This window comes from Amycolatopsis jejuensis, assembly GCF_000717335.1.
Lineage (GTDB): Bacteria > Actinomycetota > Actinomycetes > Mycobacteriales > Pseudonocardiaceae > Amycolatopsis > Amycolatopsis jejuensis.
Map to the genome: position 1 here is coordinate 113,607 of NZ_JNYZ01000021.1, position 56,762 is coordinate 170,368.

Below are 56,762 nucleotides of genomic sequence, written 5' to 3' on the forward strand. Positions count from 1 at the left end.
GAGGTGCCGTCGCTCTCCGGGCACGGGCACCGTTCCTGGTGGCAGGTGTCCGCGGAGGTACCCGCGCCGGTCGCCACCGCGCTCCGCTGGCGTTACAGCACCGACGCCAGTTACACCGGACGCGGAATTTCCCTCGACGGTGTGAAAGTCACCGAACGCGGCCAGACCGTTCTCGATGGTGAGCAGAACCCGTCCGCGCTCGTTCCATCCGGATGGCGCCTGAGCACACGGTGACCAGCTGGTCGCGCTTTGCCACCGCGTTAGCCCACTCAGCGGAACATCACTCCTTCGCTCACCACACTTAGTTGCCAAAGCGTTAGCTTGAGCTCGTTAACAAGGACGACCCGGTTGGCGACTTTCTTGACAACGATTAATCGCAAACCGAAGTCCGCAGACACGGACGGGTTGTGATCCTGCCGAAGGATGTGGGTAGCCTTGTCTCAAATGCCAACGGTTAGTAACTTTCCGACGGCGGATGATACAGAATCCGTAGTCACCAGCGCACCGTCCGAGCACGTCCCAGCTCAGGCGACGGTGCGCGATGCGGACGCCAGCCCGTTGGTCCGCATCCGCTCGCTGCTGCCCGGGCTCGCCCGCGCCGAGCAGCGCGTCGCGAAGGTCGTTCTGGAAGATCCCGCCGCCGTCGCGCGGCGCAGCATCACCGAGGTCGCGCTCGCCGCGAACACCTCCGAGACCACCGTTACACGCTTCTGCAAGGCGGTCGGCGTCGGCGGCTATCCGCAGCTGCGCATCGCACTGGCCGCGGACACCGCGCGTACCGAGGCACGCACTTCGCGCAACCTCGGCGGCGAGATCGGCCCGGGCGACGGCCTCGCCGAAGTGATCGGCAAGGTCAGCTTCGCCGACGCGCGCGCCGTCGAGGAGACCGCCGACCAGCTCGACGTCGCGTCGTTGCAGAGCGTGATCGACCTCGTCGCCGAGGCGGGCCGGGTCGACGTGTACGGCGTGGGCGCAAGCGCTTTCGTCGCCGCGGACCTGCAGCAGAAGCTGCACCGGATCGGGCGGATCAGCTTCGCCTGGTCGGACACGCACATCATGCTCACGTCGGCCGCGGTGCTGAAGCCGGGCGACGTCGCAATCGGCGTCTCGCACACCGGCGCGACCACGGACACCGTCGAAGCGCTGCGGGTCGCCCGCGAGCACGGCGCGGCGACCGTGGCGGTCACCAACTTCCCGCGCTCGCCGATCACCGAGGTAGCCGACCACGTGCTCACCACGGCCGCGCGCGAAACGACCTTCCGGTCCGGGGCGACCGCGAGCCGGATCGCCCAGCTGACCGTGATCGACTGCCTCTTCATCGGCGTCGCGCAGCGGCACATGGAGGCGTCGGTCAACGCGCTGGACGCGACGAGGGACGCGGTCGGCTCGCACCGGCTCGGGGTGAGGCCCGACGGTCGCCGCCGCCCGCGGGAAACCGGCAAGTGAACCGAGAAGCGAGGAACCTGATGACCGTCCCCTGCCAGACGGTGCACGTCGATTCGCCGACCGAACAGCGCAACCCGCGCACGGTCGACATCGACCTCATGTCCACGATGGGGATCCTCGGCGCGATCAACGCCGAGGATCGCCGGGTGCCGGACGCGGTGGCCGCGGTGCTGCCGCAGTTGGCGCGTGCCGTGGACTACGCCGTGGAGGCACTGCGCGGGGGCGGGCGCGTGCACTACGTCGGTGCGGGAACCTCCGGCCGGCTGGCCACCTTGGACGCGGCAGAGCTCGTGCCGACGTTCAACGTGCCCGCCGACTGGTTCGTCGCCCACCACGCGGGCGGCGAAAAGGCACTGCGGCAAGCAGTCGAGAACGCCGAGGACGACGAGGACGCCGGCGCAGCCGAACTCGCCGGCACAGTACGGCCGGGCGATTTCGTACTCGGCCTGGCCGCATCGGGACGCACGCCGTTCGTCCTGGGCGCACTCACCGCAGCCAGCCGAGCCGGGGCACACACCGGGCTCGTTTCGGCCAACCCACGCGCCGCAAAACCGGCTGGGGTGGACGTACTCATCGCCGTGGCCACCGGCCCCGAAGTCATCGCAGGTTCCACCCGCATGAAGGCGGGCACAGCACAAAAACTGATCCTCACCGCGTTCTCCACCGCGACGATGATCAAGCTGGGCAAGACATATTCGAACCTGATGGTGAGCATGCGAGCCACGAACGCAAAACTGCGCGGCCGCACGATCCGCATCCTGCAGGAAGCCACCGGCATGACGATGGCCGACTGCTCGGACGCCCTCACCGAAGCCGGCGGCGACCTCAAGGTGGCACTGGTACACCTGCTGTCCGGCAGCGACGTCACCCACGCCGCAGAAGCACTGGCCTCCGCAGGCGGCCACGTACGGCAAGCACTGGACTCGCTACACCTACGCGCAGGCTGACACACTTCCCCGTCCCCCACGTCCGTGAAGGGAACCATCACGGAATCAGATTCCCTCATGGTTCCCTTCACAGACCACCCACCCAACCAACCGCACCGAGCTTTGCCGCGCGGCCAGACTCACCGAACCCAGGCACCCAGCCCCCGCCCTGCACCCCGATCCGAAGCCCCCACACGTGCGGAAGGGCTTGTCAAGGCATCTTTCCCGCCTTGACAAGCCCTTCCGCACGTCGTCACGATCGGGCTTCGGGGTGCCCCACGCAACAGTTCCCGCCCCCCCACCATCCGGAACCCATTGCACAAAACCTGCTCACCTGCTTAGCCTTTCAGATATGACCAACGCAGCCCGGCGCCTAACCCGATCCGACCGATGGTCAATCGGAGGCATGGCCGCTGCAATCCTCCTCCTCAACATCATCGGCTGGGGCCTGCTAATCCTGGTCGTAGCACCAAAACACTACGAACTAGGCGCAGCAGGAGGCTTCGGCATCGGCCTGGGCGTAACCGCCTTCACCCTGGGCATGCGGCACGCATTCGACGCCGATCACATCGCCGCCATCGACAACACCACCCGCAAACTCATGGCCGACGGACAACGCCCGCTTTCCGTCGGATTCTGGTTCTCCCTGGGACATTCGACGATCGTCTTCGCCCTCTGCCTCCTCCTCTCCCTGGGCGTCCGCGCCGTCGCCGGACAACTCGAGGACGACGGATCAGCACTCCACGAAGCAACCGGCATCATCGGCACCTCGGTATCCGGAGTTTTCCTCTACCTCATCGCCATCATGAACATCGTCGTTCTCGTCGGGATCGTCCGCGTCTTCGCCCGGATGCGCCGCGGCGAACTCGACGAGGCCGAGCTGGAACGCCACCTCGACAACCGCGGCCTGATGAACCGCCTCCTGCGCGGCGCCACGAAAGCCGTGCGGAAGCCGTGGCACATCTACCCGGTGGGAGTCCTTTTCGGACTCGGCTTCGACACCGCCACGGAGATCGGGCTGCTCGTGCTCGCCGCGGGCGCGGCCGCATTCGCCCTGCCGTGGTACGCGATCCTGGTGCTGCCCATCCTGTTCGCCGCCGGAATGAGCCTCTTCGACGCGGCCGACGGTGTCCTCATGAACTACGCCTACGGCTGGGCCTTCTCCCGCCCGATCCGCAAGATCTACTACAACCTCACGGTCACCGCGCTTTCCGTGGCTGTCGCGCTCGGCATCGGGACCATCGAACTGATCGGCCTGCTCGCCGAAAAACTCGACATCACCTCCGGTCCCCTCGCGGCCATTGCCGCCGTGGACCTCGATTACGTCGGCTTCGCGATCGTCGGCCTCTTCGTGGTGACCTGGGTGGTGGCGCTCGCGGTGTGGCGGTTCGGCCGGATCGAGGAGAAGTGGTCCGCGCGGCTGGCCGACTCGTAGCAGGTACAGCAGGCGCTACCCCGGATTGGCCCGCTGCCCGGATCGAAGCCGGTGCCCCCTCGCCATATCTTTGCTCACGACAGAATCTTTCAGTCTTAAGGGGACAGTCGTGACGAGGTCAGGCGCGTACGCGCTTCAGCTGGACGAGGTGCGGAAAGTGTACGGGTCCGGCGACGGGGCAGTCGTCGCGCTGGACGGCGTCTCCATCGGAATCCCGAAGGGGACCTTCACCGCGGTCATGGGGCCGTCCGGGTCCGGCAAGAGCACGTTCCTGCACTGCGCGGCCGGGCTCGACCAGCCGACGGCGGGGCGGGTCGTGCTCGGCGGGACCGAGATCGGCGGGCTCAAGGAAGCCGCGCTGACCCAGCTGCGGCGCGACCGGATCGGCTTCGTCTTCCAGGCCTACAACCTGCTGCCCGCGCTCACCGTGCAGGAGAACATCACCCTGCCGCTGCGGCTCGCCGGGCGGAAGGCCGACCCGGCGTGGCTCGCGGAGATCGTGCAGCGCGTCGGGATCGGCGACCGGCTCACGCACCGTCCGTCGGAGCTGTCCGGCGGGCAGCAGCAGCGGGTTGCGATCGCGCGGGCGCTCGTCACCCGTCCCGAGGTGGTGCTCGCCGACGAGCCGACCGGCGCGCTCGACACCCGCACCGGACGCCAGGTCCTCGACCTTCTGCGCGCGATCGTCGAGCAGATGGGCCAGACGGTCCTCATGGTCACGCACGATCCGGTGGCCGCCTCGGCCGCGCACGGCGTCATCTTCCTCGCCGACGGCAAGCTCGCCGGCACCCTCATGCGGCCCACCCCCGACCAGGTGGCGGAGCGCATGACCCACCTCGGGGAGTGGTGACGATGCTGTCGCTGGCCTGGCAGACCATCAGGACGCGGCTCGGTGGGTTCATCGGCGCGTTCATCGCCATCCTCTTCGGCACCGCGCTCGTCGCGGGCTGCGGGATCCTCATGGACTCCGGCCTCCGCGCCGGGGTTCCGACCCAGCGTTACGCGGACGCGGCCGTCGTGGTCGGCGGCGTCCAGACGATCAAGCCGCCCAGCGGTGACGCGCTCACCTTCGAGAAGCTCTCCGAGCAGGCGACCCTCCCCGCCGACCTCGTGGGCAAGCTCGCCGGGCTGCCCGGCGTGCGCGCCGCGGTCGGCGAGCAGAACTTCCCCGCTTACGTCGTCGGCCGCGACGGCCAGCTGCTCGCCGACGTGCCGTCGCTCGGCCACAACTGGGACGCCGCCGCGCTCGCGCCGTTCACCCTCCGCTCGGGCAAGGCGCCCGCCGGGCCGGACGAGGTCGTGCTCGACGCCGGTCTCGCCAAGCGCGCCGGGGTCGACGTCGGCAGGCAGATCCAGGTCGAAACGCACGGCAAGCCCATCGGGTTCACGGTTTCCGGCATCGCCGCGCCGAGCGATGGGGACAGCCTTTCGCGGCAGTCGGCGCTGTTCTTCAGTGCGGAAAAGGCCGCGGAACTGTCCGGCCGTCCGGGCCAGGTGCACGCGATCGGCGTACTCGCCGCGCCCGGAGTTTCGGCGGACACGCTGGCCGAGCAGGTCCGTACAGCGGTCGGCCAGCAGCAGGCCGAGGTGACCACCGGCGTCGAGCGCAGCACCGTCGAATTCGCCGACGTCAGCCAGACCCGCACGATCCTGCTCGCGGTCGCCGGTTCCTTCGGCGGTTACGTCCTGCTCGTCGCGGTCTTCGTGGTCGCCAGCACGCTCACCCTCCTGATCAACCAGCGCCGCCGGGAATTCGCGCTGCTGCGGGCAATTGCGGCCACGCCGAAGCAGGTCCGCCGGCTGATCGGCCTGGAAACCACGATCGTCGCCGGGGCAGCCGGGGTGCTCGGTGCACTGCTCGGCATTCCGGTCGCGCTCGGCCTGCGCAGTGCGTTCGCCGGAATCGGCGTGGTGCCTTCGGACTTCTCGCTCGTCATCGGCCCGATCCCGCTGGCCGCCGCGCTGGTGCTCGGGCTCGCCACGGCGTGGCTGGCCGCGTGGTCGGCTTCGCGGCGCCCGGCGTCGATCAACCCGGTCGAGGCGCTGAGCGAAGCCGCGGTGGAGAAGCCGAAGCTGGGCATGAGCCGTCTGGTCACCGGCTGGTCGCTGGTGCTGATCGGGCTCGGCGCGGCGCTGGTTCCGTTGGGGTTGCGCGGAGAAATCGCGACCGCGGCGGCCACGTCGGCGACGCTCGTGGTGGTCATCGGTCTCGCCGTGGTCGGCCCGCAGGTGGTCACGTTCATGACGAAGCTGGTCGCGCCGGTGCTGTCGCGGGTTTCACGGTCGAGCGGGTACCTCGCCGCGGCCAACAGCCGGGCCAACTCCCGCCGGCTCGCCGCCGCGGTGACCCCGCTGATGCTGGCCGTTGCGTTCGCGATTTCCTTCTACTACAGCCAAACCTCCAGCACCGCGGCGGCGAACGACCAGGCCGCGGGCGCGACGACCGCCGACTACGTCCTCAAGAGTTCCACCGGCGGCCTCTCGCCGGAGGTGGCCGAAGCGGTCCGGCACACGCCCGGCGTGGCGTCGGCGACCTCGGTGGTCACCACGTCGGTGCTCACCTTCCAGACCGTTCTCGAAGACCAGGAAGTGACGAAGTCGGGCGCCCAGGGCGTCAACGGCGACCAGCTGCAGGGGAATCTCGACCTCGGCGTGGACACCGGCCGGATCGCCGACCTGACCGGGAACACCGTGGCACTGAGCCGGGCACAAGCCGACTCGATGGGCAAGAAGGTCGGCGACGAGATCGACCTGATCCTCGGTGACGGTAGCCCGGCGAAGCTGCGCGTGGTCGCCACGTACACGCGTGACATGGCGTTCGGCAGCTTCGTCCTGCCCGCCGATCTGGCCCGCCAGCACACCACCAGCCAGCTCGACGGTTCGGTACTGGTCAAGCTCGCCCCCGGCGCCGACGCGAACGCCGTTGCCACTGCGTTGCAAGGGATTTCGGCACAGTACCCGGGTACCGCGGTGAGCCAGACCAAGGCTTCCGCGCCGGAGCGCACCGAACAGCAGGCGCAGTTCTACCTGAACCTGATCGCGATCGGCGTGATCCTCGGGTACGTCGCGATCTCGGTGGCCAACACGCTGGTGATGAGCACCGTGCAGCGCAACCGGGAGTTCGCGTTGCTGCAGCTGATCGGCAGCACGCGCCGCCAGGTGGTGCGGATGATGCGGCTGGAAGCACTCGCGACGGTGGGCGTCGCGGTGGTGGTCGGCACGCTGATCCCGCTGATTCCGTTGGCAGTGCTGAACATCGGGCTCACCGGGTTGCCGCTGCCGTCCGGTCCGATTGCGGTGTACTTCGGCATCATCGGCGGTGCGATCCTGCTCGGGATGCTCGCGATGGGCCTCGCTACCCGCACCGCACTGCGGGCCCGGCCGATCGATTCCATCGGCCTGCGCGAGTGAAAGCCGGTGCCGGGGCGGCGGTCGATCCCCTTCCGCCGCCCCGGCATCACCCCCGGACCACTCAGAACGTCCCGACCGGCTGCCGGATCGCGGCGTTCAGCCGGTTCCAGACGTTGATTCCCGCGATGGACAGCAGCAGCGACGACAGTTCCTTCTCGTCGTAGATGTCCGCGGCGGCGTCCCAGACGTCGTCCGGGACCGGGTCCGGACGGTCGGCCAGCCGGGTCACGCTCTCGGTCAGCGCGAGGGCCGCCCGCTCGGCGTCGGTGAAGTACGGCGATTCGCGCCAGGCCCCGACCGCCCAGATCCGCTCGTCTTTCTCCCCGGCTTCCTTCATCTCCCGCGCGTGCATGTCGACGCACACGCTGCAGCCGTTGATCTGGCTCGCCCGCAGGTGGATCAGGTGGTGCGTGGTCGCCGGTACGGTGCTGTCCTTCGTCGCCGTGCTCAGCGCGTACAGCGCCTTCATCGCGTCCGGGTGTACCTGAACCGGGTGGCTCATCCGTGCCTGCATGATCGATCTCCCTCTGTCACGTCCGCCGGTTTCGGCGGGTCCTGGTGGTAGGACCCGGCGGAAGGAGAAGATGTGACAGTGCAGGACGAAAACTTTTGGGCAGCGCAGTTCGAAGAGCATCGCCCCAGGTTGCGGGCGGTGGCGTACCGGATGCTCGGCTCGTTCGCCGAAGCCGACGACGCCGTGCAGGAGACCTGGCTGCGGGTCACGCGCTCGTCCGGGGACGACGTCCGCAACATCGGCAGCTGGCTCACCACAGTCGTGTCCCGGCAGTGCCTCAACATGCTCCGCTCCCGCGCGACCCGCCGCGAGGACCCCCTCGACGTGCGGGTGCCCGACCCGGTGGTCGAGTCCGGTGACGGCGTCGACCCGGCCGAGCAGGAGGTCCTCGCGGATTCGGTGGGGCTCGCGTTGCTGGTCGTGCTCGAAGCGCTCGACCCGGCCGAGCGGCTCGCCTTCGTCCTGCACGACATGTTCGCCGTGCCGTTCGACGAAATCGCGTCAATGCTCGACCGGACCAGCGCGTCGGTACGGCAGCTGGCCAGCCGCGCGCGGCGGCGGGTGCAGGGCGCGACCCCGGCCGGACCGCCGAACCGCAGCCAGCAACGGCGGATCGCAGACGCCTGGCTCACCGCCGCGCGTGGCGGGAATTTCGACGGTCTCGTCGCACTCCTGCACCCGGACGCCCTGCTGCGCGTGGACACCGGCGGCCCCGATTCGAAGGTCGTGCGCGGTGCCGCGGAAGTCGCGGGCAATGCGTCGCGGTTCCGTCCGGTCGGCCTGGTTTCGCACTACGCCGTGGTCAACGGCGGCCCCGGGATCGTCGCCACGCGCGACGGGAAACCGGTGTCGGTGCTGGCGTTCACGGTGTCGGACGGGCTGATCGTGGAGATCGACATCCTCGCCGACGTCGAACGCCTGGCCACGCTGGACATCAGCGTGAACTGAGCCGATCCAGCGCGGCGGCGGGCAGTTCGATCTTGGCCACGGCCAGGTTCTCCGCAAGGTGTTCGAGCGACGTCGTGCCCTGGATCAGCAAGGTGCCCTCGTAGTTCGCCAGCTGCCAGGCGAGCCCGACCTGCGCCGGGGTACCGCCGAGGTCCTGCGCGATTTCCTGGACGACCGGGTCCTCGGTCACCTGCGGGAAGCCGGGGTACCTCGCGCCCAGCGCGAAGAACGGGACCCACGCGAGGTCGTGCTCACGGCACAGGTCCAGCACCGGCTCGGCGGTGCGGTCGAGCAGGTTGTAGTTGTTCTGCACGCAGGTGATTCCGGCGGGAAGGGCGTGGCGCAGCTGGTCCGCGGACACGTTGCTCAACCCGATGGCGCCGATCTTTCCCTGCTCCCGCAAGGAGATCAGCTCGGCGAGCTGGTCGTCGAGGTCGACGATCTGGTCGCCCTCGGCGATGATGCCAGGCGGCGCGTCGATGCGGCGGAGGTTCACCACGTCGACCCGTTCGACGCCGAGCGTGGCCAGGTTCTCCTCGACCTGGGCCCGCAGCTCGGCCGGCTGCTGCGCGGCGACGAGCGCGCCGTCCCGGCGGTTCGCGCCGACCTTGGTGACCAGCACGAGGTCGTCCGGATACGGGTGAAGGGCTTCGCGGATGACATCGTTGGCCGCTCCGTAGAAATGCGCGGTATCGAGGTGGTTCACGCCGCCGTCGAGCGCGGCGTGCAGGACCGGGTACAGGGTTTCTCGAGGTACGTCAGTGCGTTCGAGCTGCAGGGCGCCGAAACCGATGCGGGCGACGTCGCGTCCGGCCAGTCGCGCGGTGGATCCGAGTGCGGTCATGAGTGAATGACTCCAGCTGTGGCAGAGTGACAGTGGATTCGGAGGCGCCTCCGGATTCACCGTACCAGAACCGGAGGACCCTCCGCATCATGTCGAACCCATCGAGGCGCCCGCGTGCCGACGCCGAACGCAACCGCAGGCGGCTACTGGAAGCCGGTCGCGCGGCGTTCGCAGCCGGGCCGGTGACGATGGAGCAGGTCGCACGGGACGCGGGGGTCGGCATCGGCACGCTGTACCGGCACTTCCCTACCCGCGAGGCGCTGGTGGAAGCGCTGTATCGCGAGGAACTGGAGCAGATGTGCGCGAGCGCGGGCGTGCTGCTCGCGAAGAACGAACCCATCCGCGCGCTGCGGCTGTGGATGGACCGCTTCGCCGATTACGTGACAGCGAAACAGGAAATGGCCGACGCGCTGCGTGCGGTCTTCGCCAACGAAACGGTCACCGTGTCGCTGGCACGCGAGGAATTGAGCGTTGCCGTACAGACCGTGTTGGACGCGGGCGTCGCAAACGGCACCCTCCGCGACGACGTCCGCGCCGACGACATCGTGGCAAGCGTCGTCGGCATGTTCGCCGCGACGTCACTGGCCGGAGGTCAGGACCAACTCGCCCGAATGCTGGACCTGCTGATCGACGCCGTCCGCAAGCACTGAAGGTCCGTGAAGGCCACCTTCACGGAATCAGATTCCCTCATGGTTCCCTTCACGGACTTAGCCCGCGGCAGACGAGATGCTCCGGGCCTCACGAGCGCCGGTTTCGAAGGCCTCACAACAAAACAGCAGCCACTCGCGGACACCGTCCGGGGTCCCGCCCGCAAACCCGGCGGCCGCCTCCACATACCGAGGCACCCGGCGGAAGAACGCGACCTCCGGCACGGTCAACGCCTTCGGGTCCAGCCCCGTCGCGATCATCGACAGCCGCGCCGCCGCCCGAGCGACCACGCCGTCCGCGGAACCGAAGGGCGACAACGCAAGCAGCTCGCCGTGTACCACCGCGGTGAGCACCGGACCCGGCACCGAAGTCGCACCCGTGACGAGCTGCGCCAGCAACTCCAACCGCTCCCCACCCCGCTGCGGCCGCCCGAGCTGATCCGGATCCGACACCACATCCGACGCGGCCAGCAAATGCACCCGAGCCAACGCCTGCAACGGCGCCCGCCGCCAGGTCGGTAGCAACGACTCCAGCTTCTCCGCGACCCGCAGTGCCCCAGCGAGCACCGGATCCGTCACCGAACCATCAGCAGGCAACTCGGGATTCGCCCCATCGATCCCGGCCGACGCCCGCGCCGCCCGTACCGACGCTTCGGCCGCCGTTTCCGCGCCACCGCGCAGGTTCGCGGGCAACCGGTGCACGGCGAACACCGCATCCTGCGCCGCCTTGGCCGCGGCGGCGACCCCGGCAAGCTCGAGCAGGGGCTTCAGCGGGTCGCTCATGCGTCCAGCACCTGCCCGGCGCGCTGCACGACCGGCGGCAGCACCGACCACGGGAAGTTGATCCACCGGTCGGTCCGCCGCCACACGTACTCGCACTTCACCGTAGACGTGGGCTTCTCGTAGACGACCGCGCAGCGCACGTCGGCGACATGGTCGGCGCAGAAGTCGCGGACGAGCTTGAGCGTTGCCCCGGTGTCCGCGACATCGTCGGTCACGAGCACCTTCTTGTGTGTGAGATCCACCACGTTGGGCACCGGCGGGAGCATCACCGGAAGGTCGAGCCGCTGGTCCACCCCGGTGTAGAACTCGACGTTCATCACGTGCAGGTTCTTCACGTCCAGCGCGTACCCGAGCGCGCCCGCGACGAACAGCCCGCCGCGCGCGATGGAGAGGATCAGGTCGGGGGCGAACCCGTCCGAGGCCACCTCCTGCGCCAGCTCCCGGCTGGCCGAACCGAACAGTTCCCAGGTGAGCTCTTCCCGCTCCGCCATGCGCGCCCCTACTTTCCCGATCGTGCCGCGAGCATAAGCGGCGCCCCAGTGGCCTGGTGAAATGATCAGGAAATGGCTCTCTGGAACAGCCACTTACCGTCGTAGCGTGGGTCCGTGACCTGGAACGAACACCCCGTCCTGTCCGGCCGCCATGTCCGGCTCGAACCTCTGACCCCGGACCACGTCGCGGGCCTCTTCGAAGCAGGCGCGGACCCGGCCATCTGGGCCTGGCTGAGCGTCCGCCAGCCCGCCGACCTGGGCGAAGCCGAGTCGATGGTCAAGCAAGCCGTCGCCGATCCGGACCGCCGCGCGTGGGCCCAGATCGACCTGGCGTCCGGCCGCGTCGCCGGCACCACGTCCTACTACCAGGTGGTCCCGAAGCACCGGATCCTGTCGATCGGGCACACCTGGATCGGCGCGGACTTCCAGCGCACCGCGCTCAACACCGAGGCCAAGTTCCTTCTGTTGCGCAACGCCTTCGAGACGTGGGGCGCCCAGCGCGTCGCCTGGGAGACCGACTCGCGCAACCTGCGTTCCCAGCGCGCCATCGAGCGCCTCGGCGCGCTGCGGGAAGGGCTTCTCCGGGCACATCGCATCCGCCCGGACGGCACGAGCCGCGACACAGTGCTCTACTCGATGACCGACGCCGAATGGCCGGGAGCACGGGCGCGGCTGCTGGCCCGCCTCGGCTGAGCGCCGCGGAGCGATGAACGCAACGTGGCTGCAACCTTGTCGAGGGCGGACTAACGTCGCTAGCGTTCCCTGAGCCGCGGGTTCGCACTACAGGAGGCCTTGCACCATGACCGAGCAGTCCCCAGCGCTGGACAACCTGCTCACCGAGAGCCGCACATTCCCCCCGAGCGCCGAGTTCGCCGGTCAGGCGAACGCGAAGGCCGAGTTGTATGCGACCGCGGACGCTGATCGCGAGCAGTTCTGGGCCGAACAGGCCGAGCGGCTGTCGTGGGACACCAAGTGGTCCCAGGTACTGGACTGGACCAATGCGCCGTTCGCGAAGTGGTTCGTGGGCGGCAAGCTGAACGTCGCGTACAACTGCGTCGACCGGCACGTCGAGTCCGGGCACGGCGACCAGGTCGCGATCCACTGGATCGGCGAGCCGGGCGACACCCGCGACATCACGTACGCCCAGCTCAAGGACGAGGTGTCGAAGGCGGCGAACGCGCTCACGGCACTCGGCGTAGTAGCCGGAGACATCGTGGCGATCCAGCTGCAGATGATCCCCGAGGCGATCTTCGCGATGCTCGCGTGCGCGCGGATCGGCGCGCTGCACAGCGTGGTGTTCGGCGGTTTCTCGCCCACCGCGCTGCGGGCCCGCGTGGACGACGCGGCGGCGAAGATCGTGATCACGTCGGACGGGCAGTACCGGCGGGGCAAGGCCGCGCCGATGAAGGCGAACGTCGACGAGGCACTGCAGGGCGCGGAATCCGTGCAGAAGGTCATCGTCGTCAAGCGCACCGGCAGCGACCTCGATGGCGAGACCCCGTGGACCGACGGCCGTGACCTGTGGTGGCACGAGCTCGTCGACGGCCAGTCCGCCGAGCACCAGCCCGAGGCGTTCGACTCCGAGCACCCGCTGTTCATCCTCTACACCTCGGGTACCACCGGGAAGCCGAAGGGCATCCTGCACACGTCGGGCGGATTCCTCACGCAGACCGCGTACACGCACAACGTCGTGTTCGACCACAAACCCGGCGAAGACGTCTACTGGTGCACCGCCGACATCGGCTGGATCACCGGGCACTCGTACATCGTGTACGGGCCGCTGGCGAACCGCGTCACGCAGGTCGTGTACGAGGGCACGCCGAACACCCCGCACGAGGGACGGCACTGGGAGATCATCCAGAAGTACCAGGTGTCGATCTACTACACGGCACCCACGCTGATCCGCACCTTCATGAAGTGGGGCGCGGACATTCCGGCCAGGTACGACCTGACGAGCCTGCGCGTGCTGGGGTCGGTCGGCGAGCCGATCAACCCGGAGGCGTGGATCTGGTACCGGGAGACCATCGGCGCGAACAAGACGCCGGTCGTCGACACGTGGTGGCAGACCGAAACCGGCGCGATCATGATCTCGCCGCTGCCCGGTGTCACGTCGGCGAAGCCCGGGTCGGCGCAGCGCGCGCTGCCGGGGATCTCGGCGAAGGTCGTCGACGACACCGGCACCGAGGTCGGCCACGGCGGCGGCGGATACCTGGTGCTGGACAAGCCGTGGCCGTCGATGCTGCGCGGGGTGTGGGGCGACGAGGAGCGCTTCCGCGAGACGTACTGGTCGCGCTTTGCCGACCAGGGTTACTACTTCGCCGGTGACGGCGCGAAGTACGACGACGACGGCGACATCTGGCTGCTCGGCCGGGTCGACGACGTGATGAACGTGTCCGGGCACCGGATCTCCACCACCGAGGTCGAGTCCGCGCTCGTGTCGCACCCGACCGTCGCCGAGGCGGCCGTGGTCGGCGCCACCGACCCGACGACCGGACAGGGCATCGTCGCGTTCGTGATCCTGCGCGGCGACGCCGTGGACGGTGGTGATCAGGCCGTGCAGGACCTGCGCAACCACGTCGCCAAGGAGATCGGGCCGATCGCCAAGCCGCGGCAGATCATGGTCGTGCCGGAGCTGCCGAAGACCCGCTCGGGCAAGATCATGCGCCGGCTGCTGCGGGACGTCGCGGAGAACCGCGCCATCGGCGACGTCACCACGCTCGCCGACTCGTCGGTCATGGCCCTCATCTCCACCGGGCTGCAGTCCGGCAAGGAGGAGTAGCCCCTGTTGCGACCCCAATGTGGCATTGGGTGCATCTGACGCACCCAATGTGGCATTCGGTGCATCCCACGCACCCAATGCCACATTGGGGCGCTTCCCGACGTGATCACCCCCCGGCGCGCAATCGTCGAACGCATGTTCTAAGATGCCCGCGTACCCACCCCAGATCCGGGCAAGGAGACGACACGAATGTCCGTGGAAGCCTTGACGCACGACGAGGACACCGCAGCCGAGACGGCAGCGGCGTCAGCGCCGCCGGCAGCCGGCACCGCCCCGGAGGTCACCGAGCCCGCCGCCGCGCCAGCGGAGCCGGACTCGGCTACGGCAAGCACTGAAGATTCAGCCGCACCGGCGCCGGTCGAATCGCCGAAGCCCAAGCGTGGCCGGGCGAAGGCCGCGCCGTCCACGGCGAAGAAGACCCGCACCGTGGAGCTCACGCTCACCGTCACCGGCACGGCCGACGGCGAGTGGCAGGCGGAGCTGAAGAACGGCAGCAAGTGGGTCGCGAAGGGCCTGGAGATCCCGGCCGCGGCGGTGTCGCGCGCGGCGAAGGAACTGCACGAGGACCTGTCCGGCCCGATCGACGAGGTCATCAACGCCGCCCGCGAGGCACAGGCCGCGAAGGTCGCGCAGCTCGAGGCCGAGCTGGAAGCCGCGAAGGCAGCGCTGGCCGAGCTCGACGTCTGAGCCACCCCCCTGATCGCCCGGGTTCCGCACGGAGCCCGGGCGATCGCGGTCAGCCCACCGGCGGCCGTTCCGGCAACGGTGCTTTGAACTCGGGTCCACCGGCTGTCCGTCACGGCCTCCACGTGATGCCGCACGCCACGCGGATGCACCACCACGTCACCCGGCCCGAGTTCGGCCCACGCGCCGTCCACCGTGCCGCGCAGCCGTCCTTCCAGCACGTGCACGATGCTGTCGTGGTCGTGACTGTGCTCAGCCGACGCCACGCTCGCCGCGCAACGGCTTTCCTTCCACCACCGACAACGTGCGCCACTCCTGCTCCATCACGACAGCTTATTTCCCCGGCCAGGTAAGGCACAATTCATTGAGGATTGCCTTTCTTAACCGCATTCCCGACAGCTCCGCAAATATCGCAGTTCCGCAATTTCCGTGATTCACTGGAACCGTGACCGAAACGATGGGTGACGCCGTGCACGCGCACGAGCCGCACGACGATCTCGGCGGGAAGCTCAACTGGCTGCGGGCCGGGGTTCTCGGGGCGAACGACGGGATTGTGTCCGTCGCGGGGATCGTCGTCGGGGTCGCGGGCGCCACCACCAGCAGTACCGCGATCCTCACCGCCGGAATTGCCGGACTCGTCGCCGGCGCGTTTTCCATGGCGGGCGGGGAATACGTGAGTGTGAGTACCCAGCGCGACACGGAACGCGCCCTGCTGCGGCTCGAGAAGCATGAACTGAAAACGATGCCGGAAGCCGAGGAACACGAACTCGCCCGGATCTACGAGGACAAGGGGCTCTCGCCGGAACTGGCGAAACAGGTCGCCCGCGAGCTCACCGAAAAAGATCCGCTGCAGGCACACGCGGAGGCCGAGCTGGGCATCGACCCGGACAATCTCACCAGCCCGTGGCAGGCGGCTTGGGCGTCGCTGCTGGCGTTTTCCGTCGGTGCTTTGCTGCCGTTGCTGGCCATTGCGTGGACGTCGGTCGGAGTCCGGGTGTGGGCGTGCGCGCTGGCGGTGGTCGTCGGACTCACGCTCACCGGGTTCGTCAGCGCCCGGCTCGGCAACGCGCAGGTGGGGCGCGCGATCGCGCGCAACGTGGGCATCGGCGCCCTCACCATGCTCGTCACGTACTTCGTCGGGGTGCTTTTCGGCACCACCGTCGGTTAGTGCACGCCCTTCATCAGCCGCCGGATGTAGGGGATCAACGCCAGCAGCAGCAACCCGACCACGATCGCCACGCCGCCGATGATGCTGAAATACGGCGTTTCGCTGTGCACGTCGTAGGACTTGGCGAGCTTGCCCGACATCGCCGTACCCAGTGACACGGAAAGGAAGTTCAGCGCCACCATCTGCGTCCGGAACGCGGCCGGCGCCAGCTTCGTCGACAACGACAACCCCACCGGCGACAACATCAGCTCGGCCATGGTGAACACGAACAGGATGCCCGCCAGCGCAATCAGCGGGCTGCCGTTCTGGCCGGTACCGGTCATCGGCAGGAAAAGCAGGAACGCCAGCCCCATCAGCACCGTGCCGAGCACGAACTTCATCGGTGTCGACGGCTGTTTCGGCCCGAGCTTCGTCCACACCGCCGCAATCACCGGGGCGAACACGATGATGAACACCGGGTTGATCGAGTTCACCCACGACACGGGCATCGTCCAGCCGAACAGATCCCGGTCGAGCCGCTCGTCGCTGTACACCGCGACCACCGTCGACTGCTGCTGGTACAGCGACCAGAACGCCGCGCTCGCGATGTACATCGGGATGAACGACAGCACCCGGCTGCGCTCGTCCGAGGTGATCTTCCGGCTGGTCAGGATCACCAGGAAGTACACCACCGAAATCGCGATGACGACGTAGACGACCACGTCGGCCAGGTTGTCCGGGGTGACGACGCCGGACATGATCAGCGCGACGATCGCGGCCACGATCACCAGCGCCACGCCGACCATGAGCGGCCGCTGCGAAGCAGGCAGCGGATTCGGCACCTCGGACGCCCGCGCGCCGAGGTTCTTCCGCCCGATCGTGTACTGGATCAGGCCGAGCGCCATCCCGATCGCGGCGAGCCCGAAGCCGAAGTGGAACCCGGCTTCCTTCTGCGCGAGCCCGGTCAGCAGCGGGCCGAGGAACCCGCCGAGGTTCACGCCCATGTAGAAGATCGTGAACCCGGCGTCGCGGCGCTCGTCGCCTTCGGCATACAGCGTGCCGACCACCGACGTCGCGTTGCCCTTGAGGCCACCGGACCCGAGCGCGACGCACGCCAGGCCGACCCCGACGCCGGTCAGACCCGGCAGCAGGGCCAGCGCGATGTGGCCGATCATCACCACGATGGCGCTGTAGAACAGCGTGCGTTCCGAACCGAGCAGCCGGTCGGCGACCCACGCGCCGACGACCGTCGCGAGGTACACCGTGCCGCCGTACGCGCCGACGATGCCGAGCGCGGCACTCTGGTCGATGCCGAGGCCGCCCTTGCCTGCCTCGTAGTAGAGGTAGATGGCGAGGATGCCCTGCATCCCGTAGTAGGAGAAGCGTTCCCACATCTCCACGCCGAAAAGGTTCGCCAATCCGCGCGGGTGCCCGAAAAATCTGGTGTCCTGCCGGACGTCGGTAGGGCTGCTCACAGCTGTCTCATCCTCATGCTAGACAACGTTGTCGTTCTCAGTTGGCATGCTAGAAGCCGAACAGGTGAACGAGGCACCGGCATCCGTATGTCTTCGGCGACAAACCACGGACAACGCGCGGCGCGGGCGTTAAAATGACGTACAGGTGAGCCGGGAAGCCTGGTCGGCGACTTGTATTGCCGACCCCTGGAGGAGCCGTACGTGTCGCCTGCCCGCGCCGTCGCCGAGTTCGCCCGTTACCTGCGCACCGAAACCACCGGTGGGCTGATCCTGCTTGCCGCCACCGCCGTCGCCCTGGTCTGGGCCAATTCGCCGCTGGCGCCCGCATACGAGGCCGTGCGCGATTTCCGGGTCGGTCCCGAATTCCTGCATCTCGATCTCACCGTCGGCGACTGGGCGAAGGACGGGCTGCTCGCGCTGTTCTTCTTCGTCGCCGGGCTGGAGCTGAAACGGGAACTCGTCGTCGGCGAGCTGTCGCGGTTCCGGCAAGCCGTGTTACCGGTGCTCGCCGCGCTCGGCGGGATGATCGTGCCCGCGGTGCTGGCGCTGGCGATCGGCTGGGGCACGCCGGGAATCGACCGCGCATGGGCGATCCCGGTGGCCACCGACATCGCGTTCGCCCTCGGGGTGCTCGCGCTGACCGCGTCGAACCTGCCGAGCAGCGCCCGGGTCTTCCTGCTTTCCCTTGCCGTGGTGGACGACCTCGGCGCGATCCTGGTCATCGCCATCATCTTCACCAGCAGTTTCAACCTGCTTGCGGCCGGGATCGCGGTGATCGCGCTGGGGCTGTACGCGTTCCTGCAGCACAAGCGGGTCCGCTCGCCCTGGCTGTACGTGCCGCTCGCGGTGATCACCTGGGTCGCGGTGCATTCGGCGGGAATCCACGCGACGATCGCCGGGGTCGCGCTCGGCCTGCTCACCCGCGTGCGTCCGGACGAGGGCGAGGAAGAAGCTCCCGCCGTCCGGCTCGAACACCGGCTGCAGCCGTGGTCGGCCGCGGTCGCGGTGCCGGTGTTCGCCTTGTTCGCCGCGGGGATTTCGGTGAGCGGCGACGCGCTCGCGACGGTGTTCACCACGGCGTTGCCGCTGGCTGTCCTCTTCGGACTGGTCGCGGGCAAGTTCATCGGCATCTTCGGGGCAAGCCTGCTGGCAGTGAAGCTGCGGGTGGCCGAAAAGCCGAGCGGGATGGGCTGGCGTGACGTCGCTGCGTTGTCGCTGCTCGGCGGTGTCGGCTTCACCGTGAGCCTGTTGATCGCCGACCTCGCGCTACCCGTCGAAGCGAGCGAAGTGGCGAAGGCGGCGGTGCTGATCGCGTCCGCAATCGCCTCGCTGGCGTCCGCCGTACTGCTGCTTCGGCGCAGCCGGATCCACGCGAAGGCGGCTTGATCACGACACTCCCGCCGGTCCGTCGCGCCCGGTGAACGGCCACGTGGCACGATGACCCGGTGAGCAGCCCCAAACACGAGCGCACCAGCCCCGACGGCGTGGGGGCCGTGCCGTACCTGCCCCTGTCCAGCGACGAGGAAGCCGCGGCGAGCGAGCAGTCCATCGGCAAGCTCGTCGGCGATGCCACCCAGCACCTGTCGACGCTGGTCCGCGCCGAGATCGAGCTGGCGAAAGCCGAGCTGGCGCAGGAGGCGAAGAAGGCGCTCAAGGGGACGGTCTTCTTCCTGATCGCCCTCACCGTCTTTCTGTACAGCACGTTCTTCCTGTTCCTGCTGGTCGCCGAGGGACTGTCGGACTGGTGGGGCATCCGCTGGCCCGCCTTCGCCGCCGTGTTCGGCCTGATGCTCCTCACCACCGCGGCCACCGCGTTCCTCGGCTGGCGCAAGGTGAAGAAGCTGCGCGCGCCGGAACGCACGATCGACAGCTTCAAGGAGACGGCCGCGGCGCTCAAACCGCGCAAGGACGCCGAGGGCTCCGGGGACGACCTGCCGTCGACGCGGGTCTGACCCCGGCTCTCCCCGGCTGAGGCGGAGCAGGTGGTGGAGCTGACGCCCGACCCGTCGATCGTGCGCGTCGACGGGCCGTGGACCCATCGCGACGTCTCCGCCAACGGCATCCGGCTGCACGTCGCCGAGTGCGGCGAGGGTCCGTTGGTGCTGTTCCTGCACGGGTTCGCGGAGTTCTGGTGGACCTGGCACCACCAGCTGCCCGCGCTCGCCGACGCGGGCTTCCGCGCGGTCGCGGTTGATCTGCGCGGCTACGGCGACTCGGACAAGCCCCCGCGCGGTTACGACGCATGGACGCTCGCCGGTGACGTCGGCGGGCTGATCAAGACGCTCGGGGCGCGACGCGCGCACCTCGTCGGCCACGCGTGGGGCGGAATGCTCGCCTGGACGGTCGCGGCGCTGCACCCCCGGCTGGTCGCTTCGGTGACCGCCATCGGCGCGGCGCACCCGCTGGCGCTCAAGTCCGCGGTGAAACGGTCGAGCGCGCAGGCCCGTGCGGTCGGGCATCTTTTCCGGTTCCAGGTCCCGATGGCGCCAGAGAAATGGCTGGTACGCGACGAGGCGGCGGCTGTCGAGGAATTGTTCGGCACGTGGTCCGGCGCCGCGTGGCAGTCCTCTTCGGACTTCGCCGCGACGATTCCGCTGTTCCGGCAAGCAATGCTCGTCCCCGGCGTCCCGCATTCCGCGCTGGAGTACTACCGCTGGGCCTTCCGCGCACAGTTCCGCGGCGAGGGCCGCCGGTTCACCGACGCGGTCGATCAGCGGATCACGGCCCCGGTACTGCAACTGCACGGCGCCGACGACACCTGCGTGCTACCCGAGACCGCGCTGGCGTCCGTGCAATGGGCCGGACCGCACCGCGAACCCCGTCCGTGGCCCGGCATCGGGCACTTCCCGCACCTGGAAGACCCGGACCGCGTCACGAAGTCCGTTGTGGACTTCGTCCGCTGACCGTCCGTGAAGGCCACCTTCAGGCCAGCAGATTCCCTCATGGTTCCCTTCACGGACTTCGCCCGCGCGGGGAACTTCAGCTCGCGCAGGCGCCGGTGCTGACCCGGGCGGTCTGCGACGGCGCCGCGTCGACCTCCGCGCGCACCTGGTCCGCGGTGAGGGTGAAGCCGGTGTCCGGATCCTCGACCGCCGCGCCGAAGACCACGCCGATCACGTCACCGTCGGGCGTGATCATCGGGCCGCCGGAGTTGCCGCTGCGGATCGTGGCCCGGATCGTGAACACGTCGCGCTGCACGGTCTTCGCGTCGTAGATGTCCGGGCCCCGCAGGTTGATCCGGGTGCGGACGCGGGCGGGCGTTGCGGTGTACGGGCCGTCGAGCGGGTAGCCGAGCACCACCGCGTTGTCGCCGTTCCGCGCGGTTTCCGGGGCGAACGGCATCGCCGGCGCACGCAGACCGGGTACGGCCAGCACTGCGACGTCGACCTCCGGGTTGAAGTACACGACGCGCGCCCGGTAATCGCCGGACGTGGACTCGATGCCGACCTCGTCGGTACCCGCCACGACGTGCGCGTTGGTCATCACGCGCTGCGGCGCGACCACGAACCCGCTGCCCTCCAGCGCACGGGAGCACGACGACGCATTACCGCGGATCTTCACCACGCTCTCGTGCACGCGCCGGGCCACCGCGGAGACGTTCAGCGACGTGTCCGGCGGCGGGGTGTCCGCCGACGGTGCCTTCTCGAACGGCGAAAGCACCGACGGGAAGCCGGACGCGTCGAGCAGCTTGCGCAAATCGCTCGGCAGACCCTGGGCTTGCGCCGGCATCAGGTCGTTGACCTCGCCGAGCACTACCGAGGAGTTGATCGACTTCGCGAGCCCGGGAATCGCGGACACCGTGGTGAGCGGGTTCGCGACCAGCCACGCGACCACGAACACCGCGGCCGCCTGCAGAATCGCGCCGAGGGTCTTGTCGATGCCGGAAAGCTTGTCCGGATTGATCTTCTGCCGCAGCCGTCGGCCGGCCCACACGCCGAGCGTCTCGCCGAGCACGATCAGGAACACGACCACGGCGAAGGCGAACGCGACCTTCGCCACCGGGCTGTCGAAGAGGCTGATCACGAACGGCGCCAGCTTCACCCCGGCCACCGCGCCCAGCGCAACACCCACCAGCGCGGGCAGCGCCACGATCACGCCCTGGAAGGCCCCGGAGACCGCGGCCATGACCGCGAGCAGCAGGACGACGACATCGACCCAGTTCACCCGCCGTCACTCCTCGCCCGTGCCGCCCCGGGCCACGTTCGCCGCCCGATGTTCGGCCCACGCTACGTCAAGGTCACGGACGTCGCCGGTGTCCCACTCCCGTTCCCATCCGCCGAGCGAAAGCAGCACCGAGAGCAGCCCGGCGGTGAACCCCCACACGAACAGGCCGTCGACGGCGAACGCCGGGCCCTTCCACGACGCGTCGCCGCGGCGGACGGTGAACCGGTTGGCCGGGTCGGCGAGATCGGCCAGCGCGACGCGCGCGACCGCCGCCGTCTCAGCCGGGTCGACCGCGCGTACCGGAGACGCCGTGTGCCAATGCGCCAGCACCGGGGTGACCGCGAATTTCGAAACCGGCACGAAAAGCTCCGGCAGCACCGCGACCGGCAAGATGCCCGACGGGTCGACGCCGGTTTCCTCCTCGGCCTCGCGCAGGGCCGTACCGACCGGACCGTCATCGCCGTCCTCCGCACCGCCGCCGGGGAAGGCGACCTGGCCCGCGTGCGAGCCGAGCGTGTCCGCGCGCAGCTGCAGCAGGACGTCGGGACCGATGCCGGGCCGCTCGCCGAACAGGATCAGCACCGCGGCGGCGCGGGTGAGCAGGTCTTCCGGCGGGCTGAAGCGCGTGAACGTGCGGCTGTCGACCTCGCCGGCCACCTTCACCAGCGGCCGCAGCCACTCGGGCACGGTTTCGGGGTCGACGAGCGGTCCGGTGGTCATGAGTAGTCCTTCACAGCAGCGCGCACCTGGTCAGTGTTGTCGAACACCCGTGGGCTCGCGATGAACCGGACCTGCCCGCTTGCGGTGACCAGGTACGACGCGGGCAGCGACGAGGGCACCTTGAGCGCGGTGCGGATGGGGCCGGTCTGGCCGTCGCCGTCGTAGAGGGACGGCAGGTGCACGCCGAGCCGTTCGAAGAGACCGAGGCCGTCCGCGGCCGGGCTCGCGACCTGCACGCCGACCACGCGCACCGCGCCCGGCTCGGCGGCGTATTGCTGGAGCACCGGCAGTTCGGTACGGCACGGCTGGCACCACGACGCCCACACGTTGACCAGCACCGGAGCGCCGCCGAGGACCTTGCCGACGTCCACCCGGGACCCGTCGCCGAGGCAGTCCGCCTCGATGCCGGACAGCTGCCCGACCGGCGGTGCCGATGCGGGTGGGCAGGCTTGAAGCTTCGCCCCCGCGCGAGCCGCGGTGAGATCGCCGGACGCGGAGGGCGCGGACGTCGAGCCGTTACCGCGCAGCGTGAGCACTGCGACCAGCGCGGCCACCGCCAGCACCGCGACCCCGAGCGCCCACCGGGTGACAGTGGTCACCCGCGCTCCGCGAGCTCGAGGATGTGGTCGCGTTCCTCGCCCTTGACCAGCTTGGCGGCCACTTCGAACTCCGTGGGCCCGAGGCCGAACGACGGGCAGTCCTTGCGCAGCGGACATGCGCCGCACGCCGGTTTGCGCGAGTGACACACGCGGCGGCCGTGGAAGATCACGCGGTGGGACAGCATCGTCCACTCCTTGCGCGGGATCAGCTCGCCGACCGCGTGCTCGACCTTGACCGGGTCCTCCTCGGCCGTCCAGCCCCAGCGCCGCACGAGCCGTCCGAAGTGGGTGTCCACTGTGATGCCAGGCACGTCGAAGGCGTTGCCGAGCACGACGTTCGCGGTCTTGCGGCCGACGCCGGGCAGCGTGACGAGGTCGGTGAGCTTCTTCGGTACCTCGCCGTCGAACCGCTCGACGAGCGCCGCGCCGAGCCCCATGACCGAGTTGGCCTTGGCCCGGAAGAAACCCGTCGGACGCAGGTACTCCTCGAGCTCGGCGCGGTCGGCACCGGCGTAGTCGGCGGCCGTGCGGTACTTGGCGAAGAGCGCCGGGGTGACAAGGTTCACCCGGACGTCGGTGGTCTGCGCGGAAAGCACGACGGCGACCAGGAGTTCCAGCGGATTCGTGAAGTCCAGCTCGGCCTTCGCGTCCGGATAAACCTGGTCGAGGCAACGTTTCATGCGCCGGGCGCGTCTCACGAGAGCGAGCCGGCTTTCTTTGTTGTCCGTGCGGGGCCCGTTCGGGACAGCAGGTGGCACCCCGATAGCCTACGGGCGAGTCGGACGAGCCGGTCGGGAGCATCCGCCGGTGGACGCCCGACACGCCAGAGCACCACCTCGGCGCGCCGTGCGTCCACCATGAGCAAGGATCTGGAGACGATGACCGACAACGGCGGGGGTGCGGGATGACCGTGTGGTTCGTGATCCTGGTCCCACTGGTGATCATGTTTTTCGCGCTGTTCATGGAGCGCGTGGAGAGCCGTCTCAAGCACGTCGCGGTGCAGGAGAACGAGGTCGAGGAGTTCCTGGAGCAGGCGCAACCCAACGAGGTACGGGCGCTGTACGGGCACGGGATCGGCCGCGCGCTGGAGCTTTTCCGGCTCCGTCGGCTGGGCGGACGGGCAGCCAGGCTACGCGCGCGACGCGTGCGGAGTTAGGCTCCACACTCGGACGAGATCGTTCCGGGCTCTTTCGCCTCGCGCGGCGAGCCGACGAGTGATCCGTCCGGTACGCCCTAGACTGACGGATGAGTGATCGGCGACACTGCCTCCGACCTGCGGAGGAAGTGATCGTTTCTCGACGAGGAGGCACCCGAGGTGGATGAAACCCTGGCCCGTGCGGGCATTTTCCAGGGTGTGGAGCCGGCAGCGGCGGAGGCGCTGGCCCAGACCTTGGAATCCGTGGAGTTCCCCCGCGGCCATGTCATCTTCAACGAGGGTGAGCCGGGCGACCGGCTGTACATCATCCAGTCCGGCAAGGTGAAGATCGGCCGCAAGTCCCCGGACGGCCGCGAGAACCTGCTGTGGATCGCGGGCCCGTCCGACATGTTCGGCGAACTGTCCATTTTCGACCCGGGCCCGCGCACGTCAGGTGCGACGACGGTCACCGAGGTCCGCGCGGTCACCATGGACCGCCCGGCGCTGCGGCAGTGGATCGCCACCCGCCCGGAGATCGCCGAACAGCTCCTGCGCGTAGTGGCGCGAAGGCTGCGCCGCACGAACAACATGGTCGCGGAACTGATCTTCACCGACGTCCCCGGCCGCGTGGCCCGCGCGCTGCTGCAGCTGGCGCAGCGCTTCGGCAGCCAGGAGGCGGGCCTGCTGAGGGTCACGCACGACCTGACGCAGGAGGAGATCGCACAGTACGTAGGCGCCTCCCGCGAGACCGTGAACAAGGCTTTGGCCGACTTCGCCCACCGCGGATGGCTCCGCCTCGAGGGCAAGAGCGTCCTGATCCTGGACCCGGAACGACTGGCCCGCCGAGCCCGCTGAGCTTCACTCGGGTGGGTTAATCCGCCTGGGTTATACGAAGGCCACCTCCTGCTTGGGGGTGGCCTTCGTTGTGTGTTGGCCTTCGTTGTGGTGGCCCGTTGGTGCGGTGGGCGTCTGGGTGCGGTGGGCGTCCGGTTCGGTGGGCGTCCGGTTCGGTGGGCGTCCGGTTCGGTGGGCGTCCGGCCTGGTGGGCCTTTGGTGCGGTGGGCCTTGGCTTTGAGTGCCTCACCTCGGCGAATCCCGACCCTTCGCCTCCCAGCGCGGGCCTGGCAACTCCGAGCCACGCCTGCAGCAACGCCGACCTGCAGCCCAGCCCGCCGGACCCACCGCCGGACACCCATCGCCGGGCACCCACCGCCGTGGCACCCACCCACCGAAATCCCCGCCGCAACCTGGGAATCCAGAACCGGCATATCCCCCACACGGGCGGCATTCCCCCGGCCACCCCGTGTCGTCCCGCACTTCCCCCGCCCCTACCGTGAAAATGACGAGGAGCCGGGCGCCACCCCCGACGTGGCGCACCGGCTCCTCGCCTGCGCGCGGACCATCCCCCGACGACCCGCGCTCCCCGCCCTCCGGACCAGGCCCCGACCCTTATGCCGGAGGGAGCTGAGTTGTGTTGTGCGGCACAGCCCGAACAGGCTGTCGTACAACCATCATGGCCACTTCCCACGATTTCAAGGCCATTCACCCTCAAGGACGCCACCTCTGCGGATTCGTTGCACGAGTTCACAGAGAATCCACCTGGCGTTACCGAATCGAGATCTCCGGACCGGCAACCCGCCGCACGTGACAGATCTGACCGGAAAAATAACTGGTACTCACGTACCAATTTCCGGCACACTAGTACACGTGTCCCAATCCGCTCACTCCGTAGGCCGAACCACGCTCGCCGACTATCGCGCCGCGCTGACCGCTCCTGGCACTCGCCGGCCGGTCATCGCGTCACTGCTTGCCCGGCTGCCGATTGCGATGATCGGTATTTCCGCGCTGCTCTACGTGCAGCGCGAGACGGGTTCGTTCGCCGCGGCCGGGCTCGTATCGGCGAGTTCGCTCGCCGGGGTCTCGGTGGGTGCCGTCTTCCAGGGCCGGTTGATCGACCGTTTCGGACCGACCCGTCCGCTGCTTACCGCTGCCGCACTGTTCTCGGTGGCCATGACGTCGCTTGCGGTGGCGATCGAGGCGCACGCGCCCACGCTGGTGCTGGTCGCGCTGTCGGCCGCCACCGGGTTTTCGGAACCGATGGTCGGGTCGGCGTCGCGGGCGCTGTGGACGAAACTGCTGCCGGAAGGACCTCCGCGCAATGCGGCGCTGTCCTACGAGGCCATCAGCATGGAGGTCTTCTTCATCCTCGGCCCGGGCATCGCGGGCCTGCTGGTCACCGCACCGTGGGCGGGCACCGGCATGGTGGCCGGCGCGGTCGCGATGGTCACCGGCGCCACGATGTTCGCGCTGAGCCCCACCGTGCGCGCATGGGGTCCGGCGCCGAAGGCGAAGACACCACTGCTCGGCGCCCTCGCCAGCCCCGGCATGCGCACGCTTGCGTTGGCCGCGCTGGGGTTCGGCGTGGTGATCGGGTTCGTGGAGGTCGCGGTACCCGCTGCCGCAACGGAATCCGGGCACCCGTCGCTGAGCGGGCTGCTGCTTTCGTTCTGGTCGTTGAGTTCGGTTGCGTTCGGCGTCGCGTACAGCCTGCACCCGTGGCCACGCCGGCTCGGCCTGCGGCTTCCGGTGCTGCTGGCCGGTTTCGGCGTATTCGTGGCGCTGCTGGCGCTTCCGTCGACGCTGTGGGCACTGGCGTTGCTGATGCTGCTTGCGGGCGCGATGATCACGCCGCAGTCCACCACCCATTCGGCGGCAATCGAGATCGTCGCACCGCGCGGCACCGCGGCCGAGGCGTTCGGCTGGATCCTCACCGCGGTCACGCTGGGGCTCGCGGCCGGTCAGTCAGTGAGCGGATACCTCGTGGAGCACGCCGGCATCGCCGTCGCGTTCCTGGCTGCTGGCGCTACCGGGGTCGTGTTGGCCGCAATCGTGTGGCTGCTGCGCGGCACAGTCCGGGCAGCGTCACCGGCCCCCGGTGGCGACCTCGTCGGTGCGGCCGGCTGATCATTCCCCTTGGTACTGGCCGACTTCACGGATTGCCCGACCGACTCGACCTGGCGGAATTTTTCGCTTACCCGGCTTGCCCGGTGATACCTTGGCCATGATCGTTGATCATCACCTGACTCCGCTGAACTGCCTCGCACGAGCAGGTGCCGACGCCACCCTGCCGAAGGAGTAACCACGTGCGTCCGGAACGCGTCCACCCGCTCGCCCAGCTCGGCAGGCTCACCTTTCAGGCCGACGACGAAGCGCTCGCCAGGGAGGTCCGGGATCTCCTCCACCCGGATTCCATGATCCGGATCAGCGGCAAGAAGATGGACGTCGCCGGTTACCTCAAGCACGTGACGGAACTGCGTTCAGGGATGAGCGGCGGTTCGATCACCGTGGTCGACGAGGTCTGGGGCAGCAGCGCGGAGCCGAGCGGCGTCGCCGCGCGAGTGGTGGTGCGGATGACCCTGAAAAACGGACCCGCCGTCCACGGCGAGGCCCACCTCATCGGCCGCCTGGACGCCGACGGCCGGCTCACGAAGCTGGTCGAGATCGGCCGCCTCATCGACGATACGGACGATCCGGCCGAAACCCGCTGAGCCGGATCTCCCCGGCAACGTCGACCGCCTCGCTCGCCGCTGATCATTTCCGCAGGTCAACCACGACGGCCACCGGTTTTGTCGGTGGTCGTCGTTAGGTTGCGGGGTATGGAACGGACCCTCACCCTCAGGCTGCCGACTCGGCCGCCACTGCCGCCTGAACCTCGTCGAACGTCGGATTCACGAGCGCAGTCGAGCCGACGATCACCGTCGGCACCGTCTCGTTTCCGTTCGCCACCGCCCGCACGCGCTCGGCCGCTCCGGGCTCCTCCCAGATGTTGATCTCGCGCACCGTCAGGCCACTCGCCATCAACGGCCGACGCAGCGCAGAGCAGAAACCGCACCCGGGCCGCCAGTAGAACTCGACCTCGACGTCGCTCATCGTCCATCCTCCACAACCCGCTGAACACTCAACTGCCCGCACCCGCTCACCATGGAAGGCACCCACCATGCTCGGCTGACCTCGACACCGCCCGCCTGCTGACGCGGTGCGGCTGTCCGGCTGCGCCCATCCGACCGGACCTGGCGTTGCTTCCTGACGCGGTGCGGTCGCCCCGCCGCGCCCACACCGGACCCGGCCCGACGTCGCTCAACGCCCACCCGCCGAGACACGCGGGCAGCCCAGCCCGCCCGCACCCGACCGGGACCCGGCGTCGCCTCCGGACACGGTAAGGCCGTGCCGCCGCGCCCACACCTGACCAGACCCGACGTCGCTCAACGCCCACCCACTGAGACACGCGGGCAACCCGGCCACGTCCGCACTCACCACGAAAGGCACCCATCACGCCCCACCAACCCCGCGAACGTGCTCCACGCCCGCCACCTGACGAAAGAAGGTCATTCCACCGAGCCCGCCAACCCCGCTCAACACGCGCCTCCTGACGAGGTGAGGCCATCCAGTCGCGCCCACACGCCCGGCATCCGACCGGACCCGACGTCGCTCAACACCCGCCCACCGAGACACAAGAGCACCCCGGCCACGCCCGCACTTCTCACGAAAGGCACCCATCACACCGGACCAACCCGGCGAACCCGCTCAACACCAGCCTCCCGCGGAAGAAGTCCGTTCCGCCGCGCCCGGCCAACCCGGGAACCGCTTGCCAACCCGCCCCCGAAACAGGAAGGAACCCCAACCACGCCCATGAAAACTCAATACGAGCCAAGCGCCGCTCAACCGTCGCCCTCCGAAGTACGCAGGTAGTCCAGCTGAGCACGCACGCTCGCCTCCGCCGGGGCCCACAGTGCGCGATCCACGTCGGCGTACACCACCTCCACCACCTGTCGCGGGGTGGCGTCCTCGCCGAGGGTTCGCAGGGCTGAACGGACCTGGTCCAGCCGCTGTTCCCGGTGCGCCAGGTACTCCCGGGCGGTCGTGGGCAGGTCGGGGAGCTCGGGGCCGTGGCCGGGCAGTCCCGGGGTGCCTGCGGGCAGGGCGATCAGCTTGCGGAGCGAACGGAGGTAGTCGCCGAGGTCGTGCAGGACCGTGGTGCCGCGGCCGAGGATCGTGTCGCCCGTCAGGAGCTGGTCGGCGACGTGCAGGGACACCGAATCGTCGGTGTGTCCGGGCGTGTGCAGCACGCGGATCTCCAGCCCGGCGGCGGTCAGCACGTCGCCGTCGGTGAAGGGGGCGGCGCCGATGCAGAGCGTCGCGTCGAAGGCGCGGACCGGGGCGCCGGTGCGCTCGGCGAGCCATGGGGCACCTTCGGCGTGGTCGGGATGGTGGTGGGTCAGCAGGATCAGCTCCACCGCGCCCACGGCGGCGAGTTTCTCCAGGTGGTCGAGGTCGCGGTAGCCGGGGTCCACCACCACGGCGGCCGGCGCGTCGGGCGCGCGCAGCACCCAGCTGTTGGTGCCCTCCAGCGTCATCGTGGACGGGTTGTTCTCCAGCAACACAGCCGCGGTGTCGGACACGCGACGCAGCACGCCGTAGGCGGGGGCGGTCAACTCAGGACTCCGTGGGATCGAGGATGACTCGGACGTTTTCGCCTTCCCGCACCAGGGTCGGCATGGTCTTCACGATCTCGCGCGGTTCGGCGAGCGCTGCGTCGGCGGTGTCGAATCCGGCGAGCTCGGTGAGGGTCAGCCAGGTCGGCGGCATCAGGGCGCGGCGGCCTTCGCGTGCGTCCGCGAGGGCGTCGGCGGGGCGTTGCCAGCCTGCGGCCGCCGCCTCGGACGTTGCGCCGTCGGCACGTTGGCCCGACGGCAGCTTCGCGACGAAGAAGCGCGTGTCATAACGACGCTTCTCGACCCGCGGGGTCACCCAGTGCGCATATGGCTGCAGGAGATCCGCGCGCAAGGTGAGTCCGGCGTCCGCGAGGAATCCGGCGAGCGAGATTTCCCGTGACTCCAAGGCTTTCCGGGCTTCGTGGTACGGCGTGACGTCGGCGATCACCGCGTCACCCGTCCCTGCGAGCAGCACTCCGGACTCCTCGAACGTCTCCCGGACCGCAGCGCACACCAAAGCGCGGGCGAGTGCTTCGTCGCACGTGAACCGCTCGGCCCACCACGACAGCGGCGGCCCGGCCCAGGACACGGACGCGTCGGCGTCACGCGGGTCCACGCCGCCGCCGGGAAACACCGTCATCCCGCCGGCGAACGGCATCCCCTTGACGCGGTGCTGAAGAAACACCTCCGGGCCGCCGGTCGCGTCCCGGAGCAGGATCACCGTCGCCGCATCCTTCGGGGGTACCGGCGGGCCGTCGGCGTTGTCGCGGATCCCGATGCCGGGACGGGCGGGGATGTCGAAGACGAATTCACGCGGCCGTTCCACCCGGGCAACATACCTCGCATTCCGCACGCAGCGCGGATTACTTGTGTCACCCCAACGGCCCCGCAAGGCCGTGAAGGGAACCATCAGGGAATCTGATTCCCTGATGGTTCCCTTCACGGCACAGCAGCAGCGGGCTCAGGAACCGGACCAGCGGCCCTCGCCGCCGGAGCGCGAAGCACCGTTGAGCCGCAGCCGGGCGGCCTCGGCCCGTTCGCGTTCGGCCAGTTCCTCGTGCAGCTCACGCAGCAGGGCGCGGTCGCGCTCGGACAGGCTCGGGTCGTCCAGGTCCAGCGCGGGCAGCTCGACGACCTCGTGCATGCTCGGCTTGCCCGCGGCGATCTCGCGGCCCTTCTCCGGGTCCTCGGCCAGCGCCCGGCGCAGCTGCGCGACCTCGGCCGACGTCAGGTCCGACGTGCGCTCGGCACGCGTCTCCGCACGGGCGCTCCGGGACCGCTCGGGAGCGGGCTCGGCGACCGGCTCCGGAGCGGACGGCTGGCTCTGCACGATCGGCACCACAGGCGCGACCGGCACCGCGGCTTCCGCCACCGGCTGCCGGATCCCGTGCCGGCTCGGCGTTTCCGCGACCGGCTCCGGTTCCGGCACCGGCGTCGGGGCGCTGCGCTGCGGCGCAGGCTCAGGCCGGTAGTCCGGGGCCGAGTGCGTGCTGCCGGTGACCCACACCGGGGTCGCGACGGCACCGGCGGCCTGGTGGTAGTCCGACTGCGGGACCCCGGGGCCGCTCACCTCGACGACCGAGCGGATGCCCGCCCGGCGCAGCGCGGTGTCGACACGGAAGGCCACCGCGGGCGGATTGCCCTCCGGGCCGAGCTCGACCAGCACCACCCGCTGCGGCAACGCGCCCGGCACACTGCCCGCCGGGGTGTTGCGCCACACCGCGTGCACGGACCGCACGTCGGGCAGCACCTGCAGGGTGCGGTCGAGGGCTTCGGCGAGGCCGAACTCGGGCTGGTTGTCGCCCGTGAACCGGTGCGTCTGCATCGGTTCGTGCTCCTCGACCAGCAGGTCGTTGGCGAGCGTCGCGTCCGAGCGGCTCATCTCGAGTACCAGCGCGAGTTCGCGCTGCTCGGATTCGCTCACCGGGATCCGGCCCGCGATCAGCGTGCCGGTGGTGAGTTCCACCGCCTCGTCGATGTGGGCACGGGCGATCAGCTCGCGCGCTTCGGTGAGCGCACTGTCGTCGATGCGGCCCGCCAGGGCCAGCAACAAGTTGTGCAGACGCAGGGGTACCGAAAACCCGTCCATCGGCGGGCTGTCGTGAACCTCCACCATTGCTCTGCTCCTCCCAGCTCGCCTGGCGGCAACGAGCGTTAAGCGGCGACGAGTCGATGACCGGCGCCCGCGGCGCCGACGCAGACCAGCTCGGATTCGGCGAGCGCGGCCCGGTGGTACCCGGGAAGGTCGAAGCGCGGCGGGATGACCTCGACGCTGGGTTCCTCGTCACCCATGACCCGCAGCACCCGCTGCAGCTCACCGGTGAGCCGGGGCTGGCCCGCGGTCGCCGTCACCAGCAGGACCCGCTTGGCCCCGCCCTCACCGGCGGCACCGAGGTGCCGCCAGCTCTGCCGTACTTCCCCCACATCCGCACGCCCACGCAACGTTGCGTGAAGCAAAACGGACACAGAGTCGACTGAGTTCACCCATTCGGGCGCACTCTGCGTGAATGTGTACCTGGTCTCGGTGACGTCGTCTACCCCCAGCGTCGAACTGACCTGATGCCAGTCGGCGCCGTGCGGGATCAGACCGGCCACGAGCAGGCGGTACTCGGATTGGTCCAGATCGATCCTGTGCTTCAGCAAAGACCTGGGGAGGGTACGCGCGAGGGTCCCCATCGCACCCTCACCAAGCCAGTCGCGAAAACGCCACAGGAGCTGGTCGGGGGTGCGGCCGGCAAGCCGCAGCAGGAGCTCGTGCAGAGACTGTTCGATGTCGGGGTCCATCACTCCACCTCCACGATCAGTTCGACTTCCACCGGCGACGAAATCGGCAGCTCCGCGACGCCGACGGCCGAGCGGGCGTGCTTGCCCGCGTCGCCGAAGATCTCGCCGAGCAGCTCGGACGCCCCGTTGATCACCGCGGGCTGGCCGGTGAAGCCCTCCGCGGACGCGACGAACCCGACCACCTTCACGACCCGGACCACCGCGTCGATGCCGACGAGGGCGTGCACTGCGGCGAGGCCGTTGAGCGTCGCCGTGCGGGCGAGGTCCTTGGCTTCCTCCGGGCTGACCTCCGCGCCGACCTTGCCGGTGGCGGCGAGCGCGCCGTCGACGAACGGCAGCTGGCCGGAGGTGTAGACGTGTGAGCCGGTGCGCACGGCAGGCACGTACGCGGCCAGCGGTGCGGCGACCGCGGGAAGTTCGATGCCGAGCTCGGTGAGCCGATCGCTCCAGGTCATGGTCGCCCCCTCAGCCCTTCGGCCGCTTCAGGTACGCGACGTGCTGCTCGCCGCTCGGGTTGGGCAGCACGGTGACCAGCTCCCAGCCGTCCTCGCCCCACTGGTCGAGAATCTGCTTCGTCGCGTGGATCAGCAACGGGACGGTGGCGTACTCCCATTTGGTCGCGCTCATGACCCGGGAGCGTAGCCAAGCGGGCAAGGCCCGTCCGGACCGCGGGCACCGAAGCACGCCACCCGTCCAGGTGAGGACGTCACGGACCGTGGTGGCTGTGGGGCGACTCACAGCGGACGGGCCGCCCGGCGGTTTCGTGAGGGTGCGGACCGGTCGGCGCGCCGGTCGCTAGCGTGGGTCCGTGGAGACGCGGACCGGTCGGCGCGCCGGTCGCTAGCGTGGGTCCGTGGAGACCTGGAGAATCGTCGCGACCGTGCTGCTCGCCGCGGCGGGGCTGCCGCTCGTGCTCGTCGTGATGGCCAAGGCGCGGGATCGGGTGAACAACTCGGGGCAGGTCGCGATCGCCGGCGCGGTCACCCTCACCGTGCTGGTAGTGGTGGCCGTGCTCACGCTCACCGTCCTGCCCGCCGCGGTGACCTGGGTGCTCGTGGCCGTGGTCGCCGCTGCGCTCGGCGTCCTGATGCTGGCCAGCTGAGCACCGGTTTAGTGTTGAGGGTGTGACCACTTCCCCCGCCGGTTGGACCGACGAGCTCACCAGGGCCCGGCTGCACTTCGTCTCCGGCAAGGGCGGCACCGGGAAGACCACGCTCGCCGCGGCGCTCGGCCTCGCGCTCGCGCACGACGGCCGCCGGGTGCTCCTGATCGAAGTCGAAGGGCGCCAAGGCATTGCGCAGCTCTTCGACACCGAACCGCTCCCGTACGCGGAACAGCGCATTGCCGCGGTACCCGGCGGGGGTGAGCTGCGCGCGCTGCACATCGACGTCGAGGCCGCGCTGCTCGAGTACTTCGAGATGTTCTACAACCTCGGGTTCGCCGGCCGGACCCTGCGCCGGATGGGCGCGATCGAGTTCGCCACCACGCTCGCGCCGGGCCTGCGGGACGTCCTGCTCACCGGGAAGATCAAGGAATGCGTGGGGCGCACCGAATCCGACGGGCGGCACACGTACGACGCGGTGGTGGTCGATGCCCCGCCGACCGGTCGCGTCGTCAAGTTCCTCGACGTCACCAAGGCCCTCACCGACCTCGCCAAGACCGGCCCGATCCGCGGCCAGGCCGACGGCGTCGTACGGCTGCTGCATTCCGGCGAGACCGCCGTGCACCTGACCACGCTGCTGGAGGAGATGCCGGTACGGGAGGCCGTCGAGGCGGTGGCCGAGCTGGACGGCGCCGACCTGCGGCCGGGCGCGGTGCTGGTGAACCGGGTCCGCCCGCCGCGGCTGCCCGCGCGTTCGGTCACCGCGGCCGCCGACGGCCGGGTCGACGCCGCCCGCGTGCGCTCCGGCCTCGCGTCGGCCGGGCTGAAGCTGCCGGACGAAACGCTCGACGCGCTCGTGGAGGAAACCGTGGAGCACGCCGTGCGAGTGGCCGCCGAGCAACGGGCCCGCGAGCAGCTCGCCGAGGCCGATTTGCCGACGCTGGAGCTGCCCGACCTCACCGAGGGCGTCGACGTCGCCGCGCTCTACGACCTCGCCGAAACGCTGCAGGAACAGGGAGTGCGCTGATGGCCGCCGAGCCGATCGACGTCGACGCCCTGCTCGACGACCCGGACAGCCGCGTGATCGTGTGCTGCGGTTCCGGCGGCGTCGGCAAGACCACCACCGCGGCCGCGCTCGCGTTGCGGGCAGCCGAACGCGGCAGGCAGACCGTGGTGCTCACGATCGACCCGGCGCGCCGGCTCGCGCAGGCGCTCGGGCTGCGGGAGCTGGGTAACCACCCGAAGCAGGTGCAGGTCGAAGGCTTCGAGCCCAAGGGCGAACTGTGGGCGATGATGCTCGACATGCGCCGCACGTTCGACGACATGGTGCGCGTGCACGCGGGGCCGGAGCGGGCCGAGCAGCTGCTGCAGAATCCCTTCTACCAGACCATTTCCACGTCGTTCTCCGGCACACAGGAGTACATGGCGATGGAGAAGCTGGGTCAGCTGGCAGCCACCGACGAGTGGGACCTGATCATCGTCGACACGCCGCCGAGCCGGTCCGCGCTCGACTTCCTCGACGCACCCACGCGGCTGTCCACCGCGCTCGACGGGCGGATGATCCGGCTGCTGACGGGCCCGGCGAAGGCCGGTGGGTGGGGCTTGCGCAAGGTCGTGAGCGCCGGGTTCTCGATGTTCGCGAAAGCCGTGTCGACGATCATCGGCGGCCAGCTGCTCGCCGACGCGTCAGCGTTCATGCAGGCCTTCGACAGCATGTTCGGCGGCTTCCGCGAACGCGCGCGCAAGACGGCCGAGCTGCTGCGCTCGTCGGGTACGTCGTTCCTCGTGGTGGCCGCACCGGAGCCGGACGCACTGCGCGAGGCGTCCTACTTCGTGGAGCGGCTGGCCGGCGAGTCGATGCCACTTGCGGGTCTCGTGGCCAACCGCACGCATCCGGTACTCGCGCCGCTGTCCGCGACCGAGGCACTGGCCGCCGCGGAGTCAGTGCAGAACGCGCCACTGGCGGAGGCGGTGCTGCGGCTGCATGCCGACCGGGTCGCGCTGGCCGAGCGTGAAAACCGGCTGCTCGCGCGCTTCACCCGCGCGCATCCCGAGGTGCCGCTGGTGCGAGTGCCCGCGCTTGCGGGTGACGTGCACGACCTGGACGGGTTGCGGGACATCGGAGTGAAACTGGCCTCGTGAGCGCCAGGGCATTTGGAGTGGCTCATCACGTCAGCCGACCGGATGGCACTGGCTGAGCGCGACAACTCCTCGTGAGTGCCGCGGCGGTGAAACCGCGGCACCCACCCGGAGGTCAGCCCGCCGCTGTGGCGAGTGCGTCTCGCTTCGCGGCCTCCAGGAGTTCGGTCCAGCTGGTCACGTCCGGGCGACGGCGTAGCAGCGCTCGGCGCTCCCGTTCCGTCATCCCGCCCCAGACCCCGAAATTGATCCGGCTGTCGAGTGCCTCGGCGAGGCATTCCGTGCGGACCGGGCACCCCATGCACACGGCTTTCGCCCGGTTCTGCTCGGCGCCTCGGACGAACAACCCGTCGGGATCAGCGTCCCGGCACGAGGCGTTCACCCGCCAGCTCGACTGGTTGGTTTGCATACCCCCAGCTCCCTCATCTGGTGTATGACACCAGCGAAGGCGAAGCTCCCGCTCCCACCCCCGCGAGCGTTTCTTCCCTCGCCGCACGTCGGTGACGGCACCTCCCCGGTGCCGCTGCCTCCGCCCGGACCAACCTCTGGTCCGCTTGTCGGCATCTACGTGAGACGTTGACGGACTGTAGGGTCCCTCGGTTCCCTCCGCCAAGACCTAGCATGCATTCCGTTACCGGAAGTCACCACACGGGGTCCGTTTTGTCACCGTCTGCACCCTGTCGAGGTGTGAGGTCACGGCGGCACCACAGGGTTTCAGTACCCTGGCCCTCGTGCGCAAAACGGACGGTCTGTTCAAGCTCATCGGTCTGTGCCTGCTCGCGGGGGTGCTCGTCGCCGGCATCATGTTCCCCGTGGTGGGCGCTGCCGGAGTGGTGTCCAACCAGGCGAGCGAAACGGTGGACAAAACGTCGTCCGACCTCGCCGACATCCCTCCGCCGCTGGTGACCACGATCACCGACTCCGGGGGCAAGCCGATCGCCACGCTGTACGACCAGTACCGGATCCCGGTGGCGCCGAACCAGATCAACGAAGCCACGAAATGGGCCCTGCTGTCGGCCGAGGACAAGGCGTTCTACGAACACCATGGGGTGAACTGGGGCCGAACATTGCGTGCCGCGGTGTCCAACACCGCGGGTGGCGACACGCAGGGTGCCTCCACGATCACGCAGCAGTACGTGAAGAACTATCTGATCAACGTCGTCTACCGGGGTGACAAGTCCGGACAGGACAAGGCGCAGGAGCAGACCCTTTCGCGCAAGCTCAAGGAAGCCCGGATCGCGATCAACCTCGAGACGAAGCTGTCGAAGGACCAGATCCTCGCGGGCTACCTGAACGTCGTCGAGTTCTCCCGGCAGATCTACGGCATCGGAGCGGCCGCGCACGCCTACTTCAACACCACGCCGGAGAAGCTCACCGTCCCGCAGGCCGCGCTGCTCGCCGGGCTCGTGAACAACCCGATCACGTTCGACCCGTGGAACCACGCGGACAAGGCCGCGAAGCGACGCAACCTGGTCCTCGACCGGATGGTCGCCAACCAGAAACTCGCGAAGGAGGACGCCGAGCGGTTCAAGCAGGAGCCGCTCGGGGTCGTGCCGGACACGCCGTCGAAGCCCGCGTCGAACTGCACCGGCGCCGGTCCGGAGAACGGGTTCTTCTGCCAGTACGTCGAGGACTACCTCATCAAGGCCGGGATGACGAAGGACCAGCTGTACACCGGCGGCTACACGATCAAGACCACACTCGACGAGAAGGCCAACCACGAGGCCAAGGTGTCCGCCGAGACCCAGGTGGACAAAACCCAGAAGAACGTGGCGAACACGTTGTCGCTGATCCGGCCGGGCAAGGACCGGCACGAGGTGGTGGCGCTGGCGGCGAACCGCGACTACGGCATCGACGCCGACAAGGGCCAGACCACCTACGCGCTCCCGTCGGGCGTCTACAACACCGGCGGCGCGGGGTCGAGTTACAAGATCTTCACCAGCGCGGCGGTCCTCAACCAGCACGTCGCGGGGATCTACAGCACCATCCCCGTCGGCAACGGCTACACCTCGCACGTGTTCACCGGTGGCGGCAACACCTGCGCGCCCACCGGACCACCGCTGAACTCGCGCTGGTACTGCGTCGGCAACGCCGGTGACTACGGCGACTCGACCACGTTGCAGAACGCGCTCGCGACCTCGCCGAACACCGCGTTCGTGGCGCTCGAGGACCGGCTCGGCAGCACCGGGCCGGGCATCGACATGGCGATCAAGCTCGGCATGCGCAACACGATGGCGAGTGACACTGGCGGCCGTCCGGTGGATCCGAAGGACCCGAAGAGCGTGCCGCAGTCGAAGGCGTACGGGCCCACCGACCGCAGCCCCGGTTTCGGCGCGTTCACCCTCGGCTTCAGCCCGTTGAGCGGCCTGGAACTGGGGAACGTCGCCGCGACCATCCTGAGCGGCGGCAAATGGTGCCCGCCGACTCCGCTCTCGTCGATCACCGACCGCGACGGGAAACCGGTGGCAGTCAAGGAAGCCGCGTGCGAACAGGTCGTCCCGGAAGGACTGGCGAACACGCTGGCGGTCGGCATGAGCAAGGACGACCAGGGATCCGGGACGTCGGCACAAGCCGCCCGCGACGCAGGCTGGGGCGGCCGCCCGGTCATCGGCAAGACGGGCACGACCCAGAACAACGGGTCGGCGACCTTCGTCGGCGGCACCCCGCAGCTGGCGGGCGCGGCGATGGTGTTCCGGCCGGAAGGCGGTAGCGGCGGCCTCTGCTACAACGGCGTCGGCAACGTGACCACCTGCGGCCACGGCTCCATGTACGGCGGCAAGACCCCGGCACAGACCTGGTTCGGCGCGATGTCGAAGATCATGGAAGGCCAGCCTGCCGCGCCGTTGCCACCGGAGGATCCGGAGTACACACGCTGAGGCGGGCAGGGTCCCCGGGGCACGGCAGGCAACCCGATCGAACACGTATCCTCGACCCTGTGAGTACGCTCGGTAACGCAAATCCCGCCGCCAGCCCCCCTGTCAACACCGCGAAACGGATCGCCGTGGGGACGCTTGCGGTGGGGGTCGCCACCCTCGGTTACGCCGTCGGGATCGAGCGGCGGCGATGGCAGTTGCGGACCGCCGAGCTGCCCGTCCTTGCGCCGGGGACCCGGCCGTTCACCGTGCTGCACATCTCCGACCTGCACATGCTTCCCGGGCACCGGGCCAAGCAACGCTGGGTCGCCGCGCTCGGGGAGCTCCAGCCGGACCTCGTCGTGAACACCGGTGACAACCTTTCGCACCGCACCGCTGTCCCGTCCGTGCTGCGTGCGCTCGGTCCGCTGCTCGACCGGCCGGGGCTGTTCGTCTTCGGCAGCAACGACTACTACGCGCCCAAACCCAAAAACCCCGCGCGGTACCTCATGCCCCGCGGCAAGAAGAAGCGCATCCACGGCACCCAGTTGCCCTGGCGTGACCTGCGCGCGGCCTTCGTCGAACACGGCTGGACCGACCTCACCCACGTCCGCCGCACGGTCGACATCGGTGGCCGCGCCGTCTTCGCCGCCGGGGTCGACGACCCGCACTTGCACCGCGACCGCTACTCCGACATTGCCGGGCCCGCCGACACCACGGCCACCGTCCGGCTCGGCGTCACCCACTCGCCGGAACCGCGCGTCCTCGACACCTTCGCCACCGACGGCTACGACCTTGTCCTCGCCGGTCATACGCACGGCGGCCAGCTCCGCATCCCCGGGTACGGCGCCCTGGTCACCAACTGCGAACTCGACCGCACCCGCGCGCGCGGCGCCTCCCGCTGGGGCGCTCACATGTGGCTGCACGTGTCCGCCGGGCTCGGCACCTCGCCGTACGCCCCCGCTCGCTTCGCGTGCCCGCCCGAAGCGAGCCTGTTGACGCTGGTCCCCCGCGGATCCGGTGCCACCGGCCCCCGCAAACCGGCCCCGCGAACAGCCGCCAAACCCGTCCGCTAAACTCGTACCCGACCCGCTCAGCAGTACCTCGGGGTGTGGCGCAGCTTGGTAGCGTGCCTCGTTCGGGTCGAGGAGGTCGTGGGTTCAAATCCCGCCACCCCGACGTGTGAGTGTGAGGGCCCTGTGTCTGCGGAACACGCAGACTCAGGGCCCTCACTACGTTGTGCCTTCTGGGGGTCGGACCCCCAGACCCCCGCCAGGGGGCACGCCCCCTGGACCCCCATCGTTAGATGTGCCGGTTGGGTCGCGTGCCGGTTGGGTAGCGGGTTGCGTATCGGCGTGGGTGCGTGTCGTGGGGCGGTTGGGGTTAGGGGCGGGTGGCGGTTAGTTCTTGCCAGCATTGGGCGAAGTCTCCGGTGGTGGCGGATTTGTGCCAGGACCAGGCGGAGCGGGCGGCGGAGGTTAGTTGGTCGTGGTCGGTGGCTGGGGGGTTGGTCAGGGCGGCGGCTAGGGCGTTTTTGATGTGGGTGGCCAGGTTCTTGTAGGTGTGGTCTTCTCGGTATTTGGTGCGGGTGGCGATGTTGGTGAAGCCTGCGGCGGCTACGTGGGTGGGAGCGGTGCGGCCGTAGAAGGGGTCGCCGCCCTGGCGGCGGTGCAGTAGGTAGTGGCCGCGCAGGGCGGCTGTTGCGTTGGGGGTTTTCGGGGTCAGCTTTGCTCTGCTCCAGTCTGATGTGGACAGTGCAAGGTGGCCGCCTGGGCGGAGGACGCGGTGGATTTCCGTCAGGGCTGCCAGGGGGTTTTCCAGGTGTTCGAAGAGCGCGTGGGAGAAGACTGCGTCGATGGAGGCGGTGGCGAACGGTAGGGCGTAGGCGGTGGCTGTCACGTGGTCCACTGTGGAGGGTGCGGGGTTCAGGTCTACGCCGATTACGCGTGCGTTCGGTGGCGCGGTGATCGGGGAGCGGCCGCAGCCCAGGTCGACAATCGTCATTCCCGGGGTGAAGAGGGGGTGGGCGAAGGCGGCTCGGTCTGCTGTTGTCGACATTGCGTCTCGTCCGAAACCCTCCTGCACCCCGCACACAGTACGGGCCGGAGGTGGCAGGATCGAGGGGTGAGCACGCAGTCAGGCAACCAATATCCGCCCGCGGTGGTCCCGGACCGCCTGTTCGACGACGCCGAAGCCGAAAAGCGCTGGCGAGCGCGTTTTCACGCGCCGCGCATCTCGGTGCCCGAATGGGCGCGCGACGCTCCGGACGCCAACGTGTACGTCTCCAACGCCAGCGGCGTCTGGGAGGTGTACGCGTGGGACCGGGCCACTGACAGTCACCGTCGCGTCACCGACCGGCCCAACGGCACCTTGCACGCCACGCCCTCGCCGGACGGCAGCGCGATCTGGTGGTTCGACGACACCGACGGCGACGAGTTCGGCTCCTGGCGCAGCCAGCCGTTCGACGCCGACAGCTCCGCGGCCGTCAAGGCGCTCCCGGACATCCACGACGGCTACCCGGCCGGCCTGGAGATCGGTACCCGGGTGATCGCGGCCGGCGTGTCCACCGACGACGGCAGCGAGCTGTTCGCGAAGATCGCCGGTACCACCGAGCGTTTCTACCAGCATGCCGACGACGCCGGTGTCGCATCGCTGTCCCGCGACGAATCACTGCTGGCCATCTCGCATTCCGAACACGGCGACTCACGCCATCCCGCGCTGCGGGTGCTGTCCACCGACGGCTTCGGCACCGTCGCGGAGAAGTGGGACGGCGAAGGAAAAGGCTTGCAGGCGCTGGAATTCTCGCCGCTACCCGGCGACCAGCGGCTGCTCGTGCTGCACGAACGCCGTGGCCGCGAAGAACTTCTCGTGTGGGACGTACGCGCGGACACCGAGACGGAGCTGCGGATCGACCTGCCCGGCGAGGTCGTCGCCGATTGGTATCCGGACGCCCGCGCGCTGCTGGTGGTGCACTTCCACGAGGCGCGGAGTTCGTTGTACCGCTTCGATCTCGACACCGGTGAACTGTCTACTGTGGACACTCCGCCGGGCCGGATCGGCGGGGCCGGCGTACGTCCGGACGGAACGATCGAATACTCGTGGTCCAGTGCGGCGGAGCCGGCTGCGGTGCGAGCCCGCACGACCGGCGGTGCCGACGACGTCCTGCTGGCCCCGCCGGGCGAGCGGGCGCCCGGGTCGGCGCCGGTCACGGACGCGTTCGTGGACGGCATCGGCGGGCGGATCCACGCGCTGGTGTCCCGTCCGGCGAATGCGCCCGAAGGCCCGCTGCCCACGGTGTTTTCGCTGCACGGCGGCCCGCACTCGGCCGACGAGGACCGGTTCTCCGCGTACCGCGCGACGTGGCTCGACGCCGGATTCGCCGTCGTCGAGGTGAACTACCGCGGCTCCACCGGCTACGGCTCGGCGTGGCGCGACGCGATCGAGGGCCGTCCTGGCCTCACCGAACTCGAGGACGCGGCGGCCGTGCACGACTGGGCGGTCGAAAGTGGACTGTCCATTCCGGACAAATGCGTGGTGAACGGCGCATCCTGGGGCGGGTACCTGACGTTGCTGGCTCTGGGTACTCAGCCGTCGCGCTGGGCGGCAGGCGTCGCGGGCGTGCCGGTGGCCGATTACGTGGCCGCGTACGAGGACGAAATGGAGCAACTGCGTTCCTTCGACCGCGCCCTGTTCGGCGGCGCCCCGGCCGACGTGCCCGCGGTGTACCACGAATGCTCCCCGATCACGTACGTCGACGCCGTGACCGCCCCGGTACTGGTCCTGGCCGGGGACAACGACCCCCGCTGCCCGATCCGCCAGATCGAGAACTACCTGGACCGGCTGGGCAAGCGAGGTGCGGCGCACGAGTTCTACCGCTACGACGCAGGACACGGCTCCCTGGTGATCGCGGAGACGATCAAGCAGACGTCGATCGAGGTGTACTTCGCCTTGCGGGCGCTGGGAATGCGCTGAGGTCGCCGGGCCGTCCGGCCGCGAAAGCCGGGCGGCCCGTCAGATTCCGCGTTTCGTTCCCGCCAGTTGTTCCACCGCGGATTCGTCACCCTCGTACGTCAGCTGCACCGCATCCCGGCCGAAGACGAACAGCAGCAGGTCGACCGGATCACCGGTCACCGTCACCACCGGGGTGCCCGATTTGACCGAGGCCGACCGCCCGTCCGGAGTCCGCAGCACCACGCCCACCGGTGCTTTGCGCAGGTTCAGCTTCGCCGACCTGGTGGCCAGCCGCCAGGCTGCGGCCGAGCGGGACGGGTCCGCGGGGCGTGGTTCCCAACCCGGCTGTGCACGGCGGACGTCCTCGTGGTGGACCAGGAATTCCGCGCTGTTGGTGAGCTCGTCCAGCGGTCCGAGAGACGTCGGCCAGAACCGGGAAGGACCGCGCCGAACAGCGGCGACCAGCTCGGACCACGGCCGCGCGGCCTCGCGTTCCTGCACGCGCTGGGTGTAACCCGCCAGCGCAGGCACGACAATGCCCGGCGCCGCGTCCAGCCGGTGTTCCCGCACCACCAGGTGGGCAGCGAGATCGCGCGTGCGCCAGCCCTCGCACAGCGTTTGCGCATCCGGGCCGACCTGCTCGAACAGCTCGCTCAGCGCTTGACGTTCGTCTCTGGCAAGGCCCATGCCACCCACATTACCCGCGAGTAGCGCCTAGTGGTGGAAAGCCGTCGACGTGGCTGCATCGTGCTGCGGAGACGTCTGCCGGGTCAGCTCCGGCAGCGCCCGCTTCAGGTCGGCGAGCAGCAGGTCGGCCAGGTCGTGGGTGAAGCCGTTGCGGACGACCACGCGCAGCACCGCCAGGTCCGTGCGGTTGTCCGGGAACGTGTACGCGGGCACGAGCCAGCCGCGTTCGCGGAGCCGCCGGGACACGTCGAAGACGTCGAAACCGCTCACGTCCGCGCGCGTCGTGAAGGCGAACACCGGCAGCTGATCGCCGTGCGTGAGCAGCTCGAACGGCCCCAGCTCGGTGATCGAGGACGCGAGATACATCGCCACATCACGCGAAGCCTGTTGTACCGCACGGAAACCTTCGCGACCCAGCCGGACGAACGTGTAGTACTGCGCGGCCACCTCCGCGCCCGGGCGGGAGAAATTGAGCGCGAAAGTCGGCATGTCGCCGCCGAGGTAGTTGACGTTGAACACCAGCTCTTCCGGCAGCGCGGCCTTGTCCCGCCACACGACCCAGCCGACCCCCGGGTACACCAGCCCGTACTTGTGCCCGGACGTGTTGATCGACGCGACGCGCGGCAGCCGGAAGTCCCACACCAGGTCCTCGTCGAGGAACGGGGCGATCATCGCGCCCGACGCGCCGTCGACGTGTACCGGAATGTCCCAGCCGGTGCGCTCGGCCAGTGCATCGAGCGCCGCCACGATCTCCGCGACCGGTTCGTAGCTGCCGTCGAAAGTGGACCCGAGGATCGCGACGACGCCGATCGTGTTCTCGTCGCAGCGTTTCACCGCTTCTTCGGCGGACAGGTGGAAGCGGTCGCCGTCCATCGGCACCAGCCGCGGTTCGACCTCCCAGTACTCGCAGAACTTTTCCCAGCACACCTGGACGTTGACACCCATCACCAGGTTCGGCTTGCCGGTGCGGCCCAGCTTCGACCACCGCCGCTTCAACGCCATCCCGGCGAGCATGCAGGCCTCGGACGACCCGGTGGTGGAGCAGCCCATGATGTCCGCGAGATCGGGCGCGTGCCAGAGGTCGGCGAGGATGTTGACGCACCGCCGCTCGAGCTCCGCGGTCTGCGGGTACTCGTCCTTGTCGATCATGTTCTTGTCGACGCATTCGGCCATCAGCTCGCGGGCCTGCGGCTCCATCCACGTGGTGACGAACGTGGCGAGGTTGAGCCGGGCGTTGCCGTCGAGCATCAGCTCGTCGCGCACGAGCTGCAGAGCGGCGTCCGGCGGAAGCGAATCGTCGCGCAGCCGGTCGTGCGGCATCGCGAAGTCCGCGGCGAGCGCCGGATTGCCCCCGGCGTACAACGGATTCGTCCCCGGTTTCCGGTCCGCCCGATCTTGCTTTCCCTGATGCAGCACCATGGCAGCGAACCTACTGCCGCACGCGGGCCAGTACCACTGCGCGCGAAAGCCGCCCGCAGCGGCGGCGGGCGGCTTTCGCGCGGACGCGGGTCAGGCCTGCTGCGCCTGCCACATCCAGTGCGCCTCTTCCAGCGCGCGGGTGATCTCGATCAGCAGGTCCTGCGTGACGAGGTCGCTCTTGTCGGTCTCGTCGATGCGCCCCCGGAGCCGCTCGATCAGCTTCGCGAGGGTGTCGACGATCGCGGCGATCGTGGAGTCCACCGACTGCCAGTTGTCCGGGTACTCGGGCGCACCGGAGGTCTCGACGACCGTCTTCGCCTTGCCGTTGGGCGAAACCCCGATGGCGGCAGCACGCTCGGCCACCTCGTCGACGTACTGCCGAGCGGTGCTCACCAGCTCGTCAAGCTGCAGGTGGGCACTGCGGAAGTTCTTGCCCACCACGTTCCAGTGCGCCTGCTTGGCGATCAGCGACAGGTCGATCAGGTCGGTGAGCGTCGCCTGCAGTGCGTTGCCGGTGATTTCCTTGTCCGCTTCGGACAGCGGGCTCTTGATCGGGGAAGTGCTCATGGCGCGTGTCCCTCCTCAGGTGTCACACGGTCGTCGTGAACTTGACGTCGATGTTGCCGCGGGTTGCGTTGGAGTACGGGCAGACCTGGTGTGCCTGCTCGACCAGCCGGTCGGCGTCGGCTTTGGCCAGGCCGGGCAGCGTGACGTCGAGCTGCACGCCCAGCTTGAAACCCGCGTCCTGCTTGTACAGGCTGACCTCGCCGGTCACCGTCGCCGCCGGGAGCGGGACCTTGCCCTGGCGCGCCACTGCCTGCAACGCGCTCAGGAAGCAGGCCGAGTACCCCGCGGCGAACAGCTGCTCCGGGTTGGTCTTGTCCCCGCCGGGACCACCCATTTCCTTGGGGATCGCCAGCGATTCGTCGATCACGCCGTCCGAGGAGGTCACCTCGCCGTTGCGGCCTTCGCCTCGTGCGGTCGCGACGGCGGTGTAAATCGGATCGGCCATGCTTCCTACCTCCTCGTCGGGACGCGTCCGTAGTGCGCGTCTCTCCCGAGATCAACGTTCCGCATCCGCAGAATGGTGCCCGGCATGGCGGTCATCACCCCGGGAATAACCGTTCGGCGGTACGGCGAAACGTCAGCGGGAACGGGCCAGCGCGTGGTCGGCGACCTGCTCTCCGATGAGCCGCAGCGTGCGCACGCTCTTCTCGTCGGACGCGCCGCCTGCCTCGTCGAACTTGGTCTCGGCGGAGTTGATCGAACCACCCAGCGGGGTGGCCCACCCGCGCAGCGCGTGCGTGATCGTGCGCAGCTGGTCGAGAGTGGTGACCGCGGCCTGCCAGCCGTAGGCGACCGCGGCGAGGCCGACCGCGCGGCCGTCGAGGTAGGGGCGGGAGTCCTCGCGCAGGTCTTCGAGGTAGTCGAGAGCGTTCTTGACCAGGCCGGACAGCGCGCCGTGGTAGCCGGGCGAGACCACGATGATCCCGTCCGCCCGGCGCACGCCCTCGATGAGCCGCACCGCGCGTTCGTCCCGTTCGGTGATGGCCGTGTCGTAGAACGGCAGCACCAGCTCCGGCCCGGGGATCAGCTCGGTCGCGACCCCGCGCGCGGCGGCCGCGTCCAGCGCAATGCGCAGCGCGCGTTCGGACTGCGAACCTTCCCGCAGCGAGCCGCCGATCCCGAGCACCGTTGTCGAACCCACCAAGGCAGGCTATCTCCTCCACCTAACTGGAGGACCAGGATTTGGGACGGAGTCCTGGGTCACAGCCCGACTGGACCAACGTACCTACTCACGAGTAACCTCGGGGCATCCGGCGTTCGAGGAGGCACGAATGGCGATCCCGCTGCAGATCCGGGCACAGGCCGCAGCCGCGCAACTGACGTTCTGGCTGCCCCGGCCGGTACGCCGGCTGCTCGCCGGACCGCCCGTACGGCTCGACGGCCAAGAGCTCGCGCTCGACGCCCAGCTGCTGCTCCGGCTGCAGAAGATCACCGGGGCCGCGCTGGTGCACGGGTCGGTGGCGGAGTCGCGCGCGCTGCTGGAGCTGGCCCGGCACCTGGTCAGCGGCAAGCAGATCGAGCCGGTCACGACGCGCGAGGTCGCCATCCCGTCCGGCAGCTCGACGCTCGAAGCCACGCTCTACACCCCCGGCGGGCTGCCGGAGCCATCGCCGCTGCTGGTGTTCCTCCACGGCGGCGGATGGGTGGTCGGCAGCCGGGCCACGCACGACAACGCCGCGCGCTACCTGGCGAAACAGGCCGGGGTACGGGTGCTATCGGTGGAGTATCGGCTCGCTCCGGAGGTGACCTTCCCGGGTGCGGCCGAGGACGCCGTCGCCGCGTTCGACTTCGCGTACGCCAAGGCGGCCGACCTCGGGGCGGACCCGGACCGGATCGCCGTCGGCGGCGACAGCGCGGGCGGCAACCTGGCGGCAGTCGTCGCTCTGGAGACGACCCGGCGCGGCGGTCCGGCGCCCGCGTTCCAGCTGTTGATCTACCCGGCGGTGGACTTCACCACGCGCCGCCGATCGCGCGACCTGTTCGCGGACGACCTCTTCCTCACCGACGACGCAATCGGCTGGTTCGAGGGCCACTACGTACCCGAGGGCACCGACAAGGCCGACCCGCGGCTGTCACCGCTGTGCGCGACTGACCACAGTGGACTGCCGCCGGCGTACGTGGTGACCGCGGGCTTCGACCCGCTTCGCGACGAAGGTGAGGCGTACGCGGAAAAACTGCGCGCTGCGGGGGTACCGGTGGCCGTGAGCAGGCAGGCGGACCTGATCCACGGGTTCCTGAACTTCACCGGCGTCGGGACCCGGTTCCGGGAAGCAGTTTCCGAGCTGGCGGGCGCGTTGCGGCAAGGCCTGTCATGACAGAACGGAGCCTGATGCGGCAGACCGCACCAGGCTCCGTTCCGGTTCGGCTTCCCGCTAGGCCCCCGGAACCGGTACCGGCGGCACCGGCAGCGGCGGGACGGGCAGCGACCCGAGCAGCCCGCCCAGGATGCCGGTGACCGCGCCCAGCAGGGCCTTCAGCAGGTCACTCACGATCTTCAGCGGACCGGGCAGGTCCGGGATCGGCGGCAGCGGCAGCGGTGGAATCTGCTGCGGCGTCGCGGTCGGGTCGGTGAGCAGGCGGTTGGACTCGTCCGCACGGACCTTCGCCGCCGACGAGAGCTGCTGCGTTTCCGACTGGATCTGGTAGCGCTTGCCCGCCGCGAGGTCCGCGAGCACGGGACTGAGCCGATCGAGGTCGGCGCGGGTCTTCGCGACATTGCCCGCGTACGCCGCCTTGGTCAGGTCGTCGCGCAGCTGCAGCACCTGCGCGGCGACGGCTTGGGTCGACGAGGAGCCCTTGCCACCCGCCGGGCTCGCGGACGCCATCCCCGAAGTGCCGACAGCCAGCAAGCTGCCGGCGGCTATCAGAGCGATGATCCGCCCGATCTTGCCTTTCATTTTCTACCTCCTGGCCTCTGGGGACCTGACGGATAAATCGATACCCGCCGTGTCGACCGAGCACCAGCCGATCACCGGATAGAGAGTTTTTCTAACCCTTACGTGCCGAATCCAACGGCCCCGAATCGGCCCGCAATTGATTAACGTGGGCGGCTTGCGCTTACCCCCGATGATCAGCTTCGTGGGATCCGAATCTGACTCATCGTGATCATGGCCCCCTAATGGGCTGCTTGCTCACCCACACAGGCGTAGTTCGTGATCGATTACCTTCGTCACCCCGTCGGGCCGCGTGTCGCCACTGCTCCGAGCGGGGTGTCCCCCACGCACGCACCGCCGCCGGGGCATCCGGTCACGGTCGGCCGCGATCCCCCATTTCCCGGGAATCGCCACCACTCCACCGGGCTCACTCCGTGGTGGCCGCAGAAATGTGAAAAAATGTTCACGAAACTGCGCCGGGAATGCAATTATTTCTGTGCCTCGGACGTTATCACCCAGGTCGTGACCACATTTCCGGCCCCTCCCTGGCACCGGCAGTGTGACGAAAAGAAGTTGCACGCTCGTACCAGGTTTTGCTCTCATGGGGTACGTGCCTTTCCAGCCGTACCGCCGCGTCCTGGCCGTCGCCGGGGTCCGTTCGTCGATGGCGCTCATGTTCCTCGCGCGCCTGCCGATGACGATGACCGGCGTCACCCTCACGCTGTACGTGGTCAGCGGCCTCGGCCGGGGCTACGGGGCGGCGGGCGTCGTCGGTGCGGCCACCACGCTGGGGATGGCACTCGGGGCGCCGGTGCTCGGGCGCACGATCGATCGGTACGGCCTGCGCCCGGTGGTCGCGGTGTGCGGGCTGTCGTCCACCGCATTCTGGTTCGCGGCACCTCATCTTTCGTACGGCGCGCTGGTCGCGTGCGCGCTGCCGGCCGGCGTGCTGTCGGTGCCCGCCGGTTCGCTGGCGAGGCAGATCCTGGCCGCGCTCGTACCCGCTGACCAGCGGCGGGCGGCGTACTCGCTGGACACCATCCTGGTGGAGACGTCGTTCATGATCGGCCCGGCGGCCGGGATCGCGGCGATCTCGTCGCTGTCGGCCACCTTCACCCTCAGCGGGATCGGCACCATCTTCGGCAGCACGGCGTTGTTGATCTTCCTGCTCAACCCGCCGATCCGGAACGAGGACGAGGTCGCCCCCGCCGGAGGCACCCGGCCGCCACTGCGGTCGTGGCTCACCGGACGGCTGCTGGCCACCTTGCTGATTGCCGCCGGAACGTTGTTCTGCCTAGTCGGCACGGAGGTCGCGACACTGGCCGCACTGCGCGCGCACAACGACATCGGCTGGACCGGCCTGGTCATCGCCGTGATGTGCGCGGCCTCGATCCTCGGCGGCATCGTGCACGGCGCCGTCCGGAAGTCGTTGCCGCAAGGCTGGCTGATGCTGCTGCTGGCGCTGCTGGTGATCCCGGTCGGGCTGGCGACGCAACCGTGGTGGCTGCTGATGCTGGTCCTGATCCCGACGAACCTGCTCTGCGCGCCGGCGCTCGCAGCCACCACGGAAAACGTGAGCGCGCTGGCGCCGCCGTCGGTGCGCGGCGAGGCGATGGGCCTGCAGGACGCGTCGACCCGCCTGGGGCTGGCCGCGGGTAGCCCGGTCGTCGGCTTCGCGATCGACCACTTGAGCCCGGCGTGGGGCTTCGCCGCGGCCGGACTCGGTGGATTGGCGTTGGCAGCCTTGGGTTTGGTGTGGTCACTGCGCCGCGCCCCGGCGCAGGCGCCCGAGCTGGCTGCCGCCGTGCGCGCCCGTCGCTGAGTTCCCCTTGACGCTTGTGTCCGGCCGGACCGCTGGCTACCATCCTCTAACCCATTATAGAACATGACAACCCATTATGGGTTAGAGGAGGTGGGCCATGACGACTGACCATGGTGCGACCGATCTCCTGCGCCGCCTCGATCGGCTGCCGTTCACGCGCGTCCAGTTCGGGCTGCTGAACGTCATCGGGGTCGGCGCGATCTTCGAAAGCATCGACATCCTGGCGCTCAGCGTCCTGCTTCCGGTGCTCAGCAAGCATTTCGGCCTCACGTCCGCGGACGCGGGCCTGCTGGCGAGTGCCTCTCTGCTGGGCATGGCCGTGGGCGCGGTGATCGCCGGGGTACTGGCCGACCGGCTCGGCCGGCGACGGATCATCATGTACGCGCTGGGTGCGTTCTCCCTGTTCACGATGATCGCGGCGTTCTCGCCGACCTGGGGTTTCCTGTTCGTGATGCGCACGCTGGCCGGCATCGGCCTGGGTGCCGAGGCAGCCGTGCTCCCGACGTACCTGTCCGAGTTCGTCCCGGGCCGGGCGCGCGGAAAGTACGTCGGAACGCTGTCCGGCTACCTGGCTCTTGGCGGTTTCCCCACGCCGTTGCTCGCGTACGCGATCGTCACGCCGTTCGCGGACGGCTGGCGGTACTTCCTTTTCGTACTGGGACTTCCGGTCTTCCTGCTTCTCTGGTGGCGCAGGCGGCTTCCGGAGTCACCGCGCTGGCTGCTCGAACACGGGCGGGCAAGCGAGGCCGAGGCCGTCGTCAGCGATCTGGAACGCCGGGTCGAGCAACGGCTGGGCACGCCGCTTCCGCCGGTCCCCGCCGGAAAACCGGTCGGCCGTCCGCAACCGGCAGATCCGCCGCTGCAGGCATTCCGCCGATTGTGGAGCGGACGGCTGGCCCGCCGGACCGCCGTGGTGTGGGTCGCCATTTTCGCCATCCAGTTCTGCAACTGGGGTTTCTCGTCCTGGGCACCGAGTCTTCTGGTGAGCCAAGGCGTGGAAATCAACCGCAGTCTTCTGCTGACCGCCATCGTGCAGGCCGGAGCCGTGCCCGGGTACTTCATCTCGGCCATGCTCAGCGACCGGATCTCCCGCCCCAAACTGGTCGCGATGTGGATGGCGCTCACCGCGATGTGCGGATTCGCGATGGCGTCCTGGCACAGCCCGATGTCCACCGTCATCTTCGGTTGCGCGGTGATCGGCGCGAACGGCGCCGCCATCGGCGCCATCTACACCTACGTCCCGGAGCAGTATCCGACCAGCCTGCGCGGAACCGGATTCGGCTCGGCGAACGCCTTCGGCCGGATCGGCGCCATCCTCGCCCCGATCATCATCGGCTTCACCGTGAACGGACTCGGCGCCGCTGGCGTTTTCGCGTTGCTGGCCACGGTGATCGCCGTCGGCGTGATCGTGCTGGTGGCCTTCGGCACCCGGACGAACAACCAGACCCTCGAACAGCTCTCCGACGAGCTCGTGGCTTCCCCACGCAGTCAGCCCGTCTCCCGGAACGCCGAATGAAAGGACCCGCCGCATGACGGCCGTCATCAACACCTTGCCCACGCTCTCGATCGCCGAACGGGATCGCCGCTGGTCCCTGGTCCGCGATTTCCTGCGCGAGCACGACCTCGATTGCCTGCTGGCGGCGGGGCTGCGCGGCCGGGAGCGGTACGAGGGCTACCTGGCGAACGAGGTCTTGGACGGCATCGTCGTGTTCTCCGCCACCGCCCCGCCGGTACACCTCACCTGGGCACCCACCAAGGTCACCGGCCGGTTCGACGTCGTGGGCCAGGAACGGGAGTACTGGATCTCGGACCTCCGGTCCGGCAGTCTTGGCGCGTTGCTGCCCGAAGTGCTCACGGAACTGGGCCACGCGCGGGGACGGGTCGGCGTGGTCGGGCTCGCCAGCAACGGTCCGGCGGAAGCCGACGGGATCGTGCCCCAGGCGATGTGGACCCAGGTGGTACAGCACCTGCCGCAAGCCGATTTCCAGGACGTGTCTTTCGATTTCGGCCTGCTGATGCTGCCGAAGAGCGAAGAGGAACTCGCCCTCGCGCGGTACGGCGCGGCGGTCGGGGAAAAGGCCTGTCAGGCGATGCTGGACGTGACCAGGGCCGGGGTGCCCGAAGCCGAGATCTACGCGACCGTCCTGCACACCATTTACCGGAACGCCGCCGCGACGGTGCCCCCGCACCTCATCATGCGCACCGGGACCGAGCATTTCACCATCAGTGCCCCGCCGTGGCTCTACACCGCGGGCGGCTCCCGGACCGTTCAGCCGGGCGACCTGGTACAGGCGGAGATCTTCTCGGTGTACGGCGGAATCGAGACACAGCAACAGATGTCGGTGTCTGTCGGGCCACCGGACCGGGAACACGCGTTCCTCGCCGAAATCGCTCGGGATTGCTACGACGCCGGTCTGGCCGCAATCCGGCCCGGGGCCCGATTCGCCGACGTCGACGAGGCAATGCAGGAAGTGGTGCTGGGCGCGGGTTGCTGGCACATCGCCCCGCTGGTGCAGACGATGACGCCGATCGTCCTCAATGGTGCGATGTGCCATGGCTGCGAGCAGCTGCCGGATCGCGATCGCTACCACGGTTTACGCCCGCTGCCCCGCACTGGCGACGCCGAACTTCGCGAAGGCATGGTGATCGAACTCGAGCCGAACGCCTGCCGTGACCGGCGCCGCGTGACTGTCGGCGGCACGGTACTGGTGACCGCGAACGGAGCCGAGGAACTCAACAGCCTGCCGACCCGGCTCAACACCGTCGCGTGACTGCGGAGGAATCATGATCGAGGAAGGACCTGTGCTGTCGCTGGACGAACGCGACCGGCGATGGGAGCTGGCCCGCGGACTGATGCGGCAGCACGACCTGGCTTGCCTGATCGTGGCCGGGTTGCGCGGCCGCGAACGGTACGACGCTTACCTTTCCGGCGAGGCGTACGAGGGCATTGTCGTGCTGCCGCTGTCCGGGGAGCCGACGTACCTGGTCACCCAAGCGCACCGGATCACCCAGCGGTTCGAGTCGGCAAGCGGGGACCGGACCTGGTGGATCCCCGACGCGCGCCCCGGCGTCCGGCTCGGGCCGTTGGTCGGAAAAGTATTGCAGGAGCGGGGTTTTGCACGCTCGCGCATCGGGGTCGTCGGCTTGCGCAGCGAAGGCCCGATGGAGATGGAAGGCATCATTCCATTCTCGACCTGGTCGGCGCTCGTCGAAATCCTGCCCGACGCCACGCTGGTCGAGGTGTCCTCGGGCTTCGCCGAGCTGATGATGTGCAAGAGCGCCGAGGAAATCGCGGCGGCCCGCCACGCCGCGGCAATCGGTGATCTGGCAAGCGAAGCCATGGTAGCGACCACCCAGGTCGGCGCCACCGACGCGGAAATCTACGCTGCGGTGTCCAGCACGATTTTCCGCCACGGCGCCGTCACCACGCATCCTCATCTGCTGCTTCGGTCCGGCCCGGACAACCTCGGCTGGGGACCGCCGAACTGGTGGTGCCAAGCGGGCGGGCCGCCACGCACGATTGCGCCCGGAGACGTCGTGCTCGCGGAAATCTTCGTCACCTGGGCCGGGGTGGAAACGCAGCAGCAGGTCGCGGTAGCGGTGCCACCGGTTGCCGAACGCACGTACGCACTCGCGTCGGTCGCGCGGCGGTCTTACGACGAGGGGTTGCGCGCGGTGACCCCCGGCCGTTCGTTCCAGTCGGTGTGCACGGCCATGGACCAACCGCTGCTGGCGGCGGGGTGCTGGCACCTGAGTCCGTTGGCGCACAACCTGAATCCACTCACGCTGATCGGCCCGGTGCTGCGTGGCGTGGAGGAACTTCCCGAGGCGCAGACGTACGAATGGCTGCGCCCGCTGCCGCCCTCGGCGGACGCGACGCTGGAGAGCGGCATGCTGCTGCAACTGGAACCGAACGCGTGTCTCGACCGGTACCGGGTGAACTTCGGCGGCACCGTGCTCGTGGGCAAGGACGGCGTCGAGGAGCTGAACAAGTACTCCAGCGAACTGCACATCGCCGGTTGATCAGCCGAACGACGCCGAAATCTGCTGCGCAACCGCGACAAGCTTCTCCGCGACCGCTTCCTGGCCGCTGGCCGAAGTGGTGAGCAGCAGCACCGAAACGACTGCGGGCGCGTTGCCGAACGGCACGGCGACCGGGGCGGACATCGACACCACCCCTTGCTGCATTTCGCCCGAGCTCACCGCGTAACCCCGTTCCCTGGCCAGCGCGACCTCCGGGCGCTCGCCGGGGAGCGGGGGCCGGGACGACAGGAGCGCGAGACCGTCCGACCCACGGCTCAGCGGGTGCCGGAAGCCGACCGGCAGCGCGACGTGCAGGCTGCCCGAACGCGGCTGCACCGACATCACGCAGACCGCCTCCGACTCCTCCTCGATGCTGATCGCCGCGGTGGCATCGAGTTCCTCGGCCAGCGAGGAAACGTGCGGATGAGCAGCCCGTTGGAGGTCACCCTCGAAGGCCCGCACGAACTCCAGCAGCGCGGAGCCGAGGCGGAAACGCCCCTCGCTGTCGCGGACGGCGAGCCGCCGGTCCTGCAGGGTGAGCAGCAAGCGGTAGACGACCGACCGGTTGAGGGACAACGCGTCCGCCACTTGCTGCACGGTGTGCGGGCCGCCGCGGAGCAGGTCCAAGACGGCCAAGCCGCGTTCGAGAGTCTGCGACCGGCGCTCCCCCCGTGGTCGCGCATCCTCGGCCGTCGTCATGTCACCACCCACCGGTGGAGCGTACCGCCCCGTGGGTCGTGCACTGTGGACGATCGGCGGTCAGGTGCACACCTTGCGCAGGGTGTCCAGCTTCTCCAGGTTCCGCTTCGTCCACCTGGCGATCACCCCGGCGTCCTGGAGATGCTCCTTCTGCACCTCCACATACGAGTCGGCCATGCCGAGCAGCGCGTTCTTCACGTCCTGCTCCTGCACGTCCGAGGCCAGTTCGCGCAGCCGGCGTTCCTTGTCCTGCGCGCGGGCCTTAAGCTTGTCGGCGTCGACGAGCGGGTTCAGGTCGGCAAGACCGAGTGCCTCGGTGCACGCGGAGACCTTGCTCGCCGTGTTGTTCGCCGTATCGACCGCCGAGTTGACCTGGTCGCATCCGGCCAGCATCGTGCCGGTCACCGCGAGCACGGCGGCCACTCCCCACCTCTTCATGGGGTCAGCCTAGCGGGTCCCGCGGACGAACCGGCACGATTCGCCCGCGGGTGCCCTCAGCCCTTCACGCACACCACCTGCTTGAGGTGCGCGACCACCTCGACCAGGTCCGTCTGCGCCCGGATCACCGAATCGATGTCCTTGTACGCAGCCGGGATCTCGTCGACCACGCCGGAGTCCTTCCGGCATTCGACCCCGGCGGTCTGCGCGGCGAGGTCCTCGGCGGTGAACGTCTTGCGTGCCTTGTTCCGCGACATCCGCCGCCCGGCGCCGTGCGACGCCGATTCGAACGACGCGGTGTTGCCCAGACCGCGCACGATGTACGAACCGGTTCCCATGCTGCCCGGGATGATCCCGAGGTCGCCCGAACCGGCCCGGATCGCGCCCTTGCGGGTGACGAGCAGGTCGACGCCGTCGTAGGTTTCCTCGGCGACGTAGTTGTGGTGGCACGAAATCGCGTCGCCGAACGTGGTTCCGGGAACGACTTCCGCGACCGCGAGCTTCACCAGCGCGACCATCGTCGCCCGGTTCCGGGCCGCGTAGTCCTGTGCCCAGAACAGGTCACGCCGGTACGCCTGCATTTCCGGCGTGCCCGCGACGAATACCGCCAGGTCCGGGTCCGGCAGGTCGCGGTTGTGCGGCAGTTTCCGCGCGACCGCCATGTGCCGCTCGGCGAGTTCCTTGCCGATGTTGCGCGACCCGGAATGCAGCATCAGCCACACCCGGCCCTCGTCGGGACCATCCTGTTCGAGGCAGACCTCGATGAAGTGGTTGCCGCCGCCGAGGCTGCCGACCTGGCGCGCCGCCCGGTCGTGCAAGCCCTGAACGCCTTCGTGCAGGTCGCCGAACGACTTCCAGAACGCGTCCCAGCCACCGACGCCGTGCACCTTCGCGGGGTTGACCGGCGTCTTGTGCAGCCCGAACCCGACCGGTACGGCGGATTCGATCCGCCGCCGCAGCTTGCCGAGATCGTCGGGCAGGTCGGCCGCGGTGAGCGACGTGCGTACCGCGCTCATCCCGCACCCGATGTCGACGCCGACCGCCGCCGGGGACACTGCGTCGCGCATGGCGATGACGCTGCCCACCGTGGCGCCCTTGCCGTAGTGGACGTCCGGCATCACCGCGACGCCGTGCACCCACGGCAGGTTCGCGACGTTGCGCAGCTGGCGCATCGCCTGTTCCTCGACCGACGCGGGGTCCGCCCACATCCGGATCGGAACCCGCTCGCCGTCCACGGCCGTGTACATTTCTTTCCCTTCCCGGAGAAGTTGCGTTCCGGTCAAGGATCACCCAGCGGCGATCACGGCGCCACTGTTTTTACCGCGTCCACAAAGGACGGTCAGCGGTTCTGCGCCACCAGCTCCGCGATCTGCACCGTGTTGAGCGCGGCTCCCTTGCGGAGGTTGTCCGCCGCGACGAAAAGCGCCAGTCCACGGCCATCCGGCACGCCAGGGTCGGTGCGGATGCGGCCGACGAAGCTCGGGTCCACGCCCGCCGCCTGCAGCGGAGTGGGTACGTCCGACAGCTGCACGCCGGGCGCCTTCGACAGCAACTCCGTCGCGCGTTCCACCGACAGCGGCCGCTCGAACTCCACGTTCACCGACAGCGAGTGCCCGGTGAACACCGGCACGCGCACGCAGGTGCCGGACACCAGCAGGTCCGGAATCCCGAGGATCTTGCGGCTTTCGTTGCGCAGCTTCTGTTCCTCGTCGGTCTCGAACGACCCGTCGTCCACCACGGACCCGGCCATCGGCAGCACGTTGAAC

Annotated in this window: 58 protein-coding genes, 1 tRNA gene and 1 pseudogene (2 of these 60 cut by a window edge); 31 read left to right on the forward strand and 29 right to left on the reverse strand. The window is 69.1% G+C overall.

The genetic code is table 11. The annotated features are described in order from the left end of the window. The 6 genes from OO71_RS28150 to OO71_RS28175 form a co-directional block, all read left to right on the forward strand. On the forward strand, nt 1–234 hold the final stretch of the coding sequence (locus OO71_RS28150) for a serine hydrolase domain-containing protein (RefSeq protein ID WP_033292937.1). Its footprint begins 1,512 nt before the window's first position; the window shows 234 of its 1,746 coding nt (coding positions 1,513–1,746); the start codon falls outside the window, past its left edge; the stop codon is at nt 232–234. A 300-nt stretch (nt 235–534) separates the two neighbouring features. After that, nucleotides 535–1,446: a MurR/RpiR family transcriptional regulator gene (locus OO71_RS28155; protein ID WP_033292938.1), complete on the forward strand. Its 912-nt coding sequence runs from the start codon at nt 535–537 to the stop codon at nt 1,444–1,446. A gap of 17 nt (nt 1,447–1,463) precedes the next feature. After that, a complete protein-coding gene (gene murQ / locus OO71_RS28160) occupies nt 1,464–2,393 on the forward strand; it encodes an N-acetylmuramic acid 6-phosphate etherase (protein WP_033293063.1) in 930 nt (309 codons plus the stop codon). A 331-nt stretch (nt 2,394–2,724) separates the two neighbouring features. Then, entirely contained in the window at nt 2,725–3,807 is a 1,083-nt protein-coding gene (nicT, locus tag OO71_RS28165) for a Nickel transporter NicT (RefSeq protein WP_156096568.1), read from the forward strand. Nucleotides 3,808–3,916: 109 nt separating this feature from the next. Next, nucleotides 3,917–4,657, forward strand: coding sequence for an ABC transporter ATP-binding protein (locus OO71_RS28170; protein ID WP_033292939.1), 741 nt, complete (start codon nt 3,917–3,919; stop codon nt 4,655–4,657). 2 nt (nt 4,658–4,659) lie between these two features. Further along, entirely contained in the window at nt 4,660–7,218 is a 2,559-nt protein-coding gene (locus OO71_RS28175) for an ABC transporter permease (RefSeq protein WP_033292940.1), read from the forward strand. 61 nt (nt 7,219–7,279) lie between these two features. Here OO71_RS28175 and OO71_RS28180 read toward each other — a convergent pair whose 3' ends face one another. Then, a complete protein-coding gene (locus OO71_RS28180) occupies nt 7,280–7,720 on the reverse strand; it encodes a carboxymuconolactone decarboxylase family protein (RefSeq protein WP_425388706.1) in 441 nt (146 codons plus the stop codon). Nucleotides 7,721–7,810: 90 nt separating this feature from the next. Here OO71_RS28180 and OO71_RS28185 point away from each other — a divergent pair, with 90 nt between their 5' ends. Continuing rightward, entirely contained in the window at nt 7,811–8,680 is an 870-nt protein-coding gene (locus tag OO71_RS28185; RefSeq protein WP_033293065.1) for a sigma-70 family RNA polymerase sigma factor, read from the forward strand. Here OO71_RS28185 and OO71_RS28190 read toward each other — a convergent pair. Beyond that, on the reverse strand, nt 8,667–9,524 hold the full coding sequence (locus tag OO71_RS28190) for an aldo/keto reductase (protein ID WP_033292942.1): 858 nt from the start codon (nt 9,522–9,524) through the stop codon (nt 8,667–8,669). The two genes, OO71_RS28185 and OO71_RS28190, sit on opposite strands and share 14 nt — an antisense overlap. Before the next feature lie 89 nt (nt 9,525–9,613). Here OO71_RS28190 and OO71_RS28195 point away from each other — a divergent pair, with 89 nt between their 5' ends. Further along, nucleotides 9,614–10,174, forward strand: coding sequence for a TetR/AcrR family transcriptional regulator (locus tag OO71_RS28195; protein ID WP_033292943.1), 561 nt, complete (start codon nt 9,614–9,616; stop codon nt 10,172–10,174). A 57-nt stretch (nt 10,175–10,231) separates the two neighbouring features. Here OO71_RS28195 and OO71_RS28200 read toward each other — a convergent pair whose 3' ends face one another. Beyond that, nucleotides 10,232–10,954 carry a Fic family protein gene (locus OO71_RS28200; protein WP_033292944.1) on the reverse strand — a complete coding sequence of 241 codons (723 nt, stop codon included), beginning with the start codon at nt 10,952–10,954 and terminating at the stop codon, nt 10,232–10,234. Then, nucleotides 10,951–11,445: a phosphoribosyltransferase gene (locus OO71_RS28205; RefSeq protein WP_033292945.1), complete on the reverse strand. Its 495-nt coding sequence runs from the start codon at nt 11,443–11,445 to the stop codon at nt 10,951–10,953. The genes OO71_RS28200 and OO71_RS28205 overlap by 4 nt, the downstream gene beginning before the upstream one ends. A 114-nt stretch (nt 11,446–11,559) precedes the next feature. On the opposite strand from OO71_RS28205, the gene OO71_RS28210 reads away from it, so the two are divergent. From OO71_RS28210 to OO71_RS28220, 3 genes are all read left to right on the forward strand, one after another. Beyond that, nucleotides 11,560–12,138, forward strand: coding sequence for a GNAT family N-acetyltransferase (locus tag OO71_RS28210; RefSeq protein WP_033292946.1), 579 nt, complete (start codon nt 11,560–11,562; stop codon nt 12,136–12,138). Nucleotides 12,139–12,244: 106 nt separating this feature from the next. Continuing rightward, the gene (gene acs, locus OO71_RS28215; protein WP_033292947.1) at nt 12,245–14,224 is read left to right on the forward strand and encodes an acetate--CoA ligase; all 1,980 of its coding nucleotides are present in this window, start codon (nt 12,245–12,247) and stop codon (nt 14,222–14,224) included. 189 nt (nt 14,225–14,413) lie between these two features. Further along, entirely contained in the window at nt 14,414–14,911 is a 498-nt protein-coding gene (locus OO71_RS28220; protein ID WP_033292948.1) for a DUF6319 family protein, read from the forward strand. A 98-nt stretch (nt 14,912–15,009) separates the two neighbouring features. Here OO71_RS28220 and OO71_RS53390 read toward each other — a convergent pair. Continuing rightward, a pseudogene (locus tag OO71_RS53390) lies at nt 15,010–15,174 on the reverse strand (cupin domain-containing protein); the annotation flags it as partial. A gap of 179 nt (nt 15,175–15,353) precedes the next feature. On the opposite strand from OO71_RS53390, the gene OO71_RS28225 reads away from it, so the two are divergent. Next, nucleotides 15,354–16,076: a VIT1/CCC1 transporter family protein gene (locus OO71_RS28225; RefSeq protein ID WP_033292949.1), complete on the forward strand. Its 723-nt coding sequence runs from the start codon at nt 15,354–15,356 to the stop codon at nt 16,074–16,076. Here OO71_RS28225 and OO71_RS28230 read toward each other — a convergent pair. After that, on the reverse strand, nt 16,073–17,530 hold the full coding sequence (locus tag OO71_RS28230; protein WP_033292950.1) for a peptide MFS transporter: 1,458 nt from the start codon (nt 17,528–17,530) through the stop codon (nt 16,073–16,075). The two genes, OO71_RS28225 and OO71_RS28230, sit on opposite strands and share 4 nt — an antisense overlap. 201 nt (nt 17,531–17,731) lie before the next feature. Here OO71_RS28230 and nhaA point away from each other — a divergent pair, with 201 nt between their 5' ends. From nhaA to OO71_RS28245, 3 genes are read left to right on the forward strand one after another with little or no spacing between them, the layout of a single operon-like run. Continuing rightward, on the forward strand, nt 17,732–18,916 hold the full coding sequence (nhaA, locus tag OO71_RS28235) for a Na+/H+ antiporter NhaA (RefSeq protein WP_033292951.1): 1,185 nt from the start codon (nt 17,732–17,734) through the stop codon (nt 18,914–18,916). A gap of 59 nt (nt 18,917–18,975) precedes the next feature. Beyond that, nucleotides 18,976–19,482, forward strand: coding sequence for a phage holin family protein (locus OO71_RS28240; protein ID WP_033292952.1), 507 nt, complete (start codon nt 18,976–18,978; stop codon nt 19,480–19,482). A gap of 33 nt (nt 19,483–19,515) precedes the next feature. Then, the gene (locus tag OO71_RS28245; RefSeq protein WP_033292953.1) at nt 19,516–20,433 is read left to right on the forward strand and encodes an alpha/beta fold hydrolase; all 918 of its coding nucleotides are present in this window, start codon (nt 19,516–19,518) and stop codon (nt 20,431–20,433) included. A 76-nt stretch (nt 20,434–20,509) separates the two neighbouring features. Here the strand turns inward: OO71_RS28245 and OO71_RS28250 are convergent, their stop codons facing one another. Genes OO71_RS28250 through nth form a run of 4 tightly spaced genes read right to left on the reverse strand, consistent with a single transcriptional unit; the run spans nt 20,510 to nt 23,693 of the window. Next, on the reverse strand, nt 20,510–21,694 hold the full coding sequence (locus OO71_RS28250; protein ID WP_033292954.1) for a MarP family serine protease: 1,185 nt from the start codon (nt 21,692–21,694) through the stop codon (nt 20,510–20,512). Between the two features lie 6 nt (nt 21,695–21,700). After that, nucleotides 21,701–22,414, reverse strand: coding sequence for an NUDIX hydrolase (locus tag OO71_RS28255; RefSeq protein WP_033292955.1), 714 nt, complete (start codon nt 22,412–22,414; stop codon nt 21,701–21,703). Next, complete coding sequence (locus tag OO71_RS28260) at nt 22,411–23,013, reverse strand: TlpA family protein disulfide reductase (RefSeq protein ID WP_033292956.1); 603 nt, start codon at nt 23,011–23,013, stop codon at nt 22,411–22,413. The genes OO71_RS28255 and OO71_RS28260 overlap by 4 nt, the downstream gene beginning before the upstream one ends. Continuing rightward, nucleotides 23,010–23,693 carry an endonuclease III gene (gene nth / locus OO71_RS28265; RefSeq protein WP_033292957.1) on the reverse strand — a complete coding sequence of 228 codons (684 nt, stop codon included), beginning with the start codon at nt 23,691–23,693 and terminating at the stop codon, nt 23,010–23,012. The genes OO71_RS28260 and nth overlap by 4 nt, the downstream gene beginning before the upstream one ends. Nucleotides 23,694–23,917: 224 nt before the next feature. Between nth and OO71_RS28270 the strand changes: the two genes are divergently transcribed. The 4 genes from OO71_RS28270 to OO71_RS28285 all read left to right on the forward strand — a co-directional run bounded on the left by OO71_RS28270 (nt 23,918) and on the right by OO71_RS28285 (nt 27,696). Further along, the gene (locus tag OO71_RS28270) at nt 23,918–24,169 is read left to right on the forward strand and encodes a hypothetical protein (RefSeq protein WP_013230551.1); all 252 of its coding nucleotides are present in this window, start codon (nt 23,918–23,920) and stop codon (nt 24,167–24,169) included. A gap of 159 nt (nt 24,170–24,328) precedes the next feature. Then, the gene (locus OO71_RS28275) at nt 24,329–25,003 is read left to right on the forward strand and encodes a Crp/Fnr family transcriptional regulator (protein WP_009084463.1); all 675 of its coding nucleotides are present in this window, start codon (nt 24,329–24,331) and stop codon (nt 25,001–25,003) included. Nucleotides 25,004–25,855: 852 nt separating this feature from the next. Then, nucleotides 25,856–27,112 carry an MFS transporter gene (locus OO71_RS28280; protein ID WP_033292958.1) on the forward strand — a complete coding sequence of 419 codons (1,257 nt, stop codon included), beginning with the start codon at nt 25,856–25,858 and terminating at the stop codon, nt 27,110–27,112. Nucleotides 27,113–27,291: 179 nt separating this feature from the next. After that, complete coding sequence (locus OO71_RS28285; protein ID WP_033292959.1) at nt 27,292–27,696, forward strand: hypothetical protein; 405 nt, start codon at nt 27,292–27,294, stop codon at nt 27,694–27,696. A 127-nt stretch (nt 27,697–27,823) separates the two neighbouring features. On the opposite strand, the gene OO71_RS28290 is transcribed toward OO71_RS28285, so the two are convergent. From OO71_RS28290 to sp36, 7 genes are all read right to left on the reverse strand, one after another. Then, nucleotides 27,824–28,078, reverse strand: coding sequence for a glutaredoxin domain-containing protein (locus OO71_RS28290; protein WP_033292960.1), 255 nt, complete (start codon nt 28,076–28,078; stop codon nt 27,824–27,826). Nucleotides 28,079–28,866: 788 nt separating this feature from the next. Next, a complete protein-coding gene (locus OO71_RS28295; protein WP_033292961.1) occupies nt 28,867–29,640 on the reverse strand; it encodes an MBL fold metallo-hydrolase in 774 nt (257 codons plus the stop codon). Nucleotide 29,641: 1 nt separating this feature from the next. Then, the gene (locus tag OO71_RS28300) at nt 29,642–30,466 is read right to left on the reverse strand and encodes an NUDIX hydrolase (RefSeq protein WP_033292962.1); all 825 of its coding nucleotides are present in this window, start codon (nt 30,464–30,466) and stop codon (nt 29,642–29,644) included. A gap of 135 nt (nt 30,467–30,601) precedes the next feature. Beyond that, nucleotides 30,602–31,756 (reverse strand): hypothetical protein, encoded by a 1,155-nt coding sequence (locus tag OO71_RS28305; protein WP_033292963.1) that lies wholly within the window; start codon nt 31,754–31,756, stop codon nt 30,602–30,604. Nucleotides 31,757–31,794: 38 nt separating this feature from the next. Beyond that, entirely contained in the window at nt 31,795–32,424 is a 630-nt protein-coding gene (locus OO71_RS28310; RefSeq protein WP_033292964.1) for a hypothetical protein, read from the reverse strand. Continuing rightward, nucleotides 32,424–32,879: a RidA family protein gene (locus tag OO71_RS28315; protein WP_033292965.1), complete on the reverse strand. Its 456-nt coding sequence runs from the start codon at nt 32,877–32,879 to the stop codon at nt 32,424–32,426. The genes OO71_RS28310 and OO71_RS28315 overlap by 1 nt, the downstream gene beginning before the upstream one ends. A 10-nt stretch (nt 32,880–32,889) precedes the next feature. Then, entirely contained in the window at nt 32,890–33,051 is a 162-nt protein-coding gene (sp36, locus tag OO71_RS50345; RefSeq protein ID WP_003068074.1) for a Sp36 family protein, read from the reverse strand. A 226-nt stretch (nt 33,052–33,277) separates the two neighbouring features. Between sp36 and OO71_RS28320 the strand changes: the two genes are divergently transcribed. From OO71_RS28320 to bagB, 3 genes are read left to right on the forward strand one after another with little or no spacing between them, the layout of a single operon-like run. After that, entirely contained in the window at nt 33,278–33,526 is a 249-nt protein-coding gene (locus OO71_RS28320; RefSeq protein WP_033292966.1) for a hypothetical protein, read from the forward strand. A 22-nt stretch (nt 33,527–33,548) separates the two neighbouring features. Next, complete coding sequence (gene bagA / locus OO71_RS28325) at nt 33,549–34,553, forward strand: ATPase BagA (RefSeq protein WP_033292967.1); 1,005 nt, start codon at nt 33,549–33,551, stop codon at nt 34,551–34,553. Further along, nucleotides 34,553–35,668, forward strand: coding sequence for an ATPase BagB (bagB, locus tag OO71_RS28330; protein WP_033292968.1), 1,116 nt, complete (start codon nt 34,553–34,555; stop codon nt 35,666–35,668). Before bagA ends, bagB begins: the two co-directional genes overlap by 1 nt. Nucleotides 35,669–35,780: 112 nt before the next feature. On the opposite strand, the gene OO71_RS28335 is transcribed toward bagB, so the two are convergent. After that, the gene (locus OO71_RS28335; RefSeq protein WP_033292969.1) at nt 35,781–36,074 is read right to left on the reverse strand and encodes a WhiB family transcriptional regulator; all 294 of its coding nucleotides are present in this window, start codon (nt 36,072–36,074) and stop codon (nt 35,781–35,783) included. A gap of 322 nt (nt 36,075–36,396) precedes the next feature. Here OO71_RS28335 and OO71_RS28340 point away from each other — a divergent pair, with 322 nt between their 5' ends. The 3 genes from OO71_RS28340 (at nt 36,397) to OO71_RS28350 (ending at nt 39,696) form a co-directional block, all read left to right on the forward strand. Then, entirely contained in the window at nt 36,397–38,541 is a 2,145-nt protein-coding gene (locus tag OO71_RS28340) for a transglycosylase domain-containing protein (protein WP_245633800.1), read from the forward strand. A gap of 125 nt (nt 38,542–38,666) precedes the next feature. Continuing rightward, nucleotides 38,667–39,593: a metallophosphoesterase gene (locus OO71_RS28345; RefSeq protein ID WP_425388708.1), complete on the forward strand. Its 927-nt coding sequence runs from the start codon at nt 38,667–38,669 to the stop codon at nt 39,591–39,593. Between the two features lie 29 nt (nt 39,594–39,622). Next, nucleotides 39,623–39,696, forward strand: a tRNA-Pro gene (locus tag OO71_RS28350). A 204-nt stretch (nt 39,697–39,900) separates the two neighbouring features. Here the strand turns inward: OO71_RS28350 and OO71_RS28355 are convergent. After that, nucleotides 39,901–40,575, reverse strand: a complete 675-nt coding sequence (locus tag OO71_RS28355) for a methyltransferase domain-containing protein (protein ID WP_051792403.1) — start codon at nt 40,573–40,575, stop codon at nt 39,901–39,903. Between the two features lie 66 nt (nt 40,576–40,641). Here OO71_RS28355 and OO71_RS28360 point away from each other — a divergent pair, with 66 nt between their 5' ends. Then, on the forward strand, nt 40,642–42,489 hold the full coding sequence (locus OO71_RS28360; RefSeq protein ID WP_033292971.1) for a prolyl oligopeptidase family serine peptidase: 1,848 nt from the start codon (nt 40,642–40,644) through the stop codon (nt 42,487–42,489). Nucleotides 42,490–42,528: 39 nt separating this feature from the next. Here the strand turns inward: OO71_RS28360 and OO71_RS28365 are convergent, their stop codons facing one another. The 5 genes from OO71_RS28365 to OO71_RS28385 all read right to left on the reverse strand — a co-directional run bounded on the left by OO71_RS28365 (nt 42,529) and on the right by OO71_RS28385 (nt 46,267). Then, entirely contained in the window at nt 42,529–43,155 is a 627-nt protein-coding gene (locus tag OO71_RS28365) for a TIGR03085 family metal-binding protein (RefSeq protein ID WP_033292972.1), read from the reverse strand. A 27-nt stretch (nt 43,156–43,182) separates the two neighbouring features. Continuing rightward, nucleotides 43,183–44,574, reverse strand: coding sequence for a glutamate decarboxylase (gene gad / locus OO71_RS28370; protein WP_033292973.1), 1,392 nt, complete (start codon nt 44,572–44,574; stop codon nt 43,183–43,185). A gap of 90 nt (nt 44,575–44,664) precedes the next feature. Further along, a complete protein-coding gene (locus OO71_RS28375) occupies nt 44,665–45,141 on the reverse strand; it encodes a Dps family protein (protein ID WP_033292974.1) in 477 nt (158 codons plus the stop codon). Between the two features lie 22 nt (nt 45,142–45,163). Next, nucleotides 45,164–45,586, reverse strand: a complete 423-nt coding sequence (locus tag OO71_RS28380) for an organic hydroperoxide resistance protein (protein WP_033292975.1) — start codon at nt 45,584–45,586, stop codon at nt 45,164–45,166. 132 nt (nt 45,587–45,718) lie between these two features. Then, nucleotides 45,719–46,267, reverse strand: a complete 549-nt coding sequence (locus OO71_RS28385) for an NADPH-dependent FMN reductase (RefSeq protein WP_033293068.1) — start codon at nt 46,265–46,267, stop codon at nt 45,719–45,721. Between the two features lie 145 nt (nt 46,268–46,412). On the opposite strand from OO71_RS28385, the gene OO71_RS28390 reads away from it, so the two are divergent. After that, complete coding sequence (locus OO71_RS28390) at nt 46,413–47,456, forward strand: alpha/beta hydrolase (RefSeq protein ID WP_033292976.1); 1,044 nt, start codon at nt 46,413–46,415, stop codon at nt 47,454–47,456. Between the two features lie 57 nt (nt 47,457–47,513). Here OO71_RS28390 and OO71_RS28395 read toward each other — a convergent pair whose 3' ends face one another. Beyond that, on the reverse strand, nt 47,514–48,038 hold the full coding sequence (locus OO71_RS28395; protein WP_033292977.1) for a hypothetical protein: 525 nt from the start codon (nt 48,036–48,038) through the stop codon (nt 47,514–47,516). 640 nt (nt 48,039–48,678) lie between these two features. On the opposite strand from OO71_RS28395, the gene OO71_RS28400 reads away from it, so the two are divergent. The 4 genes from OO71_RS28400 (at nt 48,679) to OO71_RS28415 (ending at nt 53,859) form a co-directional block, all read left to right on the forward strand. Continuing rightward, a complete protein-coding gene (locus OO71_RS28400; RefSeq protein WP_051792411.1) occupies nt 48,679–49,836 on the forward strand; it encodes an MFS transporter in 1,158 nt (385 codons plus the stop codon). A 97-nt stretch (nt 49,837–49,933) separates the two neighbouring features. Next, entirely contained in the window at nt 49,934–51,352 is a 1,419-nt protein-coding gene (locus OO71_RS28405) for an MFS transporter (RefSeq protein WP_033292978.1), read from the forward strand. Nucleotides 51,353–51,365: 13 nt separating this feature from the next. Beyond that, the gene (locus OO71_RS28410) at nt 51,366–52,607 is read left to right on the forward strand and encodes a M24 family metallopeptidase (protein ID WP_033292979.1); all 1,242 of its coding nucleotides are present in this window, start codon (nt 51,366–51,368) and stop codon (nt 52,605–52,607) included. A gap of 13 nt (nt 52,608–52,620) precedes the next feature. Then, nucleotides 52,621–53,859 (forward strand): M24 family metallopeptidase, encoded by a 1,239-nt coding sequence (locus OO71_RS28415; RefSeq protein ID WP_033292980.1) that lies wholly within the window; start codon nt 52,621–52,623, stop codon nt 53,857–53,859. On the opposite strand, the gene OO71_RS28420 is transcribed toward OO71_RS28415, so the two are convergent. The 4 genes from OO71_RS28420 to OO71_RS28435 form a co-directional block, all read right to left on the reverse strand. Then, complete coding sequence (locus OO71_RS28420; RefSeq protein WP_051792404.1) at nt 53,860–54,558, reverse strand: IclR family transcriptional regulator; 699 nt, start codon at nt 54,556–54,558, stop codon at nt 53,860–53,862. A 60-nt stretch (nt 54,559–54,618) separates the two neighbouring features. After that, nucleotides 54,619–54,996 carry a hypothetical protein gene (locus OO71_RS28425; protein WP_033292981.1) on the reverse strand — a complete coding sequence of 126 codons (378 nt, stop codon included), beginning with the start codon at nt 54,994–54,996 and terminating at the stop codon, nt 54,619–54,621. Nucleotides 54,997–55,052: 56 nt separating this feature from the next. Next, complete coding sequence (locus OO71_RS28430; protein WP_033292982.1) at nt 55,053–56,243, reverse strand: RtcB family protein; 1,191 nt, start codon at nt 56,241–56,243, stop codon at nt 55,053–55,055. Nucleotides 56,244–56,335: 92 nt separating this feature from the next. Further along, nucleotides 56,336–56,762, reverse strand: partial view of an aspartate-semialdehyde dehydrogenase gene (locus OO71_RS28435; protein WP_033292983.1) — the final stretch only. The gene runs 614 nt beyond the window's last position; 427 of the gene's 1,041 nt are visible here — the last part of the coding sequence; its start codon lies beyond the right edge, outside the window; the stop codon is at nt 56,336–56,338.

Coding starts and splice junctions, on each gene's coding strand:
- OO71_RS28380 (WP_033292975.1), bottom strand. CDS start 45,586: ATGGCCGATCCGATTTACACCGCCGTCGCGACCGCACGAGGCGAAGGC.
- nicT (WP_156096568.1), top strand. CDS start 2,725: ATGACCAACGCAGCCCGGCGCCTAACCCGATCCGACCGATGGTCAATC.
- OO71_RS28395 (WP_033292977.1), bottom strand. CDS start 48,038: ATGAAAGGCAAGATCGGGCGGATCATCGCTCTGATAGCCGCCGGCAGC.
- OO71_RS28390 (WP_033292976.1), top strand. CDS start 46,413: ATGGCGATCCCGCTGCAGATCCGGGCACAGGCCGCAGCCGCGCAACTG.
- OO71_RS28415 (WP_033292980.1), top strand. CDS start 52,621: ATGATCGAGGAAGGACCTGTGCTGTCGCTGGACGAACGCGACCGGCGA.
- OO71_RS28180 (WP_425388706.1), bottom strand. CDS start 7,720: ATGAGCCACCCGGTTCAGGTACACCCGGACGCGATGAAGGCGCTGTAC.
- OO71_RS28410 (WP_033292979.1), top strand. CDS start 51,366: ATGACGGCCGTCATCAACACCTTGCCCACGCTCTCGATCGCCGAACGG.
- OO71_RS28420 (WP_051792404.1), bottom strand. CDS start 54,558: ATGACGACGGCCGAGGATGCGCGACCACGGGGGGAGCGCCGGTCGCAG.
- OO71_RS28400 (WP_051792411.1), top strand. CDS start 48,679: ATGGCGCTCATGTTCCTCGCGCGCCTGCCGATGACGATGACCGGCGTC.
- OO71_RS28405 (WP_033292978.1), top strand. CDS start 49,934: ATGACGACTGACCATGGTGCGACCGATCTCCTGCGCCGCCTCGATCGG.
- OO71_RS28200 (WP_033292944.1), bottom strand. CDS start 10,954: ATGAGCGACCCGCTGAAGCCCCTGCTCGAGCTTGCCGGGGTCGCCGCC.
- acs (WP_033292947.1), top strand. CDS start 12,245: ATGACCGAGCAGTCCCCAGCGCTGGACAACCTGCTCACCGAGAGCCGC.
- OO71_RS28425 (WP_033292981.1), bottom strand. CDS start 54,996: ATGAAGAGGTGGGGAGTGGCCGCCGTGCTCGCGGTGACCGGCACGATG.
- sp36 (WP_003068074.1), bottom strand. CDS start 33,051: ATGAGCGCGACCAAATGGGAGTACGCCACCGTCCCGTTGCTGATCCAC.
- OO71_RS28205 (WP_033292945.1), bottom strand. CDS start 11,445: ATGGCGGAGCGGGAAGAGCTCACCTGGGAACTGTTCGGTTCGGCCAGC.
- OO71_RS28430 (WP_033292982.1), bottom strand. CDS start 56,243: ATGTACACGGCCGTGGACGGCGAGCGGGTTCCGATCCGGATGTGGGCG.
- gad (WP_033292973.1), bottom strand. CDS start 44,574: ATGGTGCTGCATCAGGGAAAGCAAGATCGGGCGGACCGGAAACCGGGG.
- OO71_RS28310 (WP_033292964.1), bottom strand. CDS start 32,424: ATGGACCCCGACATCGAACAGTCTCTGCACGAGCTCCTGCTGCGGCTT.
- OO71_RS28190 (WP_033292942.1), bottom strand. CDS start 9,524: ATGACCGCACTCGGATCCACCGCGCGACTGGCCGGACGCGACGTCGCC.
- bagB (WP_033292968.1), top strand. CDS start 34,553: ATGGCCGCCGAGCCGATCGACGTCGACGCCCTGCTCGACGACCCGGAC.
- OO71_RS28195 (WP_033292943.1), top strand. CDS start 9,614: ATGTCGAACCCATCGAGGCGCCCGCGTGCCGACGCCGAACGCAACCGC.
- OO71_RS28220 (WP_033292948.1), top strand. CDS start 14,414: ATGTCCGTGGAAGCCTTGACGCACGACGAGGACACCGCAGCCGAGACG.
- OO71_RS28355 (WP_051792403.1), bottom strand. CDS start 40,575: ATGTCGACAACAGCAGACCGAGCCGCCTTCGCCCACCCCCTCTTCACC.
- OO71_RS28315 (WP_033292965.1), bottom strand. CDS start 32,879: ATGACCTGGAGCGATCGGCTCACCGAGCTCGGCATCGAACTTCCCGCG.
- OO71_RS28365 (WP_033292972.1), bottom strand. CDS start 43,155: ATGGGCCTTGCCAGAGACGAACGTCAAGCGCTGAGCGAGCTGTTCGAG.
- OO71_RS28290 (WP_033292960.1), bottom strand. CDS start 28,078: ATGAGCGACGTCGAGGTCGAGTTCTACTGGCGGCCCGGGTGCGGTTTC.
- OO71_RS28255 (WP_033292955.1), bottom strand. CDS start 22,414: ATGACCACCGGACCGCTCGTCGACCCCGAAACCGTGCCCGAGTGGCTG.
- OO71_RS28335 (WP_033292969.1), bottom strand. CDS start 36,074: ATGCAAACCAACCAGTCGAGCTGGCGGGTGAACGCCTCGTGCCGGGAC.
- OO71_RS28305 (WP_033292963.1), bottom strand. CDS start 31,756: ATGGTGGAGGTTCACGACAGCCCGCCGATGGACGGGTTTTCGGTACCC.
- OO71_RS28270 (WP_013230551.1), top strand. CDS start 23,918: ATGACCGTGTGGTTCGTGATCCTGGTCCCACTGGTGATCATGTTTTTC.
- nth (WP_033292957.1), bottom strand. CDS start 23,693: ATGAAACGTTGCCTCGACCAGGTTTATCCGGACGCGAAGGCCGAGCTG.
- OO71_RS28375 (WP_033292974.1), bottom strand. CDS start 45,141: ATGAGCACTTCCCCGATCAAGAGCCCGCTGTCCGAAGCGGACAAGGAA.
- OO71_RS28175 (WP_033292940.1), top strand. CDS start 4,660: ATGCTGTCGCTGGCCTGGCAGACCATCAGGACGCGGCTCGGTGGGTTC.